Here is a 57,671-nt window from a genome sequence, read left to right as displayed (position 1 = left end):
TATGACATTTCCGGCATTTCCCGTGTTATTTATCGCCATCTGCAAAGACTCTGGCAAACACTGAATCCACTGCTCTACGCTACCCATCCCTGAACCCGTGTCAGAAAACAAACCACAACCCCCGATATACCAAACCTAAACCATATATTTATAAAAACTATCAATAACAACAAATTAATATGAATATATTATCACTTATCATTTGCAAAGTATTACTTTGCAATTATATAAATATGAAAAACATTTAATTTACAAAAATAAGGAATCTTTAATGGACGCAGTCACCCGCGATCTCAACCGGCACCTCAATGCCATTGACGGCAGGGAAGCCCGTGAAGAGACCATCGAGTCCGAACTGGAACGGATTGAAACCCACATTCAGGCACAGATCGAAGATCACAAGTCCATCATCATTGCCGGTTTTGGCGTTCTGACCCCGGGCAACTTCCTGACCTTTCTTACCCTGGAAGAATTCCACCCCATGCAGGGCTACCGCTGGCTAGCCGTGAAACAGCTGGTGCATGACTGCAACAACGAACACTCCCGGCTCTCCGGCTGGGATGTCATTAACTACGCCAGCAAAAGAGGTTATTGCCGTGGCTAATCAAACCCAATTGGAAAAGAGTTTTCGGATGGAAATTGCCGACCAGGTGCTGGCCGTCAGAAACCGTATTCACCGGGACGAGGCCCTTCGCCATGCCAGCTAAAAAGAAGACCGAACTGATGGAATCTGCTGACGTGTTGCCTGTGGATAAGCCTGCACCTGCCCTGTCTGAAGTGGGCCAGATCATGCAGTCAGCCATCACCCAGAATGCCAGCATCGATACCCTGGAACGGGTGATGAGCCTGTACGAACAAAGCCAGGCCATTGTTGCACGACAGCAATTCAATGAAGCCTTTGCCCGGTTTCAGCAGGAAATGCCGGTAGTAAAGAAAAGCAAGAGTGCTGCTTTCAATACTAAAAGTGGTGGTCGTATGGAGTACTCCTACGCCTCCATTGATGATGTGGTCGCTGCAATTCAGCCAGTTCTTCACCGCTACGGCCTGAGCTACTGGTTTGAGCAGCAGCAGAACGGGCCACAGATCACCATCACCTGCAACCTGGCTCATGTATCCGGCCACTCTATCGGTAACACCGCCACTGGCCCTGTGGATAACACCGGCAACAAAAGCGCCCTGCAACAGATCGGTTCTACCGTGACTTATCTGAAGCGTCAGACTCTGGTCGGGATTCTTGGCGTCGCCTGCACCGATGATGATACCGATGGTTATGTGCCCGATATGAATGACTCGACCCAGTCACCGGTTCACAACCACTACTCCGATGAAGACTTCCAGCGTCTGTTACCAGAATGGCGGGCATCCATTGAGTCCGGCCAACAGAGTGCAGATCGCATCATCCGAAAAATCAATTCCAAAGCTCCAGCCACCCCACAACAAGTACAACAACTGAAAGCCATCCAACCCAGAGGCCACTAAATGGACATTCTCGATATCCAACAGGGGACGCCTGAATGGCTCGCCCTGCGCCAGAACTATTTCACCGCCAGCGAGGCACCGGCCATGATGGGCGACAGTCCCTACCTCAGCCGGGACCAGCTACTCCATCAGAAGAAAACAGGCAGCACCCCAGAGGTAAATGCATTTCAGCAGAAGAAATTCGATGCAGGGCATCGGGCCGAAGCAGAAGCTCGACCGTTGGCAGAGAAAATAGTCGGAGCGGATCTGTTCCCAGCCACCGGCGTCACCATCATTGACGGTTTACCTCTGCTGGCCAGCTTCGACGGGCTGACCATGGTGGAAGACCTGGTCTTCGAGCACAAGCTCTGGAATGAAAAGTTGGTTGCCCAGATCGAAGGAGAAGGTATTGAACCTGCCTATTACTGGCAGTTGGAACAACAACTATTGGTCAGTGGTGCCGAACGGGTTCTGTTTGTTTGCTCTGATGGTACCTCTGCCAACCTGCACCATGTTTACTACGAATCCCAAGACCATCGTCGTGAAGCTCTGATCGCTGGATGGAAACAGTTTCAGGAAGATCTGCACAACTTTGAACCTCCAGTGACCTCACAGGTGCTGGAAGGTGAGCTTATTCAGGATACTACCGCCCTGGTTATCCAACTTAACGGTCAGGTTAATCACTCCAATCTGCCCCAACTTGAAGAGCAGATCCATCACCGCATTGATTCAGCGAAATCCGAACTGGTCAGCGATCAGGATTTTGCCGATGCCGAATCGGCAGTGAAGTTTTTCAAAAAGACGGAAAAGAAACTGAAGGACGGCAAAGAAACCGCGCTTGCCCAGGTACCGGAAATCGCCGAACTATTTACCCGCATAGACCACCTCACCGATGCCATGGCCAGCAAACGCAAGTCGCTGGACAAGCTGGTCAAACATCAGAAGCAGCATATAAAAGACAGCATGGTTCTGAAAGCCGTCACCACCCTTGAAAAAGAACGTCAGGTGATCAATTCGGAACTCACTCCCGGCTGGATCGCCGCCGTGGTTACGCCTGCTGATTTTCAGGAAGTCATCAAGGGAAAAAAGAGTGTTGCCAGTATGCAGTCTTCGGTAAATGACCGGCTGGCACAGGCTCGGATCGAACAGAAGCAGCAGGCACAGGACGTAAAAAACAATCTGGCGATATACCGAAAAATGGCAGCTGATAAGGACTACCTGTTTCCGGATCTGGATGTGCTTCTTCATAAAGAGCAAACCGACCTGATGGCCATTATTGAAATACGCCTCAATCAGGAAGCCCGGCAGAAAGTAGCTGACAAACAGCCCGAACCGGTAACAGAAATCGAAAAAGGCGAAGATCAACCCGACTTGCTCTACTCCGATGGCGAAGTCACCGAAGAGATTCTGACCGACGATATCCACGCCATGGAAAAGTGGCTCGGCAAAGGCTCACTGGACTGCTACCGCTTTGACCGCCACGGCAACGAATACAGCATCGAACTGATCATCCGCCGTGCCGCACTGATCACCCCAGCTCAACAACTCTCTCTAAAACCAGAAGAAAAGGAGATCGCCTGATGGCCGCATCCATGAACCGCGTCACCCTGATTGGCAGGCTGGGCAAAGACCCGGACTGCAAAGCCACCGCCAATGGCAATGCCGTAACCCTTCTTTCCATCGCCACGGAAGAGAGCTGGAAAAAAGATGGCCAGAAACAGACCCGTACCGAATGGCACCGGGTAGTACTGTACGGCAAACCTGCTGAACTGGCCGCTCAGTATCTGGCCAAAGGCCACAGAGTCATGATCGAAGGTCAACTCCAGACCCGAAAATGGCAGGACCAGAATGGTCAGGATCGCTATCAGACCGAAGTCGTGTACAGCGGGTACAACGGCAAGCTGCTGTTTCTGGAAAAGAACCCCAATGGTCAGCAGGCTCAGCCCCAAAATTATCAGCCACAGCCAGGCACACATCAGAACCAGTACACCAACGCCCGGGATGGTGGTCATGCTCCCCAGCCCATGCAGACACAACAGTATGACTCCTACGACGACTCCATCCCATTTTAAAGGAGCTTGTTTTAATGAAAGCCGGAATGAGCCCACTCACACCCGATGATCTGGCCCTGGCCATAGAGATAAAACAGAAGCAGACCGCTGGTCTCTGCTCGGAAAAGGAGGAAAAGGAACTGGCAAAAAAAATCATGCTGGCAGATCGGATCGGTGACGAAATGGAAGGCCAGCTATTGGATGCAGAAACTGTACTGATTGAAATGACCACGCTGATTGTGGCCATTACTGTCGGCATCCACAGCCCCCGGGCGCGGGATCAGGCCATGCTGGTAACCGGACTGATCCTGCAACGCATCCGGGAAATTGATCAGCAAACGACAATACAAAAGATCACCAATATTCACTGAAAGCAATAACCCACACCCTGAGGAAAACCTGAACACCCAGGTTATCAACAAGCCAGCATCAAAGGACACTGACTATGGACAGCACAGTACCTGCCAATAACAACGCCAACCTGATCACCAGCCTGGATCAGGCCGAACTTAAAATCCGTCGTGCCGGAATTATTCGCCTCACTCCTGAGGGATATGAACAAGTGGAAGGCGAGGAGCTGCTGCAAAAAGTGTGCGGCTTTAACCTGGAGTCGAAAACCGTAGCTCAGGCGATTAAGCGACAGATTACAAAGCATGAGTTTACCGAGGGCCAAGACTTTACAACATTGATGTTGCAAAGTTCCGGAGGTCGACCCAGAAGGGTTTATCACTTTTCTGTGAATGCGGCGAACCATGTCCTGCTTTCTGCCATGACCCAGGAAGGCAAACAGGCAAGACAGGAAGCGATTGACGATAAGCGTGAAAAGCAGCTTGCCCGTCACGACACTATGCCTGCGTTGCACAAGCCCGGGATTTATCAACCAGAGTTATCCACACCCCAGGCTTTGCTGGAAATCAATATGGCCACCTCCCTGAAAGCCATTGCCTTTGCCGAGGCACTGGGCTTTACCGGTAATCAGAAACTGCTCTGCGCTGACCGGTTACTGAAAAGCCAGATCGGCTTTTCGCCACTGGAAGCCATGGGGCAGAAACAACTGGTGGCGCCTGTCCAGGCCATGACGTTTACGCCAACCCAGCTCGGGCAGATGATGACTCCAACCCAAGATCCCCGGCAGGTAAACAAACTATTGGAAGCGGCAGGACTTCAAATCAAAATCGATAACCAGTGGACACCTACCGATCAGGGTCAGCCACTCTGTGAAATCCTTGATACCGGAAAAGCCCATAACAGTGGTGCGCCAGTAAAGCAGGTGAAATGGTATCAGACCGTGCTGGACCGATTGCAACCGGCTCTCCCCGATAAATCCAAAACTGAATCGATCGATCAGGATTGCCGCTATGCTGATCCTGCGGTGGTTGGATCTGACAGCGATGACGAGCCTGTGCAAAGAAAACAAAAGCGCAAACGCAACCGCTACGAACTGGACGATTACTTCTCCCTGGTGGAGCTGGGCGAATTTATTGGTCGCAGCCGTCAGCATGTGGTGGAAGTACTGGAGAAGCACAGGATTATCAAATGGACGGGTCAGGGCAAGAGAGGCAAATACCTGCTCACCGATAAGGGCTGGCAGTACGGTCTGATGTATGACCCTTCCGAGATCTGCTTCCACAACCGGAACAGTAAACGACTGACCACCAGCAATGCCCAGCCGGTTCTGGGGTACGACATCCTGAAATTCTTTTAACCGGGTCGGCGATATGGATGCGCTTATTTCCCAGCCCGACCTGATGGAGTGGTCAGGCATTAAGCAAAAAACGGCACTGATCAAATGGATGATTCAAAACAGGATACCGTTTTACTACGGACGTAATGGCGAAGTAGTCACCACCTACGCCGCCATTAACCAGCCATTGATTGGCACCGAACCACAACCACCCAAAAAACAACCACTCAAATTCCTGTAGGAGATGTATTGATGGGAAGACCACGCAAAAAAGAGAATGCCCAGTTGCCGGATGGCGTCTATCGAAGTAAAGGACGCTTCATCTATAAGCCTTACCACGGGCGAGTTGGTAAAAAGAATGTATTCGGAGCCGAGATTGTATTGGGGCCAGAAACCATGGCCATGTCCAAACTCTATATGGCCATTGAGAACCTGGAGAAAAGTTCCGACCAGACATTGGGCTGGCTATTGGATGAATACCTGGAGTCAAAAAAGTTCAAAAGCCAAAGCAAAGACTGGCAGTACAATAAAAGGCTCTACACCCCCAAAGTAAAAAAATTCCCCGTCGAGGGATATGGTACTTTCGGTAATGTGCCCCTGACGCTGATCACCCCGCCATCACTTAACCGGTTCTATGAAAAGTATTCAGATAAACTCGGGGCCGTGGCCATTGTCCGCAAATTAATCTCCAGCGCCTGGAGTTGGGGCAGAAGCCACCTGGAAGGTGTGCCACCAAACCCATCTCTGGATTGCGAAGCCCTGCCAAGACCGAACCGTCAGGATGTGTACGTCAGCGATGAAGACTACGCCTGCGTTTACTATCTGGCCAATCCGTTCTGGAAAGCAATGATGGAGTTTGCCTATATCTGTCGTGCAAGACGTTCCGAGCTAATCAATATGCAGCGGGATCAATTACTGGAAAAAGGTGTACAACTGAAACGGGGTAAAGGATCGCTGGATGAAATCACCCTCTGGACACCGAGACTGAGAAAAGCACTCAAACTTCTTGAGGACTACAGCAATGGCGAGAAGTTCGAATACGTGTTTGGTGCACCTGAGGTAACCGGTAAAAAAGGCATTCCGATGAGACCGGGACAAAAAATGCACAAAAACACATTGGACAGCCAGTGGCAGAAACTGATCAACCGCGCCGTAGATGAAGGACTGATTAACGAGAAGTGGCACTTTCACGATCTGAAAGCCAAAGGTGTATCTGACCATGAAGGATTAGTATCCGGCCACAAAACACTGGAAGCGAAGAAAATCTATATCCGGAAAACCCAGGAAGTACAGGGTACAAGATAACAAAAAGGAAGAGAAATAAGAGAAGATATTACCGGGCAGTTGTCCGGTTTTTTTTGCCGATAATTACACGACATATCTTTGAGAATTGGTGCCCAGGAGAAGACTCGAACTTCCACGACCATACAGTCACTAGCACCTGAAGCTAGCGCGTCTACCAATTCCGCCACCTGGGCATATACGACAATTTACTACTTTTTAACGATGTTTGGTGCCCAGGAGAAGACTCGAACTTCCACGACCATACAGTCACTAGCACCTGAAGCTAGCGCGTCTACCAATTCCGCCACCTGGGCCTTGCCATCGCTGTCCAACATCTCAGCGATGCGGCGCATATTAGAGATCACTGGATGGACTGTCAACCACTTAACATCAGATTAACCAAAGATTATGGAAGCTACGTATCCAGCTATCGGTTATTCACCTCACACCCAATAGCAAGGCGTAAAGAGGGTGGAATTGACTATCTCTTCATGGCTCTGGTCATGGTTTGAAACCACATCACTTTACTGAGATCACCGGTTGCCACGATATTCTGCTCCTGGACACCACGCATAAAGGCTTCCTGGGTATTTTTTGCCGTCAGGATTTCAAAGCCTTTAGTGGCACTGGAGAAAGAAAGCTCAAATGTTGGCTCGGTGGTGGTTCCGGCAACCGGGTAAACCTGTTTGTCTTTGACAATATAGTGCCGGGCGACACCGTCTTTACTGCTGAGCTGAAAGGTCAGGTCCTGGCCTTCCAGCGTCTTTTGAAATGAGGGGTTCTTTCGACTGGCACGTTTCATCATGAAACCCAGTGCCCATAACAACAATTTGAATTTCACTACTTCAGTCCCGAACTCTATATAAAAAAACACTTCCCCATGGCGCAGCTTGCAAAAGCTGGCAATGGAAAAATGCTTTCTGAGAGGTTGTGCAAACAGTATTTATGAAGATGGTGAAACCGGTAGCCGGTTTATCTGGCACATCAATCGCAGCTGGCCAGATAGAGAGCTATCAGTTTACGGCTTCTTTCAGGGCTTTGCCCGGCTTGAAAGCCACTGTCTTACTGGCCTTAATCTGGATGGTTTCGCCGGTTTGGGGATTTTTACCGGTACGGGCAGCACGGCTGCGCTGTTCAAAAGTACCAAAGCCAACAAGGTTGACAGAGTCTGCTGATTTCATGGCACTGGTGATGGCTTCAAGAATGGCATTGAGCGCCAGGGAAGCCTTGTCCTTGCTGATATCCGCTTCGTCAGCGATGACATTGACCAGATCGGGTTTACGCATAGGAAATACACTCCGTTTTGTTTTTCTTGTTTCTTCCCTTGAATCAAGGGTTTCTCGCTTCCTGAGCAAGGACAGCAGCAGCTCTTGACTACAGGTGTATGGCTCACAGACAAAAACAGACTAAAACACAGCCGCTCTCAGGGCAATAGTCTGAACCAACTGTTTGTGGGATTTTTGTCAGAAATCCGGGTTTTTCGATCATTCAACCCACTTCCATCATCTCAAAGTCAGATTTGCTGGCTCCACAATCCGGGCAGAGCCAGTCCTCCGGAACATCCTCCCAGGCCGTTCCGGCAGGTATGCCATCGTCAGGCCAGCCGACAGACTCATCATAGACAAAACCACAGACAATACACTGCCACTTTTTCATCATTCTCTCCGGTTCATACATGCTAACTGTTGTTTGTTTCTGGTATGCTTTGTGCTTTTGAAATCACCCCAAATGCTCAACAGGTCAATCTGTAAACAAAGATTCACCAAGAAGAATAAATATACGTTATCAGAGATCATCATGCCCGCAAGTCACGAGCCGGAATCCAGCCGTTCACACCGCCTGGACAGCAAAGGCACTGTTTTTGACAACCGCAGCGGTGAAGAGCGCTGCTACCGTATTCGCTGTGCAGGAATCACCAAAGTGTATCCGGGTGTTGTTGCCAATGATCAGGTAAGCCTGGCCATCCGGCCTGGCGAAATCCATGCGCTGCTGGGCGAAAATGGTGCAGGCAAAAGTACCTTGATGAAAATCATCTATGGCGTGACGCAACCAGACAGCGGACATATCTGGTTTGATGGCCAGCAGCACACCCTGAAATCGCCAGCCCATGCAAGACGCCTTGGCATCGGCATGGTATTCCAGCACTTCTCATTGTTTGAAACCTTAACCGTGGTGGAAAACATTGCGCTCTCTTTTTACGGGAAGGCGATGGATAAAAGAGCAGCAGGCCAGCTGAAGGATCTGGCCCGACGCATCGAGGAAATCTCCAGCCATTACGGTATGCCCATTGACCCTCATCGTCATGTGCACAGTTTATCCACCGGAGAGCGCCAGCGGGTTGAGATCATCCGCTGCCTGGTACAAGACATTAGCCTGTTGATTCTGGATGAGCCCACCTCAGTGCTGACACCACAGGAAGTCAGCAGTTTGTTTGTCACCTTGAAAAAGCTGGCCGCTGAAGGCTGCAGTCTGCTGTTTATCAGCCATAAGCTTCAGGAAGTTAAAGCCCTGTGTGATAGCGCCACGGTACTGAGACACGGAAAGATTGCCGGAACCTGTGATCCGAAAACCACCAGCACTGAGGATATGGCCAGTATGATGGTGGGCAGCCAGACGACACTGGGTCAGCGCTACAGTTTTTCCACCAATAAGAATGACGATAAACGCCTCGTCGTCAGAGGGCTGACGGAAGCGGCACTGGGTGACTTTGGCACCCCATTGCATGACATCCATTTTTCGGTAAAACCCGGGGAAATTCTTGGCATCGCCGGTGTAGCGGGCAATGGCCAGAAAGAATTAATTCAGCTGCTCAGCGGGGAGAGACTGGCTACCTCACCGGACTTTATCACGCTGGATAACCAGCCCATTGGCCAGCTAACCCCCGGTAAACGACGACGCCTGGGCATGGCCGTCGTGCCGGAAGAGCGCCTGGGTCGGGGAGCGGTGCCCGACATGTCGCTGTCAGATAATGGCCTGCTCACTGGCTTTTTACAAAACCTGGTGTCCGGGGGATTTTTAAGACAGCGACGAATTCACGGATTTGCCAACAACGTTATCAGTCGCTTTCGTGTAAAAGCCCACGGCAACTCAGCGGATGCCAAAAGCCTGTCCGGCGGTAATTTGCAGAAGTTCATTATTGGCCGTGAAATTTTACAGAATCCCAAACTGCTGATCTGTGCCAGCCCTACCTGGGGCGTTGATGTTGGTGCCGCCAACCTGATCCATCAGTCCCTGATTGATCTGCGGGACAAGGGCACGGCCATCGTCGTGCTTTCTGAAGACCTGGATGAACTGTTCCAGATTTCGGACCGAATTGGTGCACTCTGCCACGGCAAACTGTCGCCGGTGAAACCGGTCAGGGAAACCTCCATTAACGAAGTGGGTCAATGGATGGCCGGTGTGTTTGGTCATCCGGAAAAATCAGCCTCAGCACCGATGGCAATGGAACCTGACAGACAGGCAAAGGAGTATACCCCCTGATGAAGATTGCCATTGAAAGAAGGCCGCAAGACTCCAGCCTGATGAAATATCTGTCCCCCGTTCTGGCGGTGTTGCTCACCCTGATGGCCGGGAGTGTGATTTTTGCCATGCAGGGGCAGAACCCGTGGACCGGCTTATATACCTTCTTCATTCTGCCCATCAGCGATAGCTATGGCCTGTCCGAGCTGGGTGTCAAAGCCGCCCCCATACTGCTCTGTGCCATGGGGCTGGCGGTGTGTTTTCGAGCCAATATCTGGAACATTGGCGCGGAAGGACAGTTACTGATGGGGGCTCTGATGGGCAGCTGGGCCGCCCTGAGCTGGATGGATTCGGAAGGCGTCTGGGTGCTCCCCGCGGTACTGATAACCGGCGCTGTGGCTGGTTTGCTCTGGGCATTGATCCCTGCGGTGCTGAGGAATCATTTCAATACCAATGAAATCCTCACCACTATTATGTTGAACTATATTGCCCTGAATCTGCTGCTCTATGCCGTGCACGGCCCCCTGAAAGATCCCCATGGTTTTAACTTCCCGGAATCCGCACTGTTTACCGATGTGGTCACGCTGCCACTGTTGCTGGAAGGAACCCGCCTGCATATTGGTCTGGCCTTCGGACTGCTGGCCGGGGTGTGCATTTGGGTCCTGATGACCAGGACCTTTCTGGGCTTTCAGCTGAAGGTCATTGGTCTGGATGCCAGTGCCGGGCACTTTGCCGGTTTCCGTGAGCGCCGTCTGGTGTATTTCAGCCTGTTGCTGTGCGGTGCTTTGGCCGGGCTTGCCGGTATCTCGGAAGTCAGTGGCCCGATTGGTCAGCTGGTGCCATCGGTCTCCCCCGGCTACGGTTATGCGGCCATTATTGTTGCCTTTCTTGGTCGCCTGCACCCTATTGGTATTTTACTGGCCAGCCTGCTGATGGCGCTGGTTTATATGGGGGGCGAGATGGGTCAGATTGACCTTGGCCTGCCGCTGGCCATGGGCAGTCTGTTTCAGGGGATGTTGCTGTTCTTTCTGCTGGCCTGTGATTTTCTGATCAGTTACCGCTTGAACATCTCTACTTATCAACCCCCGGCTCAGGGACATCATGTAGGAGTCAACGGCTAATGGATATGGACCTGATCACTAACATTCTGTTTGCCATGGTTCGAACCGGTACGCCACTGCTGCTGGTTGCCCTGGGGGAACTGGTGTGTGAAAAGAGCGGCGTGCTTAACCTGGGGCAGGAGGGCATGATGCTGATGGGCGCGGTGATCGGCTTTATTGCCGCACTCACCACAGGCAGCCTGATCTTCGGGGTGATAATGAGTCTGCTGGTTGGCATGGCCATGGCCATGTTGTTTGGCCTGCTGGCGATCCAGTTGCGGGCCAATCAGGTGGCTACCGGCCTGGCCCTGACCATTTTTGGTGCAGGCCTGAGTGCTTATGTGGGCACTGACTACATCGGTCAGGCTTTGGCAGGCTTCCAACCCATGTTGATCCCGCTGTTATCAGACATTCCGGTGCTGGGTAAAGCCCTGTTCAATCAGGACATTCTGGTTTACTGCTCTCTGGGTATCGCGTTGGCTATCTGGCTGTTCTTCCGCTTCAGCCGCCCCGGCCTGATGGTGAAAGCCATCGGGGAAAGCCCATACTCAGCCACGGCTGTAGGCTTACCGGTAATACGGACCCGGTGGCTGGCGTTACTGTTTGGTGGTGCCATGGCGGGCCTCGGGGGGGCTTATCTGTCACTGGCCTATACGCCGCTGTGGGCAGAAGGCATGACCGCAGGGCGTGGCTGGATTGCCCTGGCGCTGGTGGTATTTGCCAGCTGGAAGGTAGAACGGGTATTACTGGGGGCCTGGCTGTTTGGCTTGGCAAGCATTATGCATCTGGTACTGCAGGGGATGGGTGCCTCTATCTCATCCAACCTGCTGGCGACCCTGCCTTATCTGGCGACCATTGTGGTGCTGGTACTGCTATCAAGCAACCAGTCCAGAAGCCGGTTGCTGGCACCAATGTCCCTTGGCAAACCCTACCACCCGGCGGGGTAATCTTTAAAACGGTTCCAACCCGGCCTGACAGGGAACTCAGGCCATTAATCTAACGATAAAACAGACCTGTAAGGAGTGGATCATCCCATGAAATCCCTGATTAAAAAGGCCCTCGTCTCTGTGGCCACGGCCGGATTGATGACCCTGTCGACACTCTCGTCGGCGGTTGAAAAGCCGCTGAAAGTGGGCTTTGTCTATGTCGGCCCGGTGGGTGATGCTGGCTGGACCTATGGTCATGATGAAGGCCGACTGGAGATGGTTGAGAAGCTGGGCAAGAATATCGAAACCACTTATGTTGAGAGTGTCTCTGAAGGTGCCGATGCCGAGCGGGTCATCCGTAAACTGGCACAGCAGGGACACGACCTGATCTTTACCACCTCGTTTGGCTACATGAACCCAACTCTGAAAGTGGCCAAGCAATTTCCCAACGTTAAGTTCCAGCACGCCACGGGTTACAAGCGTGGCAAGAATGTTGGCACCTACTCCGCCCGCTTCTATGAAGGCCGTTACCTGACGGGCGTGATTGCCGGACATATGACCAAAAACAATGTGATTGGCTATGTGGGTTCATTCCCGATTCCTGAAGTGGTCCAGGGGATCAATGCCTTTACCCTCGGCCTGCGCAGTGTCAACCCGGATGCCACCGTGAAAGTGGTCTGGATCAACAGCTGGTACGACCCTGCCAAAGAGCGTGAGGCGGCTGAGTCACTGATTGCCCAGGGTGCCGACATCATCAACCAGCACACCGACTCACCCGCTCCGGTGCAGGCCGCCCAGGACAAAGGGGTATTTGCCTTTGGCTATGACACGGACATGACACGCTTTGGTCCCGATGCCCACCTGACCGGCAGCATGGTTCACTGGGGGGGCTTCTATACTGACACGGCCAAAGCAGTACTGGATAAGCAGTGGAAGGCAGAAGATGTATGGGGCGGCTTCTCCGCAGGCATGGTTGAAATGGCCCCTTATAACAAAGCCATTCCTGAAACCGTTGTTGCCCAGGTCGAAGCCTTCAAGACACAGATTGCCGATGGCACCTTCACCATTTTTGAAGGCCCCATCAAGGCACAGGATGGTTCCATTAAAGTTTCAGAGGGTACAAAGCTGAACGATGGTGATATTCTGTCCATGAACTGGTATGTGGAGGGCGTTGAAGGCTCTTTGCCTAACTGATCCCCACTTGATTGACAGATCCTGGAGTCATCGGCTCCAGGCAGGATGTACTGCCGATGCCCTTTGCTGACATGAACTGGCAACCCGCCCGGGATGCCAAAGCGATACCCAGCGCACTGCGTGAGATGATACTGGATCAACATTCGTTGACCCGACGGCTGAAACAAGCACACAACAACGATTTTTTTGTCCGGGTCATTTCCCATGATTGGCAGGAGCCGGATGCATCAGAGAAAGCCTTTCTTCATTGCGATGATCAGCGTGCCAGCATAAGAGAAGTCCTGCTGTTTGGCTCAGGTCAACCGGTGGTTTTTGCCCGCAGTGTGTTACCGGAGTCCAGTCTGTCCGGTGAGAATAGAGTACTTCTGGAACTGGAGGACAGGCCATTAGGTGAATATATTTTCAGTCAGCCCGGCCTGCGCCGTGGACCGATTGAAGTTGCCGATATCAAAGCCAGTGAATTTAACGCACACCTTGATGTGGAATTTACGGCAGAAATCGCCTGGGCCAGACGATCCCTGTTTTTTTTGCGGGATAAGCCTATTTCTGTTTGTGAGGTTTTTTTGCCTGAGCGTGAGAGCAGAGGGGCTGTCTGAGAATAGCGCCTGGTTACCTCCTGGTAGCATGTGAAGCGGCATTGCAGTATGCCAGTAAATTTTTTACTGCCAGCAAAAATATCGTTTCCCGCTTACTGCACAAGAATGGTTACCGGCGTCGGAAACCACAGAAAAAGCGAACCATGGGACAGCATGCCGAACTTCTGAGTTTGCCTGCGAAAGCGTTGAACTGTGGTGGAATGAAGAGGGGCAAAGGGGCTATCCGGGTCAGAATGAATTGCTCATGTTGTGTGACGGTGGTGGCAGTAACAGTGCGTCGGCATATATTTTCAAGGAAGATCTGCAGGCGCTGGCGAATCGTCTGGGTGTGGAGATCCGGATAGCGCACTATCCACCATACTGCTCTAAATACAACCCCGTTGAACACCGCTTGTTCCCACACGTGACACGCGCCTGTCAGGGCGTATCGCTGGAAAGCATTGAAACAGCGGCATACTACATGAGTAAAACAGAGACAACAGGACTTGCCGTAACTACCAGAATCATCGACAAGGTCTTTGAGGCTGGCCGGAAGTATGCGGCTGATTTCAAGGAGAAAATGACCATTCAGTTCGATAAAATTCTCCCAAAATGGAACTATAGAGCTATCCCTGAAGCTGGGTGAAATGAGGAAGTTATTTCGGGACTATTCCTTAATAAGCGCTTTGCTGATTATCTTACTTCTTACTGCCAGTTGGGAACGTGGCAGCAAGAAGTAAAAAAGGTTAATCAGCTCTTTCCGGGATGATTAATCTGGGCCATGCCAATAACCCTTGGGTCGTTGGAATTTTTATGGTTAATTATTGCCAGGTAGAATGGATGGTCAAATTTAAAGCGAAGAAGTTTTTCAGGAGGTATATGTAAATCGTATGAGAGTATAGATGACGCAGCAGCTACCGCCGCTCCATTTTCATCAACGTCCAATGCTGCTATATGTTTACCCTTGGCTTCAGCCTCTTCACATATTTTTGTAAATTGATAATTGAACTTGAACTTGGGCAGCGTTAGCACCGCGTGTTTACTTCCGGATTTGCCCAGGATAGTGGTGAGTCCACTTGACAAAACCTGGTTGAGATCTTCACTACCGGGATTAGTTTCCCCTTCTGGCGGTAAAACAAACACTGCTTTCATGCCCGATTCCATAACAGGAACAGCGACAAAGTCATAGTCTTTATTTTTTATGTGCTTAATGGGTTGTACACTTCCACTTTCCATCCACTGTATTTCTGAGTGGGTTGCATTTTCCCATGTCATTTCTGAACTCTCATTTTCATTCATCACTCTAAAAGGAAACTGCCATGAGACCTGTTGCAATAACCAGGTGACCAGTTGAAACGCCAGGTCTGGATTATCCAGGTCTTTTGCTTGCAGAAAATCAGTAATCAGGCCCTGGGTGTCTTTTGTTATTTGCTCATTGAGCTCTGCCGTGGCCTGTTCAGGTCCCTTGTGAAAAAAAGCTTCACTGGTTGTATGAGGAATCTGGGATTGTCTCAGAATTCCATCAATCTTTGGTCTTTTTGAAAAGACATGTATGCCTTCTTCGGTGCTTTTGATCAATGGTCGAGCTTGATGAAGCTCACCAATATCCCCTGCTTGATAAGGCTCACCAGTATCCCCTATAGAGTCCGCCATATATCTTAAATTGGTAGTGATCGCCTCTGATGTTGTGACCAGAGCAGGTGAGGTGACAATGTTAATTGATCGTTCGAATAATGTTAATTCTCTAACAAATTCCTGTACGTCATCGACAAGCCCCTTCAAATAGGGTTGGACATTGTTTGTTACTGATGTACCAGAATCTGGGGAATCAGCCGACTGTGTTGAGGATTGCGGGAGGGGTAAATCACTGTTGTCCCAGAACGTATTGGATGGAGCTCTGGGGTAGTCACTAGAGGGTAAATTATTCATATATATTCAAGCCTCCAATCGTAATATTTTTATCTGAACCAGCACATTATTTATAATCAAACATGGCAAGTTCTGACCGGTTAAATGATAGGAGGTATTTTTATTCTGTAAATAATTGTTTGAAAATTAAATGTCATTGTTATTTTTGCCAGATAGATGGTTGTTGTTGATTTTATTTGGCTATAGTGATCTCCAAATGATTTACTTAATTTTTCTTTCAGGGAAAAATTCTTTTCTGAAATCGAAGGCTTAACAGGATGGCTAAGAAAGCGTTTGCATCATCAAGAGATCTGGAACCCAAAAAAGAGACGCTTGAAGTGCTGGCAGAGGGTGTTTATGCCTTTACCGCTGAGGGGGATCCCAATGTCGGGGCCATTGAGGCAGAAGACTTCCTTATTGCTTTTGAGGCTCGGGCAACACCAAGGGCGGCGTCCGACTGGTTACGGGAACTCAGACGGCATACAACAAAGCCTGTTAAGTATCTGGTTTTGTCCCACTACCATGCAGTGCGTGTACTCGGTGCCGCCGCCTTCTCAGCCGAATCGATTATTGCCCATGAGAACACCCGGTTCCTGATTGAAGAGCGTGGTATGGAGGACTGGGACAGTGAGTTTCGTCGAATGCCCAGGTTGTTCCGGGAGCCTGAAGGAATCCAGGGGCTGACCCATCCTGATATTGTGTTTAATGATCGATTAGAAATCCCGCTGGGTGGGCTTCGGGGAAGCCTGGTGCTGGAATACTGTGGACGGGGTCATACCGCCGGGGATATCTGTGCCTGGCTGCCCCGGCATAACATTCTGTTTGCGGGAGATCTTGTTGAGGCCCAGGCTGCACTTTATACCGGTGATGCTTTCCATTTTGACTGGTCCACCACCACGTTGGACAAGGTTGAGGCTTACGGTGCTGAGACGTTGGTTGGTGGCCGGGGTGCAGTTGTACATGGTCGGGATCATGTTGATGCCGCTATCGAGCAAAGTCGCACTTTCCTCATGACCCTGATTGATCAGGTAGGGACCGTTTATAAAAACGGGGGAACGTTAACCGAAGCCTTTGCCGCATCCCATAAAAGCCTGGCCCCCCGGTATGGTAGCTGGCCCATTTTTGAGCACTGTTTGCCATTTGATGTTCAGCGCCTCTGGGATGAGTTTGCTGGTATCGACTGGCCGAGAATCTGGACTGCCGAGCGAGACCAGGAAGTTTGGGATCAACTGCATGGCGTATAGTAAAGTTGGTATCAATAGAGAAATGTACACGGTTAATAAACGACGGGTTGATGATCCCCGGCTTGCATACTCACCGACTGACCATAAAAATTTATATATGACTTGACTCTCCAGGGTGAAATCCGTTTAATACGCCTCGCACATCGTTTTCGTTGTTTGAACAGCGCCTGGGTAGCTCAGTTGGTAGAGCAGCGGATTGAAAATCCGCGTGTCGGTGGTTCGATTCCGCCCCTAGGCACCACACTTAAATGATAAAAAATACATGTGCCAGAATTTAGCCTGGGTAGCTCAGTTGGTAGAGCAGCGGATTGAAAATCCGCGTGTCGGTGGTTCGATTCCGCCCCTAGGCACCATATAAAAAGCCTTGAGCCCTTGCTCAAGGCTTTTTTGTTATTGGAGTTCAAAAAAGCAAGTACAGCCAAACCTGACGACAGGTTTTGCTGTGTCAGGCGCAATGGTTGCACTGTGCAGCTCAACAAATAAGCAACGATTGATAAGCATCCATCGTCTTCTACATACGCGTTATGTCTAGTACATGGTTTCAATGAGTTTGACGTGTACGATCTCCGTTCACCCTGAGCGGAGTCGAAGGGTGCTTGGCACGTTCTATCAGAGTCCGGAGTTTCCGCCTGTAGGCCCTATGGGTCCTTCGACAGCCTCAGGGCGAACGGAGTGCGGAGGCACGACAACCCGTCAAACTCATTGAAACCATGTACTAGAGTTATCTGAACAATAGACATAATCAAATATTTTCCCATCAACTGTTAAGGCATGCCAGCCCCTGAGGTTGGCTGAGAATAGCCCGCCGGAGGTTAGTTATCTTCCGGCACATAGCCTTCAGCGGCATCAATATCTTCGCCGGAGAAATATTTATCCATTTGTTCCATAAGATACTGCCGGGCTTCAGGTGCCAACAGGTTAAGATGCTTTTCATTGATCAGGCGGGTCTGGTGGGCCTGCCATTCAGTCCAGGCTTCCTGGGAAACATGCTCAAAGATCCACTGACCCTTTGGACCGGGTAATGGCGGAACAATGAGGCCTTCCGCTTCTTTTTTCAGTTTGACGCATTGAATCATTCTGGCCATTGTTATCTCACTGCTTCAGTTACTGTGGATTGAGGGTATCTTAACGGGAAAGCTACCTGATAAACATTCATTCCCTTCAGGAAGAGCAGCTGACTTCCAGTTTTTTGCCCCATTCAGGCGGTTGACCTGCATAGTGCTCAAAATCAGGGTGCTCATCGTAGGGCGAAACCAGTACGTTCATCAGGTTTTCAATTTCCTGGTAGTCCCCTTTCTCTGCCTTTTCGATCGCCTGTTGTGCCAGATAGTTTCTGAGAATGTATTTCGGGTTCACCTGTTTCATTCGTTTCTGGCGGTTCTGGTCATCCAGAGGGTTTCTCTTGAGCCTTTTCTTATAGCTATCCAGCCAGGGGGCGAGTGATGGGTGGTTAACTAACGGCTCCAGCTGGTTAACGGCTTGTTCTGAAGGAAAGCTGCTGAGGGTTCGGAAGAATAATGTGTAATCACAGTGACTGTCATGCAATAGCTGAAGGAGATCGCGAACCAGTTCTGCGTCTTCCTCCTCTTCTGCCACCAGCCCCAGTTTATCGAGCATCAGGCGGGTATAGGTTTGGGTGTAGATTTGTGGGTATTGATCCAGCGCTTTCTGGATTAACTCAACATCATCAAACAGGGGAACCAGTGCCTGGCCCAGCCTGCCACAGTTCCAGTAGCCAATGTCGGGTTGTTGGCTGAAGGCATAGCGACCGGAGTGGTCAGAGTGGTTGCAGATGTAGTGCCAGTTAAAATCGTCCATAAAACCATAGGGGCCATAATCAAACGTATCCCCGATAATGCTCATATTGTCGGTATTCATAACGCCGTGGGCAAAACCTGCAGCCTGCCACCGGGCAATTAAGGTTGCGGTACGATGAACGACTTCTGCATAAAACAGCTGATAGCCTTTGTCACTGCCCGCCACTGCTTTCATTCCTTCAAGATCATGAAAGTGGTGTTCAATGGTGTAATCAGCCAGCTCTTTTAAGGCTTCATATCGTTTGTTGTAAAAAAAATATTCAAAGTGGCCAAAGCGGATATGGCTTCTGGCCAGTCTGAGTAATGTTGAACCCGCTTCCCTGGTTTCCCGGTAAACCGGCGTATCACTGGTCACCACGCACAAAGCGCGGGTCGTCGGAATGCCCAGATGGTGGAGCGCTTCTGAGGCGAGATATTCCCGGATGCAGGAGCGCAGGACGGCTCTGCCATCACCAAATCGGGAGTAAGGGGTTGGCCCGGCCCCTTTAAGATGCAGGTCCCACTTTTCTCCCCGGGTATTGACCAGCTCTCCCAATAACAACCCTCTGCCATCACCCAGCTGGGGATTATAGGCACCAAACTGATGGCCGGAATACACCATGGCCAGTGGTTCTGAACCGGGCCATGCACGGTTTCCGGAACCGATTAATGTCAGTTTTTCCCGGGTTTTTCGGGTGTCTTCAAGGTTCAGCTGCTGGCCGGCTGATGGGCTGTAGGTCACTAGTCTCGGGTTCTCCAGGGGAGTTGGGCCCAGCCTTGTATAAAAGCATTCAGGCAGGCGTGAGAAGGTGTTGTTGAAGTGTCCGCCATCAAGGTTATTCATCCCTGTGGTGCTCCCGGGTGATTCACAGAGAATCAGTTTACTCTGTATCTGTGCGCTACACATTCATTCATATAAATGGCCAGTTTTTGAACTTATAGCCAGATTTTCTGTCTGAGAATACAAGTTGTTCAGAATAATAAAAGGAGAGAGGTATATGAGTTCAGTTGAATTGGGCGCTTTGAACGCCATGTCTTACTGTTGGAACAAGCATGATGACAGTTTCATCCTTGCTCGTGCGGTGAAAGCCATCGCGGTGGTGGTGAAAGCGATATTTACCAAATATACCGTCTCATTAATTGAAGCCGAGGCTGTGATGAAGCGTCATCCTGACGCCTGGTTTGCAAAGCCCGTCACACGGGCATTGGCTGAATACAAGATAACCCATGCAACGGATACTTCACAACAACCATCAACAGCTGGCAGTCCTCCTCCGTCATCAGCAACAGCAGGCAGTTCTCCCTCATTGCCCCAACCACCGGCGAATTCGCTATTCTCATTCTCTTTAAAAGAAACGGATACAGACCGGGTTCGATTTATAGACGGATTCCGGACAACAGCAGATGTAAGGGACGCTTATAAAGAGATGAGGATGGCCGCTGGTGATTCGTGGGTTGCAAACGCCAGGTTAACCTGCAAACAGGTGGCTAAAGATGCTGTAGATGACATCGCATTTAATAATAAAGATCATTACGCTATATCGAAATTCCTGGTAACTATCACTCACCCAGACCATAGAGGGGAATCGATTGAAGAAGTGCTTCATGTGATGGATAAAAGGACTGGGCAGCACAAGCTGGTGCGTATTGGTTCGTTCTGTGAAGTTGCAGACGGATCAACAGCCGGAGGGTGCGGTTTCCCCGGATATTCAAAGTTAAGCTCAACCAGGGCAGGCCTTTATTTAAAAAATCTCCAGGCTAAAGATCAAGATGGCAAAGATTACTATCCCTATGCCCAGACCAGGTTTGGTATTGGCGAATATGACAGTAATAATGTTGGCAGTATGTGGAGTTGCGGTTTTGACGTACTGAGAATGCAGCTTTTCCAGGCAACAGGTTATAAATTTTCTTTTCAGGTCCTGGTTGCTTATTTAGAAGAAATAATCAGCGCCAGAGGTGATGCTCAAGAGTTGAGACGTAGTTTGTCTAATGGCCATTACCCTATGACAATATGTGTAATGCACCTGCTTTTAACCGGCATCGCCTCATCATCAGGCTACTCGAATTTACTGGTGGAAGAGGGGTCTGAAGGTGAGGGTCGAATCTCGCCAGACGAAAGAGAAGGTCTTGGTATCAAAACATGCACGCGTCAGGATATATTGGAAACCACAAACTGGGATTACTCATCAACAGCCATGATTTGCCAGCCTTTATACTCTTTTGGTATCTATCGAAACAAAAAAAGAGACGGTACGTTCGAATACACGGTCTACGATCCTCACAATTTCGAAGGTAGTCCAGACTTTTACGATTCAGGCAAGGGGCCGGGGCTAGAGAGTTTTGCATCCGCCGAAGCAGCGATTCATCATGTAACGAGCCGTAAAGGAGGTGCCAATGGCAAGATTGATGCTTTCTTTAGAGGCTCTGATGCTGGACTATGCTTCATGCGGGACAGAATGTTGAAAACGAAAGGTCGGCTGGAGTCTGAAGGAAAAGGCTTTTAGAAGCTATAGCGAACCCTGGCAATACACCCATCAACTTTGAAGTTATCTGCCCAATGGTGGGAGTAACGGAAGGTAATGGTGGTATTGCTTTGAATTTCCACACTCATGCTGGCATCAAATTGATAGCGGTTGTTATCTCTGTCGGCACCATTGATACGGAAGTGTTCACCCCCTGCGGCAAAGTGAGCAGTAATAGCAATCGGATCTTTTTTGAAATCGTGAAAGCCCATCAGCCCAAGCTCTGGTTTGATGACCATTGCCCGGGTATTCATTTCTCCCATCAACTTCAGGCCAGCACCCAGTTCCATGATGTCATATTTGCCATTTTTGACCTGATCGTATGATAAGTGTGTCTGGGCAGGATCTCTGGCGGACTCGGTATAATCGTCAGTTTTGATGGTGAAATAATTAAAGGCTACCTGAGGCTGCCAGCTCCACTCATCTCCCAGGGGATAGGCGTGGCCCGCAATCATGCCGACCCCCCAGCTCCGGGTATCATATTTTGCATCGTTCAGGTGGCCATCAACGTAGCGGTGTCCTTTATTCTTGCCGGAGGAGTAACTCATCCGACCATCAAAGAAAAAATCATTTTCCAGGTACGAGGAGTAAAGGCTGACAATATGAGTATCCGTGTCAATTTTGTTTCTTGAGCCATCTTTCCCTGCTACGTTTCCTTTTGCATAGGTGTAGGCAATGCCTGCTTCTATATTCTGATCCCTTTCCAGAGGGCTATCTGCCCCCATGGAGAAGCCAGTGATTCTGGCATGATAACCCGGTACATGGTCGTTGATATCCTGTGCTGCCTTGCTGTAGTCGTATTGAATCCAGGCCGCGCCAGCAGAGAAGATATCTCCGGTGTTGATGCCGGTTCGTTTGCCAGACATTCTGTCGTTAAGGGTTTTGCCCGCCGTTTTCAGTGCAAGGTTGGCATTATGCACCGCATGAGGCGACATGGCAGGGGCAAGCTCTGCGGCTTTTTTCATGTCTTTGCCGGGCTTTACATTTTTTACAACATGCCGGGTTAATTTGGCACTTTCACTGTCGTGTTCTTCTTTTTCGGAAGGTTTTGTGGCTGCCAGCATCATGGATCGAAACCGCCCCGGAACCTGAGATACCCGATGGTCAGCCTGATCCGTGCTGATCAGCAGCATTCTTTTTGCGTTATCCGGATCAATGATCGCGTCATAGTGGATATAGAGCTCATTGTCAGCATCCACATTAACCGGCTGGTTAATGTTGGAATCCTCTGCTTCCATCAACAGATATTGTTTGCCAATGGCCGGATCTTGAATGATAACGCTGTCAAACACAAAATCAGCAGCAGGACCCACGTGGATATTTTTGGCTGCCACCACCGGGGCTTGCGGTATCGTACCATCGGTTAACGGCTCAAACCCTGCCGCGTCCGGACTTTGTTCTGTCAGCACCAGGCGACCATCCTGTTGATAGTTACCGTCGATATTAAGTTCAGATGGAATGGTAACGACGGCTCCCTGACGAATATGCAATGCAGGTGATGATTCAGGCACCTCTGCACGACGACTGTCTGACGAGCCGGAAACGATAGCCATTCTATCTGCCAAAAAATGGAGATGGCCATTCACATCAATGAGCCCATTGGACCGAAGCAGGTTGCCTTTATAGTGGTTGATACCGTTAAAGGTAATGGAATCAATATCGGACAACTGTCCTTCTATTGACGTATTGTTGGCAATGAATTGATCATCTTTACCGTTGGCTCCTTTAAGTGAACCAATCTTGCCATCGGTTTGCTCTATGCTGAATGATGGGCGGCTCTGTAATGGTGACAGGTTGACCTCATCCAGCGTTCCTCTGGAATTTACGTATACCCTGCCACGGTCTTCTGTAAAGTGGGTTGCCAGTATTCCCTTGCCCTCTGGCACCTGATCAGAAACAAGAATATTGGCTGCACTGGCTGCTTCGTGGATGTTGATATGTTCAGGGTTTGTTAACTGAATGCTGTGCCAGTCAGCGCCAAAGATATCGATATTGGCAAATCCTGAGGCTGTTTTCAGTGGGCCATTCACCAGGGCCAGAGTGTCGTGTTTGTCCTGTCGGCCGATGACCCGATCGGTATTGCCGCCATGTTGCATAAAGTACAGGGGAGGGCGCTGGGTATCCGCCGAGAAATCCAGTACTTTCAGCTCTCCCCGGTGATCAGGTAATTCATTGATGCCAGCCTCACCGAGATTGGTGACGACAAATGCCTTATTCCAGTCATAGGGGGCATCACCGGAAAAAGAAAGATGCATCGACTGTTTTTGAGCGGCATCTTGCCCACTGGGCTGCGTTCCATCAGCAACAATAAGATCTGCTGCCCCATAAGGGGCAATAGTGAGTGTTTCGGGATTATTCACCAGCCCCTGGCTGTTCCAGCCTGAGCTATGAATCCAGATATTTTTCACAGAATCAACAGCACCAATATTGGCTCCGTCATTGAGATTGAGCCGCTGTATCTGCGGAGTCGGCTGGTTGCTTTTAATCGTCAAAGGGCATTCTGGTGATGTCTGTATATTCAGCTTGGCAGGGGTATCCGGCACATCGGCTGCGGGTTTGGAGCTGTCAGCAACATTGACTTCAGCAACAGGTGCATCAGCGACCAGCTCAATAGCACTGATCCTGCCTTCAGAAACAAAATCCGTGGTTGTGATAAACAGTCGTTCTACCGCCGGTATCTCACCTTTAAGCTTTGCTCCTTCCGTGAGCTGCAGGCTATCAATTTTTTTGCTGAAGACACTGACGGGTCTTGGAGTACTGAGTACCAGGTTGTTCCCAAAGGGACTTTGTTGCGGGTCACCACCAACCAGCACATTACCAAGCCCGGTTTCCGGAGAATAAACACCGTCGGCATTAGTAATTTTTCCCAGCTCCAGCGTCTTGTGGTCACCGGGCATGATGCTTACCACGCCACCCTGCAACGATAGATCACCAAGACTGGCCTGGTCATATACTTCCAGCAGGCCAAGTGCTCCACCCTCTGTTACCGTAACAGGCAACCGTTGTCCGGCAGCTGTTTTTATCTGAAGGGTCAGATCATTCTCTGTACGGTGAGGGATCTCCTGTGGTCCATAAACCCGCAGTAATGTCAGAATGCCATGCTTATCAACCAGCACTTCTCTGGTGTTATTGAGCGTTCCATGGGAACCCCAGTCATTACTGGCAACGGTAACTGACCGGAGGCTGTCAGTATCATCCTGAATGTGGCCTCCGTGAATAACCAGCTGGTCGTCCTTTTCCGGGTTACCTGTCAGAGTACCTATTTCACCATTAAGAATCTCAAAACGCATGTTGGGGCGTTCTTTAATGCTGAAATTTAGCCCCGGTGTTATGAGGTCAGTTTTTAATTTTGCACTTTCAGGCTTCCTGACTGAATACGACATAAACGTCGGATTAGGTATATCCTGGGCCTTGTCTGCTCTTTCTTTCTCCAGGTGATCAGCACTGACCGCATAAATATGCCCAATAGGCAGGGTGCTGGTGAGTGTCAATGACTCAAGATCAGCGGGAAGCTCCACCGGTGCTGCCACGCCATGAAGATTCAGGGTAGCAAAACCATGTTGTAGCGCTGAGCTTGAAACGGCTTGTACGGTTTCTGCAGAACCGCCCTTAACGGTTAGTTGGTCGTTTCTGGTGTTGTTGCCCCGCAGGTTTACCAGCGTGTCACTGTCGTGGACATAGTGAAGGTCTGGACGTTGATGGCCGTTGGACGCATCAATCTCATTAACAGTGCCGTAATTGGTGATCCTGATGGCATCACCGGATGCGCTGTCACTGAAAAGCAGCCCCAGGCTGCTATCGGTATGTGCCGGAGAGGCTCCCAGTGTAACCCCTTGTACCAGCGCAGAGGTTGAAACTTCAATATGTCTGGCATTACGAACAGGTCCGTAAGCGTGAAAAGGCTGGTCAGCGGAGGCCTTTACGATCAGTTTCTCCGGAGCAATCAGTTGGCCAAAACGCGCCCCGTTGGCGATGGTGACTTCTGCTTTACCCGCTGATCCATCGAATTCCGGGATCGGTTGACCCGAGCTGATGTCAGACTCTGAAGGCGTTGCAACCACCAGTGTATTGGCTTTTTCTGTCAGTCGGTTGTCTTGTAATGACTGTGCTGGGTTCCCGAGGACAATTGACGTCTGTTCAAAAGTGGGTGTCTCTTTATCACCAGCGAATTCAGTGACCAGATGTTTTACGCCACGGACCGGCGTTTTTACCTGCCAGTCACCATCGGTTTGTGCTCTGATTCGATTTACATCCTCAATGATATTGATGATTCCGCTTGCCAGAGATAGCTCATCACGGCCTTGCAGATGGCCTGTCATCTGGCTGATATTACCTCCCACCAGGGATATTCTGGCGGCAGGACGGTTATTGGTGTCCGATAAATCAATATGGGCTATTCCAGATTCGCTGACCTCGATATCAACGCCATTTTCTGATGGAAACGAATCCGTAAAACTGAGCTGCAGGGTTTGCGCCTGATCCTCACTGACAGGACTTAAGGTGACATTCACAGTGCCGGCAGCAATCAGTGATTTTGGGTTTATAATTGGCCGGGATGCAGTCCACCGGTCACCGGTTATATAAATGAATTCAAAGTCCCTGACTTCACCATTGACTGAAATCTTCTGGTTAATGTCTTCAGTCATGTTGTCTGCCGGGTTGATACGCAGAATATCCATCGGGCTGTTGCCGAGCAGATTTCCCTGTAGTGTGCCGCCACGAAGTTCAATCAGGTTCAGGTCATTACCGGAGCCTTCAAGCAGCACGGCAGCACGCTGTCCCCTGATATAGCTACCGGGCGTGAAGATGGCGATATTAAAGGGCCCTGTTCCCCGGATAGCGGCATCATCACTGATCACTGTTCCCGAATTCTTAAGCCCGCCTTTGTGCAGGTGAATGCCGCTGGCACCATCCGTAGCAGTTATGGTGCCGGTGTTGGCAATAAGTCCGAAACCGACATTTGGATTATCCGGGTCAATGGATTGTGCCCTGGCCCCGGTTGAGTGCGAACCCGATATCTGGATACTGCCGTGATTTTTGATCAGGCCATTGTTATAAGACAGCAGTCCGGTTCCCTGACCCTTAATAGAGCCATGGGGATAATTTATGGCACCTGCTTTGTAGTCATTACTGTGTTCATCCCACTCTTTGCCGATACCGGACCAGACAATGTTCTGTCCATTACTGACCATTCCTGTGCTTTCGGGGTGGTTTAGCAAAATGGTGCCGTGATTGGTGGCTGTCGTTTGATGGCTTGTATCTTCAGGGCTGGCTGTGGCCCTCATACCTGTTCCTGGTACATTGATTTCAATATTGCCGTGGTTCAGGATTTTTTCACCCTCAGCCTCCATTCCTGTCATCCCCATGGTGGCGATGTAGATAGTGCCGGGGTTTATATTGTTCGCATCGGAACCCGGTGGGGAGTTTTCCTGAGTTTCTTGCTGGTCATTGGATAAATTACCGGCATTTTCAGTTTCAACTCCAGCGTGATCACTTTGGCTTGATGTTGAGACTATTGCAGAAATGGCAATTACCAATATTTTTTTATGGAATGTCTCACATTTGCAACCAATCATTCTTCAGGTTCCTCAACCAATGGGTTAAACCATAGAGCTGAAACTTCTATACATAATGTATAAAAATAACCTCAGGGTAATTTCTTACAGTGCATTCTCTACTTTTTGTAAAAGTTTCTTTACCGGTGCTGCCAACCCCAATTCAGGCGATTGATCCAGGGCAAACCAATAATAATTGTCATGGTCTTTTATTACCGTATTGGTTTGCCCCGGATATTCAACAAGACTCAGTGCCGGGGTAATGTCCAGATGGTAGTGGCTGAAGGTATGACGAAAAGACGGCCATGTGTCGAAGTCTGTCAGTAACAGGCCCGTCTTCTCAAGTGCCTGCTCGATAATCTGATCAGGAGCTGAAATCTCGGGAAAGCTCCAGAGTCCTCCCCAAATGCCAGACGGTGGTCGTTTTTCAAGCAGAACTTCACCGTACTGATTCACTACCATCAGCATAATAACCGACTTTTCCGGTTTCTCCCGTTTTGGCTTTGATTCCGGAAACAGCCTCTGCTGGCCTGTTTTGTGCGCTATACAATCGGCTTCCAGTGGACAAACCTGGCAGGCAGGCTTACTTCTTGTGCAAACCGTTGCCCCCAGGTCCATCATCACCTGAGTGTAATCACCTGTGCGACACTCAGGTGTCAGCTGTTCAGCAATCTCCCATAGCGCATTGGCGACACGTGTCTGCCCGGGCCAGCCGGAGATGGCAAAGTAGCGGGTAAGCACTCTTTTTACATTGCCATCCATGATGGGAGCCCGGATCCCCATGCTAATGGAGGCAATGGCACCAGCAGTGGATCGGCCAATGCCCGGAAGTTCCATAAGCTGTTCAACTGAGTGGGGAAATGCCCCTGCGAAGTCACTCACCACTTTTTTTGCGGCTTTATGCAGGTTTCTTGCGCGACTGTAGTAACCGAGCCCACTCCAGAAATGGAGTACTTCATCTTCACTGGCTGCTGCAAGGTCAGTCACTTCTGGAAATCGCGCCATAAACTTCTGGTAGTAGGGGATGACGGTGGTTACCTGCGTCTGCTGCAGCATGATCTCGCTGATCCAGACACGATAAGGCGTTTTATTTTGCTGCCACGGCAGATGCTTACGGCCATGTACATCGAACCAGTCCAGAAGTCTCTGGCTGAAAGTATGGTCTTTATATGGGGCTTTTTGAGTCATTAAATTACAAAAACAGGTTTGCGATCAGCCTGTTGGCCGATCGCAGTATAGTCGTTATGGGCAGAAATTTTATTTGAAGAAGCCCTGGAGCAGATCTTTAACAGGTCCCTGCACCTTGTCTTCTATCTTCTGCTTAAGGCGGTTTTCAGCGATTTCGGCAATGGTTTCAGTCAGTCGTCTGAAATCTGCGCCGCATTTCAGGGCACCAAGATCACCGTGGCAACGGACAGGCCAGGTGACATTGACGTAATCCTTGTTGATCTGACAGGCAGGATCACTGTCCGGCGCTTCTTCGCCACGAATGTTGAGACCCATACGATAATCCAGCTGTCGATCCACAAGATTTACCTGGCCATCACCTTTCAGGTTCATATAGGCGAGCGCTGCAATCAGGTTGTCGTTTTTAGCAACACCGTTTTTGATGACGAAACTGCCGCTCAGGTCGGTAAACTCGGTAGATGTGCCCCAATCCGTCGCTCTCAGCTCTTTCTTACGCACTTTGGCAACGCCTTCACAGACCAATTTGTCAAAGTTGGCATCAGTGAATGCGCCTTTATCAATCTTGAATTCAATGTTGCCATTCAGGTTTTTGGTGAGAACACTGGCGTATTGACCCTGTGTATAAACCTTCATACCCGCATTCACATCGCCTTTCAGTGAGGCAAGATCAGGAATAGCGGTTGATAACGCTTCAAGGCTGATATTTTTCAGCTCTGCCGATGCTGCCATTTTTGGCTTGCCTGACCGACGTACATTCAGGTTAGACGTCATATCAATAGTGCCCTGATAAAAGCGGGAACCAATGGTAACTTCCTGCTTACCCCGGGCTGCTTTTATAGAAACAGACGGCTGTTCAAAAATGAATTTGGCCACGGTGAGAGAGGCCAGCTTCATTGACCCGTCAAGGTTAAGGCCACGCAGCATTCCTTCCGGAATCAGAGGATGCTCTTTACCTGATGTAGGTTGCTCTGAGCCCGATTGAGCGGGTTGCTCTTCATCAGGCGCTTCTGCGTTATCCGTGGCAGGGGGAAGATAGTTATCCAGATTAAGGTCGTTACCGGTAAAGCTGAACTGCATATCGCCCCGGTCAATGCTGTTCATCCTGAAATGGCCATCCAGGGTAAAACTGTCCAGCTGGAGTTGCAGCTTATCTGCGCTCAGGCTTTCACCATTGGTGCTGAAATGACTGTCAAAGGATAGCCGGTTCAAGGCTTTCGGGTCAGCCATGGGAGGGAGTTGTACCTTGATCTGGTTCAGCAGATTGGCAAGGTTAAACTCGGCAACGCCCAGGTTGCCCTTAACCAGCATGGGTGTTTGTTGATATTGAACATTACCCACAATACTCAGGCTTTCACCTTTTTCTACATCCGGTGTGGCACTGACTTTCAGGTTCTGGATGTCATAATGACCCGCTTCCAGATTAAACGTCATCTTGCCACTGATCAGTGAATTTACCACCAGGTCAGGAATGTTAATGTGGGCTGTTAATTGAAAATCAAAAGGCTGCTGATTGCGGATGGCACCAGTGGTTAAACTGGCCTGGTCAATCATGTATTTCTGCCCGGAAACCTGGTCTTCATAGCTGATCAGCAGTCCACTGACGTTGACACTGGCAATATCCAGCCTGACAGGCGAGGCTGGTTCTGACTCAGGCGTCGGGGATGGCTCCTGTCCCCTGGGCGTGGGTTGTTGTTCAGTGGGCGTTGGCGCACTGACCTGCCAGTTGCCCTTGCCTCTGGTATTTTTGACCAGCGTTAATTCCAGCCCTGTCAGCTCAAGGGTCTGCATTTCAATGCGTTTACTGATCAAGGGTATCAACTTCACACTGACTCCGGCGGAGCCCAGTTGCGCCAGGTGTGAATTATTGGCCCCTGCGACGGATACATCCTCAAGAGAAAGGCCAACCCAGGGGAATATTGACCAGCCAATGGGCCCGTTAATACTGACTTTCAGTCCCGACTGTTCATAAACAAGCCGGGTGATTTCATCGCGATACTGGTTGGGGTCGATAACGCGTGGCAGCAGTGCCGCACCGATAACACCCAGCAAAACCACCGCCGCCAGCAGCACGGCAATGAACTTGAGAATGCGGTTCATGGGAATCCTCAGGATCTATGGAAGAGTGATAATAAAAGACACCTATCTTACCCTGATACTTAACGTCATCAAGGGTAAAACAGGCTTGTTGCGGAAATGGGAACTGCGTCAGAGGCTGGCGATTTGCAGCTTTTTCAGTGATTCCACCGGACGGGTCCATGGATGAAGTATCAGGGCAATGTTTTTCATTGCCGGGGACTTCAGCGCCCTGATGGCTTCCTGACTGTTTCTGTATTTTCCCTGAACCAGAACATACCAGTCCTTCTGGTTGCGCTGAACATGAACAGTGACTGCTGAAGCCAGCTCCGGGAAACGCTGTTTCAACTTGTCAATTGTCTGCCGGTTACTGGCTGCGAACCACTGAATGGTATAGCTGTCATCAGGGCTGTTCAGCAGTTCATTCACAGGATTGTGAGGGTCCGGCTGTTCATAGTGTTGGTAGTTGTTGTCCGGCTGATAACCCGGGTGGAGAGGTTGTTCTCTGTTGGGCATCGTATGAACAACCGCTGGTCTGTGCATTGTCGGTGTACCAGCGTCGTTTGAACTCACTAACCTTGCCTTCACTGGCTGTCGGTTAAGGTCTTCACGATGGACAATATAGGTCTTGTCGCCGGGGTCTTCCTGACTAATCCATTGGCGTCTATCAATAGACGGCTCTGTCACGGGTCTGGCCCACGCATGGGTAGCCTGCGGGGTTGAACCGACCAGGGACTGCAAATAGGCGACCTGTCTGACTTTTGGCGAGAAACGTGCCGACACTCTTGACAGTGAAGGCGTGAGCAGAGCATCCAGAGCCTGGGAACGATTCACAAACAGCATACTGACCAGGGCATAGCGATTCCTGCTGTGTCTCTGGTAGTGGATGATCTGGGTATTTTTCAATTCGCTGTAACGAAGCCTTGCCCGTTCAAGTGATGCTTTTCTACTGGCATTCATCCATTCAATCGTATAACTCTTTGGATTGGCGGTCAGAACATTCATTGCCGGACGAGAGGGTTCCGACTCTTCATAACTCCGGGGTTGTCTGTATTCAGGGGCTGGTGCAACAGGCGCGTTTGGCGTGTTGTAGTCGACACGGCTCCCCTGAGTATGTTGCTGAGGAATTCTACTGCGATAGGCCGGTGAGATACTGACATACATTTCCTGCGGGTTAGCCTGCTCTGGCAGAATCCGGTAGTTTTGATCACTGGATAAGCCGGAGTAGGATTGGCCCTCGAACTCACTGCCATAAGACACAGTATTTATTTCAGGCGGCTGGCCAGTATCATAACCTGTCTCAGCCAATGGGTAGCTATTATCACGACGGATGACCGATGTTTCCGGTTGCTGAGTATAAGAGGGCTGCCGTTGATATTGTGAAGGTTGACGGCTTTGCTCTGTACTATAGGAAATATCGTAGTTAATAGGCGCATTGTTGCTGTCGCGCATGGACAGCTCTGGGGGATATTCTGGCTGATAGCGGTCGGCCAGCTGTTCCACCGGGTAATTCGGCCTGATAATATCCAGTTTATGAATACTGGCCAGCGATCTTGTCCAGGGGTAAAGTTCTCTGGCCATATGGGATCTGGGCGGTGAATCCAGTTCCGCCATGGCGGCAATATGGCTTGGATATGGGCCATCCAGAAGCACATACCAGACTGTGCCTGATCTTTTGTATTCAGCAATGGTCGCGTTTTTTAATACCGGGTAGCGCTGCTTTAGCGCCTCCAGCTGTTCACGCTCTTTTGCTGCCATCCATTGAAGCACGTAATGATCTCTCGGAGCATCCAGAATACTGACAAGTGATTCTGAGTTTCGAGCTTCAATAGATAATGAATTATAGGATTCAGCATAAAGCTGTTGTTCATCAGACTGTTTTTGCCTGGAGTATCCGGCATACTGTTGAGCAGGTTCGGTTTTATAAAACTGTCTGCTTATGCCGTTGCATAGCCAATCATTATTAATGCCTGACTGGCAGTTCCAGGAAATATTCGAAGCCAGAGGTTTTGGCGGCAATACTAGACTCTCTGCAACAGGTGCAGCAATTGACGTCAGAGCGGCCACGACACAAAGCCTGAGTTGTTTTTCCTTAAACAACAATCGACCGGACATGGTATCAGATCCTTCTTGGTTCAAATCAACAATACCTGACTAGTAAACAAAATCAACCCTTATAAAAATTAATTTTTTATTAAATATTTTTTTGTGAATATTTCGATTCTTATAAAGAGAGCTATTATGTTAACGGCGGAGTTGTTTTTTTCGGGAAAACAAAGGGTATTCACTTTTTGGTTTTTTTTGAGTCTGGAAAAAACGAGCTTATCCATTAATTGATTATTAGATTATCTAAAAAACCAGCCTTTAATAGTGTAAACAAAGGTTGGCGGTCTCCTCAGATTGAGTGAAAGGTTGTTGAGGAAAAAAAATGTCAAAAGTGAATTACCCTGCTTTCAAATTACCAGGCAATGTAATTTGGCTGATGGGGTTACTGAATATTTTATGCATAGCGCCTGTCATCAGCATGGCCAATGAGTGCTTCCCTGCGTTTGATAAGGCAAAGTCTCAGTACATTGTCGGTTATGGTAGCCTGCTTTATGAGCAGGCCAGGAAATCAGCCAATATCGGGTTTAAGCCTGAGGTTCCGGTCTGGGTTGATGGATTCAGAAGAGGGTGGCAGACCAGAACCCGGCAGGATAACACTATCAAGGTGACTGAACTGGGGGTTATACCGCTGGTTGGCGGACGATTTAATGGTGTGTTGATTTCCATGCCAACCAATAAGATCAAGTCCATAGATCGTCAGCAGCAACTGACCTGCCGCGTGCCGGTCAACCCCGGGCGATTAACCTCCATGAGTAACGGGAACATCCCGGAGAATAGCCAGTTCTGGCTCTATCAGACGCAGAATAAATACAGCAGCAAACCCGCAGGCAGCTATCCGATCCTGATGTCCGATGTGGATGAATTTCTCACGGGATGTCTTGAGCAGGCGGATCGGTTTGGTCTTGAATCCTTCGCCCGGGAGTGTGTGACTACGACCTGGAACTGGTCATCACACTGGGTGAATGACCGGTTACACCCATTGAAAGCAAAACCGGCTCAAATCCAGAGGCTGCAGGTGGATAAGCTTCTGGAAAGCCTGGAAGGTAATCTTTATGAACAGGTCCGGTCCCAATAAAGAATATCCTCTTACAGCCTCCTAGCGAGCAGTTAACAGTCTCTATATAATGCTCACCATAATATCCCGGCAAACAGAATAGATGACAATCCAACCGGAGAAGTTCATGGCTGAGCGCAAGGCGAGTGTTGAAAGAAACACCCTGGAAACCCAGATTCGTGTGGCCATCAATCTGGATGGTACTGGCAAGGCATCGTTTGATACAGGGGTGCCTTTTCTTGACCACATGATGGATCAGATTGCCCGCCATGGCCTTATTGACCTTGATATCAAGGCTGTTGGTGATAATGATATCGACGATCACCATACCGTTGAGGATATCGGCATTACCTTGGGTCAGGCCTTTGCCAGGGCCATTGGTGATAAAAAAGGGCTGTATCGTTACGGGCATGCTTATGTGCCCCTGGATGAGGCGCTTTCCAGAGTCGTTATCGATTTCTCCGGGCGACCCGGTCTGGAATTTAATGTTGAATTTACCCGTGCAATGATCGGCCGCTTTGACGTTGACCTGTTCTATGAATTCTTCCAGGGCTTCGTGAATCACGCCGGTGTCACCCTGCATATTGATAACCTGCGGGGACGCAACGCCCATCATCAGATAGAAACCGTCTTTAAAGCCTTTGGCCGCGCCTTACGGATGGCGGTTGCCCTGGATCCGCGCATGGCGGGCCAGATGCCTTCTACAAAAGGGTCGTTGTAACCATGAAGACGGTCGCTGTCATTGATTATGGGATGGGCAACCTTCACTCCGTCAGTAAAGCACTGGAACATGTTGCCGAGGCGAATACCCGAATCATTGTTACCTCCGATCCCGGGCAGATACTGGCTGCCGATAAGGCAGTGCTTCCCGGCGTAGGGGCAATCCGTGACTGTATGGCGGAGATACGGCGTCATGGTGTTGATGAAGTGGTTCGAGAGGTGGCAGCCAACCGCCCCTTGCTGGGTATTTGTGTGGGTATGCAGGTACTGCTCGATCATAGCGAAGAGAATGGCGGGGTTGAGTGCCTTGGCCTGTTTTCCGGTGAGGTAAAGTTCTTTGGGAAAGACCTTCGGGATAGCGAAGGCGCTCGATTGAAAGTTCCCCACATGGGCTGGAGCCCGGTCCGTCAGGCTGAACCCTCCCATCCTCTCTGGCAGGGAATCGTAGACAATGCCCGGTTCTATTTCGTGCACAGCTACTATGCCCGTGTTGCCAATGCCGCGATGGTGGTGGGTAGAAGTGACTACGGTCTTGGTTTCGATGTCGCCCTTGGTCATGACAATATTGTCGCTGTGCAGTTCCACCCTGAAAAAAGTGCCGCCAATGGACTGCAGCTGCTCGAAAACTTTTTAACATGGAAGCCATAACGATGTTAATCATTCCTGCAATCGATTTGAAAGATGGTGCCTGTGTCCGGCTGCGTCAGGGGGAAATGGCGGATGCCACGGTCTTTGGTGATGACCCGGTTGCCATGGCCAGCCGGTGGGTGGATGCCGGTTGCCGCAGGCTTCACCTGGTTGACCTGAACGGGGCGTTTGCCGGCAAGCCCCTGAACGCCGATGCGGTTCGTGGTATCACCGCAAAGTACCCTGATTTGCCCGTACAGATTGGTGGGGGTATTCGTGATCTGGCGACAATAGAAGCCTATCTGGAGTCTGGTGTTTCCTGGGTGATTATCGGTACCAAAGCAGTAACCGACCCTGACTTTGTCAGGCAAGCCTGCCAGACGTTTCCCGGCCATGTAATCGTGGGTATCGATGCCCGTGATGGCCGTGTCGCAACGGATGGTTGGGCAAAAGTCACCGACACCCAGGCTGTAGACCTTGCACGTCAGTTTGAGCAGGACGGTGTCTCTGCCATCGTCTATACCGATATAGCCCGGGATGGCATGATGCAGGGGGTCAATGTTGCCGCAACCCGGCAATTGGCCAACAGCATGGCGATTCCTGTGATTGCTTCCGGTGGTATCACTGATATGAACGATATACGTGCCCTGAAAGCCGTTGCCGGGGAAGGGGTTGCCGGTGCGATTACCGGTCGTGCCATTTACGAAGGGACACTCAATCTGAACGAAGCGCAACGTTACTGCGATGAATGATTATGGTATCCCTCCAATGAACAGGCCCGATATTAACCGGGACGATAAAAATATGGCCGTACTGGCACATCTTCTGCCTCTGTTCGGCTTTATGATTCCGGGGTTGAATATTGCCATACCGCTGGTGATCTGGCTGATGAAACGGGACAAGTCGCTCTATATTGAGCACCATGCCAGAGAGTCCCTGAACTTTCAGATCACCATCACACTGCTGGCGACTCTCTGGGTTATCCTCAAGTTCATGCTGGTTGGGTTTCTATTATTACCACTGGTGCCAGTGATCATCATAGTGGTTCTGGTGTTTATGGTCAGGGCAGCCATGAAGGCGGGCAGTGGAGAGTTTTACCGCTACCCGGTGTCGCTGCGTCTGGCCAATTAACAAGCGTTTGGAAAGGTTGAAGTCATGGGACTGGCTAAAAGAATAATTCCCTGTCTCGATGTCGAAAATGGGCGGGTGGTTAAAGGCGTTCAGTTTGTCGATATTCGGGATGCTGGTGACCCGGTGGAAGTTGCCCGGCGTTATAACGAAGCGGGCGCTGATGAGATAACCTTTCTTGATATTACCGCCAGCCATGAGGGGCGGGAGACAACGGTGCATACCGTTGAACGTATGGCCAGTGAAGTATTTATCCCGCTGACCGTTGGCGGTGGTATTCGCAAAGTGGAAGATATCCGCACCATGCTTAATGCGGGTGCGGATAAAGTCAGCATCAACACCGCGGCGGTTTTCAATCCTGAATTTGTTCAGGAAGCGGCTGACCGCTTTGGCTCGCAATGTATTGTCGTGGCTATTGATGCCAAAAAAGTGAGCCAGCCCGGTGAGCCAGACCGCTGGGAGATCTTTACCCATGGCGGGCGCAAGCCTACCGGCCTTGATGCTGTGCAGTGGGCACTGAAAATGGAGAGCCTCGGAGCCGGTGAAATACTGCTGACCAGTATGGATCAGGACGGTGTCAAAAATGGTTACGACCTGGGCGTCACCAGGGCTATCTCGGAGTCAGTGGGTATTCCGGTCATTGCCTCCGGCGGTGCGGGTAACCTGGATCATCTGGTGGCAGGCATCAAAGAGGGTAAAGCGGATGCGGTACTGGCCGCCAGTATTTTCCATTTCGGGCAATACTCTATTCCTGAAGCCAAGGAGTATATGGCTGCCCGGGGGATTGAGATGAGAATCTGACCAGGATTGCTTATCAGGGTGCCTCGCGGAGGGCTTCCATTTACCACTTACAGCGAGCTTCCATTTACACCTGGCCACGATTGTCAGAACCCAGTGGCTGAGAGGTAATTACTGCGACTGTTGTCGGCTTGTAAACCGGGCTGTCAACATAATAGCGATGGAACGGTTCACTTTTACAACAAGAAGGAAGCACGGACGGCATGGCTGATACCAGCCTGCCATAACAGAGGTATGTTCCAGAGCTTGATTTAGACTCCAGTAGATCTTGCGAAGAAGGGGCGGGCTGAACAGCTCCTGAACCAGTAACAGAGTTCATATATTCATTCTTAACGTAACTATTCCAAAACACCATAAACCTAGCAGACGGGAGTAGATCCTGCCGCAAAATATTTGAAATTTCTGTTAAACATTTGGTGGATAACCCGCAGGATGCTTAAGTCGTTTTAAAACAGCCTCTTAATTCCAGAATGGACTCCATCTCAAAAATCTGGCCTCTCAATTCATTGGCCAGCTCGTTTTTGATGCCTTTGATATTGATGACTTCACTGTCCAGGGCGGCAAAATCCGGAAGGTCTGAGGGAAGCCAGCTGGCTTCTGACCGGCGCATATAAATACCATCCATATCTGGCAGGTTAGCCAGAGTCAGTGCCTGGCTGGCGGCACTGTCACCCAGGGCCGGGTGTTGCTCTTCCGGGAACTCTGCCTGTTGATCACTGACGCTCAGGCCAATACCAATATGTGTTTTGGCAATATTGATTGCTCCGGCTTTTTCAGCCAGCACTTCGATCATCAGACAGCAGAATAGAGCATCTGAGGTAAATGCCGGGCTCTCTTTGCTGGAAAACCGCAGATAGGCATTCCCTTCTGGCGTATAGGTTACCTCGCCACCATAATAATCCGCAGCTTCGCTGATGATCTGGCTGTGAGTGCGGAGAATATCCTGCAAGTCTCTGGGGGCTAGCAATTGCTGAAGCCTGCCCAGGTTTTTGACTTTGATTGCGGCAATCATCGACGTTTCCTGCTGCTCTTCAACACTCTCTTCCGGCTCCGCCATTTTCTTTTCAAGCAGCTGCTGCTCGGCAAAGACAGAAAGCCGGGTGATTTCGCCAGTGATCGGCGGGATTGGGTTCCCTGTGGGCAGAATGGAACGTAACTGTCGTTCAATAAGGCGCAGCTGAGTCGCCAGGCCGGAGGCATAGAGGTGCAGAAAAATCAGCCCGGCCAGCAGCAGTATCAAGCTGATAGCAATAATCACGAACAGGGCTTCTTTGGGTTTCTGGCTGAGCAGACCTTCGTTGAGTGATAAGCGGGCGTAACCGGCAATTACATCCTGGTAATGAATGGGTGATGAATACACCGGATGCCTGATGCCTTCGTCCGCCGTTGTGGCAATGGCTTTGGCAATTCTCTGGTTATCGATGCTGTAGATACTGGCTTCGGCAACATAAGGGTTCTGCACCAGCTGACTGAGCAGAACATTGAGGCTGAGCCTGTCTCCGGTGACCAGCATATCGGTCGCGGCGCTGGCAGTCTGTTCACTCAATAATTGACCGATACTGTCCGCCTGGTGCTGGCTTGATGAATCAATCTCATTGCTGATAACCAGCGACATCCCAATCGTCAGCGTGGCCATCAATAGACCAAAGATGACCATTAACTGCGTTCGGATGGAAAAGCGGGATGTGAACTGCGCAAAAATATCTGGCGTGAAAATACGCTTCTTCAAAAGTTAAGCTCCTGAGAGGAAAGCCAATGATTGTGATGAATTATCAACAGGCCCTACTGTCAATGAGTAAATTCTGACAGCCTCGCCGGGGAAGAGCCAGACTAAAAAAAGTGGAGACAGGCTGCTCCACTTGTTGCAATGGCAGGATGATAGCAGACAAAACCTATTTCCCTTGCTATTTCAGAAATAGTAATGCAGGCGAGATTTCACCTTTAACATTGCGTTAATGGTTATTTCCTTTTTAAAAAGGCTTTAATAAGCTCCCTACACTCACTGTCACGGTCAGCAAGGCTTAGAGGTGTAGCGTCACATTTATTTTTCGCTTTGACCCGGATGCCGACAGCTTTCAGCAACTCCCTGACGATCTTTGCATCATCTCGTTTGGCAGCCAGGTGAAGAGCCGTATCACCATTGAAGTCCATTTGATTGAAATTGGTGCCTTTAACCGCCAGTAATTCCGTGACGACATCTGCACGGCCCTGTTTGACAGCAAGCAGGATGGCTGTATTGTTGAAAAGTCCAACCCTCTCATTGATCTTGATGCCGTCAGTGTTCAGTAACTTCCGGACGATATTTATGTTGGCATATTTGACAGCAAAGTGGAGAGCATTCCAGCGATTTTTATCCTTCTTATTGACGTTAATACCGTCAGTGGTCAGTAACCTCATGACGGTCTCAGTGCGATTATGTTGGACTGCCAGGTGGAGAGCCGTAAGGCCCGATTTATCAGCGATATTGATATTCACTCCATTGGTTTTAAGCAGCTTTTCCAGGCTTTTGCCATGGCCCATGACAGCGGCGATGTGCAGCGGTGTTCTGCCGTTCTCATCGGTAGCATTGATGTATGTCGAGATGACCCGGTCATTCAGATATTCCATGGAATCAGTTTTGGCAGCACTGTGCACTAAGGAAGTAATATCCGCACCATTAGCAATCAGAGCGTTCAGGACCTTATTGTTGTTCGCCAGGAAAGCGGGATACAAGGCTCCGTTAAGGTCTTTCGCTCCCTCCTTGATCAAGAGTAAAAGGGCCTGCTCTTTTCCCAGTTTGGCCGCAGTGCACAGGGCACCATCAAGATCTTTTGCTCCCTTATTGATCAGGGGTTTAAGGCACCAGGTTTGACCCTGCCCGGCGGCTTCACACAGGGCACCGTTAAGGTCTTTTGCTCCCATTTGGATCAGACGACTAAGACAGAGTATGTGCCCGTGCCCGGTGGCAGTAAGCAGGGCATCGTCAAGGTTGTTTGCTCCCGCTGCGACGAGAATTTCAAGGCAATGCAATTGCCCCCGTTTGGCAGCTTCGTGCAGGGCGCTATTAAGGGCAGGTCGGCCGGGGCGGGTGCTGATCAGGTAATTAAGGAGTTCAGTATTGCCCTTCTGGATAGCGGTGATCATGTCTGGACGAATCAATGGCAGTGTCGATTGCCCGTATGCACATTCGCGCAGGCCAAGACTTCTTAACTTCTGCGGTAAATCGTCAGGCGTTTCAATGATGCATGCCGGGTTGCACTGGGTTCTGACCAGTGAACGCCCATCCAGCTGTCCTCTATACCCGTCGTCATTCTTACCGATGCCACCAGTTAAGGGGACATTTGCTGTGTTGCCCCAGGCAGTATTCATGAAACCCTTCAAAACACTTTCCATTGCTTTGTCCAATTTTAGAGTTAAAGACTGTAGTTAGTTCTCGTCCAAAAACACAACCAATTGAAAATCCTGGAAATTCATCTTGAAAAATAATTGAAGCTTTGTTGTTTTTACAGCTAGAACATCAGGGAATGCTAAAAACAGAAGGCTTCGAATGCACAAGAAACGCAATCCGTAGGATAGTATGGAACTTCATTACGTTCCTCATGAAATCTGTACTCAGCTTTTCGGACTATCTCAGTGGCTTGATGCTTATCCGCAGTTGAATGACTGGGTTTATTGAAGACTTGAATTCTGGTGACAAACAGAACACTGACAGAAATGGGCTGTCAGCAAAACTGGCCCACCTGATGACCGTGTGGCAGTTTCATTGTGCGGGGTGACTTGGAAAAATCAGATTGCCAATTCTCATGAACGACTATTACGGTCATGAGAATTGGGTTCCAGAAAAGAATATAGACGACATTTAACATTTATTTGTTGTGTTTGTGGTTATTTGCTTTTTCAAAGGCTTTTAAGACTTCCTTGCACTCCCTTTTTTTAGCAAGGTCGATAGGCCTTATGCCTTTATTGGTTATCTCATTGATGTTGATGTCTTCAGAGGTCAGTAACGCCTCCATGGCGTCTTTGCGACCGAGGTAGGCAGCCATGTGGAGAGCTGTATAGCCAGTGTCATTCTTCTCATTGACATCGATGTGCTGCAGTAACAACTTGATGACGTCTGCATCAGCGTATTGGGCAGCCATGTGGAGAGCCGTCCTGTTATATCCACTCGTTGCATCGACCTCGATGCCGGCTTTTATTAACAACTCGACGATTTTTATATCAGCGTGCATGGCTGCTAAGTGGAGAGCCGTACAGTAATCTATGTGTTGATCCGTAAAGTAATGGAAACACCCCTTATTGACATTGATGCCGGCAGCCAGTAACAACTTGACGGCCGCTGCATCATTGTTTATGACAGCTATGTGGAGAGCCGACTGGCTCAATTTATTAGTGATATCGAGATTCACCCCATCGGTATGAATCAGCTTTTCCAGGCTTTCGATATGGCCCAGGATAGCGGCGATATGCAGTGGTGTTCTGCCGTTCTTATCGGTAGCATTAATGTCTACCAAGGTCAGGAAGGTCGAGTCATCCAGACATTCCATAGAATTTTTACGGGCAGCAGTATGCAGTAAGGAAGTCATATCTGCTCCCTTCGTCAGCAGCATCTCCTTTGACTCTTCGTTTTTCGCCAGAACGGCGTAATACAAGGCACTGTTAAAGTCTTTCGCCCCCTCATTGATCAGAATAAAAGGGAGTTCGTATGCCCCTGTTGGGCGGCAGCGCACAGGGCATCATCATAATTTCTTGCTCCCAAATTGATCAGGGGTTTAAGGCACTGCAATTTTCCCTGCGCGGCGGCTTCGCGCAGGGCTCCATCAAGATCTTCAGCTCCCAATTTTTTCAGGGGTTTAAGGCACATCGTTTGTCCCTGCGCGGCGGCTTTGCGCAGGGCACCGTCAAGATCTTTAGCCCCCAATTCTTTCAGGAGGGGGAGGCACTGCCCTTGCCCGGCGGCAGCACGCAGGGCATCGTCAAGGTTGTTTGCTCCCGCTTTGAACAGGATGTTAAGGTACTGCGTTTGCCCCTTTTTGGCAGCATTGAGCAGGGAGTCATTAAAGAGGCCGGCGGGTATAGCACTGAAATGGTGTCTAAGGAGTTCAGGATTGCCCTCCAGGGCAGCAACATGCAGGGGTGTCTCCCCATCTTGATTGGCAGTATTAAGTACCATGGTTGCATAATCAGGTGATTCGTCATCAGCGACGTCGCTCCTGCCCGGACCAATCAATGGCAGTGCCGATGCCCGCTTGCACATTCCCGTTGGTTAAGACTTGTTGACACCTGCTGTGCATCGTAAGGCTGCTCGGTGATGCGGGTGCAAGAGGTTTCGGACAGTAAACGCCCAGCAAGCTGCCCTGTGCCAGAATCGTTATCATTTTCAACGATACCATGATTTTCGAAGGCATTGGCTGTGTTGGCTGTGTTGGCCGTGGCACGATCTAACGTGTTGCTATTCATCGCTTTACTCTACTTTAAGATTAAACTCTGCAGCTTTGACAATAAGCAGCAGAGAAAATTCCTTAAAACAGAATTTTCCACAGTTCTTTTTGAATATGTAATGTGCAACAGATGATTTTTTGTTGAAAAAAAACCGAGCTCAATCAAATAGGGAGGTCTTGCAGAGTGACTCTTCACTTGGTAACGGTGACCGGAAAAAATCAGATTAAAAATACTCATGACCGGCTATGACGATCATGAGTATTTGGTTCCAGAAATAGTAATAATCCTGGATGAGATTTAACCTTTCATATTGCGTTAGTGTTTATTTGCTTTTAAAAAGTCTTTAAGCAGTTTCCTGCAATTATCGTCAGCAAGATCCAGAGCCGTTCGGCCGCTGTTATTTTTCTCTTTGACCTCAATGCCAACATCCGTGTCCAGCAATATCTCGACGATATTTGTATTACCTCTTTTAACAGCCAGGTGGAGAGCTGTATCGCCATGGTCATCCTTTTGATTGACCTTGATGTTTTTAATGGGCAGTAATTGCCTGACGGCGTCTGGAATATTCTTGTAGGCAGCAGCATGGAGAGGTGTCCAGCCCTCTTCACCCCCCTCATTTACCGCGATGTCACTAGTTTTCAGTAACTCCTCCACGATCGTACTGTTGTCTGCATCGATAGCATAGTGGAGAGCAGTAAAGTGATTGTTATCCTTCACATTGACATCGATGTTGTCAGCTTTCAGTAACATCATGGCAGTGTCTGTACGCATATTAAAGACAGCAAAGTGGAGAGGCGTATGGCCGGATTTATCAGTGGTATTGATTTTCACTCCATCGGTTTTAAGCAGCTTTTCCAAGCTTTTGGTATGGCCCATGGCAGCGCTGATATGCAGTGGTGTTCTGCCGTACTTATTGGGAGTATTGATGTAAGCCGATATGATCTGGTCATTCAGCCGTTCCACAGAATCTTTCTCGGCAGCGGTGTGCACTACGGTAGTAATATCCGCTCCGTTATCAATCAGATCTTCCCGGATCTCATCGTTTTCTTTCAGGACAGCGAAATACAAAGCATTGTTAAGGTCTTCCGCTCCCTCTTTGATCAAGAGTTGCAGGGACTTGCTTTGCCCCTGTTCGGCGGCAGCGCACAGGGCACCATTGAGATTATTTGCTCCCTGATTGATCAGGGGTTTGAGGCACTGGATTTGTCCATGCCCTGCGGCTTCGCACAGGGCCATGTTAAGGACTTTTACTTTATCATCCGTTCTGATCAGTGGGTGGAGGCAATGTGCTTGCCCCTGTGCGGCGGCAGCAAGCAGGGCCTCGTCAAGGTTTTTTGCTCCCGCTTTGACCAGGATTTCAAGGCAATGATTTTGCCCCGATTTGACGGCTTCTTGCAGGGCGTTGTTAAGGGTAGATTCGTCGGGTTTTTTGCTGATCAGGAATTGAAGATGTTTAGCATTGCCATCCCGGGCAGTGTTGACCATGCCTTCACTGAATTCGTCGTTCTTTTTCAGTATTTGCAATACATTGGTGCTGCGTTGCCGTTCAGCAGTGTGCAGGGGTGTCTCACTAGGGTGGTTGGGTTTTTGATCAATTGATTTGCCGTCAATGACGCTGCTACTGCCCCGATCAATCGGCAGTGCTGGTTGCTTGTCTGCACATCCGCGTTGGTCAAGACTGATTGACTTCTGCTGTCCATCGCCAGGCTCATTGGTAATGCATTTTTGGGGGGCAGAGGTTTTGACCAGTGAATGCCCATTAAATTTTCCTCCGTTATCCTCATCGTTACCACCGACATTTTCCAGGTTGAACCTGACGGTAGGCACCTTGCTCATATCAACATTATTCATTACTTTGCCCTACTTTAGGATTTAAGACTGTGGTTTTGACAACGAGCAGAAGGGAAAATTCCACAAAACAGAAATTTTTTTTTGCATTTTTTTTTGAATACGCAATTTTCAATAGAGGATCATTTGGTGAAAAAAACCGAGTTCAGGTAGTTCAGGTAGTTCAGGTCTTGCAGAGCAACTATCTGCTTAGCACCTTTTTGCCGTAAAAATCACCGGGTCAGGCATGAACCGGCTCGTATTGTGTTTTTTCTTTCAGAGTTTGTGCACTGGAAATGGCTGCCTGCTGTCATTATTCTTATCCTCAATTTTGTCCCGGCGCTATAAAAATACCCGCGATAATATGTACAATCGTACAAACTTTGATAACTATAAATGGCCTATTTATCAAAGTTTGAGTGGTTATAAAACGAGTACAAACGTGCAGAAAAAAGTGAGCAATATAATACTGATTAATGTGACTGGCCGGGACCAGCCGGGACTCACCTCATCCATAACCTCTATTATGGCCAACTACGGTCTGGAAATTCTGGATATTGGTCAATCGGTCATCCACGATACCCTGACCTGGGGCATTCTTGTCCGTCTGCCAGAACAGACTTCAGGTCATGGTGATTCCGCTGCTGTTGCCAACAGAATGCTAAAAGATCTTCTGTTCCATTTTCATGAAAGTGATTTGCAGTTCAGCTATCAACCGGTGTCTGAAGAAGACTACGAGCACTGGGTCTCTGAGCAAGGCAGAAATCGTTATATATTGACGCTGTTATCCCGTAATGTCACCGCAGAGCAAATCGCCAGAGTCTCTGGTATTACCGCCGCTCATGGACTGAACATTGACCATATTGCCCGGCTTTCCGGTCGACGGTCGCTGCGCAATGATAACAAGCGGGATAAAAAAAACAGCCGTCGTTCATCATGCCTGGAGTTTTCGGTTCGGGGTACGGCTCCTGATCAGGAAAAACTAAGGGCTGACTTTCTCAATCTTACCGCTGACCTGGACGCTGATGTGGCATTTCAGGAAGACAGTATTTATCGGCGTAACCGTCGGCTGGTTGTCTTTGATATGGATTCCACCTTGATCGAAGCGGAAGTTATCGACCTTCTTGCAGAAGCCGCTGGTGTGGGTGAGCAGGTGGCAATGATCACTGAGAGGGCCATGCAGGGTGAGCTGGATTTTAATGACAGCTTTCGTGAGCGCCTGGCGATGTTGAGGGGGCTGGATGAGTCTGTGCTGGGGGATATTGCCAGACAGCTGCCGTTAACCGAAGGTGCTGAAACGTTGATTCGTACCCTCCGTTCACTGGGCTATCGCACGGCTATTCTATCCGGTGGGTTTACCTATTTCGCCCGCTATCTTCAGGAAAAACTGGGGATAGACTATATCCACGCCAATGAACTGGACATGGTTGATGGCAAGGTTACCGGCCTGGTGAAAGGCGACATTGTCAATGGTGAGCGAAAAGCCACACTGCTGAAGCAGATTGCCGCTGAAGAGGGCATTTCCCTGAATCAGGTTATTGCGGTGGGTGATGGAGCCAATGATCTGCCAATGCTCAGTGTGGCCGGGCTGGGAATTGCCTTTCGGGCCAAGCCGATGGTGAAACAAAATGCCCGGCAGTCAATTTCCACCCTTGGGCTGGACAGTATTCTGTATCTGTTGGGCTTTAGTGAGAAAGATCTGGAGTCGCTTAATGCTCCTGACTGAGAAAAAGGTATTCGCGATGGATGAGTGGATAAGCTGGCAGGATCATTGCCCGTACTGTGGAGAGCCCATCGAACTGCTGTTGGATGCGGGTTTTACCGAGACGGATGAATCATTGCTTTACACTGAAGATTGTCAGGTGTGCTGTCGCCCCATCGTTGTGACGCTGGCCATCGACGAAGACGGTAACCATTATTGCCAATTAACGACAGAGTCTGGCTATTGAGATGAAAATGAATATGAACATCCTAAGGACATGGAGCAAGCAAGCCTCAGCTGCTTTGGTCATGGCTACCGTCGCTTTTATCAGCGGCGTCAGTGCCAGTGAAGCGAAAACCACTACCTGGCAAACAATAGTGGAGCAATCAAAAGGGCAGACGGTGTATTTCAATGCCTGGGGGGGAAGTGAGCAGATCAATGATTATATTGACTGGGCTACCGATCAGGTAGACAAACGTTACGGTATTGCACTGAAACATGTCAAAGTCAGTGACACATCAAATGTCGTAAGTCGTGTACTTGCGGAAAAAGCAGCAGGGCGAAACAGTAATGGCACCGTTGATCTGGTATGGATTAATGGTGAAAACTTTCGTTCCATGAAGCAAAACGGCCTGTTGTTTGGCCCTTTTGTCCAGGACTTACCCTCGTTTAAGGGAGTGAACCCGCAAGAGAACCCCTCCACGGTGCTTGACTTTGGTGAGCCTGTTGAAGGCCTTGAAGCGCCCTGGGGGATGGCACAACTGGTGTTTATTTATGACACCGATTCGTTTTCCCGAAAAGAAACAGTCCCGCCAGCCAATGCCTCAGAACTGCTTGAGTTTGCCAGAAAGCATAAAGGGCGTGTGACGTACCCCCTGCCACCCGATTTTGTCGGTACGACGTTTCTGAAGCAGTTGTTGAGTGAGTTGACGCCAGATCCCGGTGCGCTGTTAAAGCCTGTCTCTGCAGCGGATTTCGCTGCAGTAACTTCCCCTTTATGGCGATATCTTGATGAACTTCACCCTTTATTGTGGCGAGAAGGCGAGACGTTTCCAGCCAACAATCTGGCGCTGACCCCCATGCTGGACGACGGTGAAATTTTACTCTCCATGACCTTTAATCCCGCCTATGCCAGCTCTGCTATTGCCAATGGGGAGTTACCAGACACGGTGAGAACATACGTCCATGATGTGGGTACACTGGGAAATACCCATTTTCTGGCGATTCCTTTCAACAGTGATTCCACCGGGGCAGCACAGGTCGTCATTAATTTTCTGCTATCACCGGAGGCACAGGCACACAAAGCGAACCCGGATGTCTGGGGAGACCCTACGGTGCTCAGCATGAGCCAGTTAAAGGGGGTTGAGCGCAAACGCTTTTCAAGTTTGCCCCTGGGGCCGGCAACCCTGTCGCCTGAAGCGTTAGGTAAAGTGCTTCCGGAACCTGACAGCTCCTGGGTTGCTGAACTTGAGGATGCCTGGAAGGCAAGATACCGCCAGTGAGTTTATTGATAAAGTGTGAGCGGGTATCGGTCAGGTCTGTTTCACGGTTACTTGCTTTAGGGTTGGTGGCACTGTTTTTATTCCCGGTCCTGGCCGGGTTGGGCAGTATTATGCTGCCTGCCTTTGGGTATATGCCGGTCCTGGGGTTTGACACAGTCAGTTTATCTTCCTGGCAAATGCTGCTGGAAACACCTGCGCTGATCGAGATGCTGTTGCTCAGTCTCTGGACTTCTGTTTTAGCCACGTTGTTATCACTGTTCCTTGCTTTTGGTGTGCTCTGTTGCACCTGGGGCACGCCCCTTTGGCAGAAGGTTCAGCGGTGGTTGGCACCCTTGATGGCTGTGCCCCATGTGGCACTGGCTTTTGGGGTTATGTTTGTGTTGATGCCCAGTGGTTTGCTGGCCCGGCTTATTGCTGTTTTTGCCGGGTGGAGTTTTCCTCCTGACTGGCAGACGATCCAGGATCAATACGGCATAAGCCTGATACTGATTCTGATTATTAAAGAAACCCCTTTTTTGCTGTTTATGATGGCGGCGTCTGTCGTGCAGTTGCCCGTCGCCGATACGCTGAAACTGGGAGGCAGCCTGGGATATCAGCCAGCTGTTATCTGGCTTAAGCTGATCTGGCCGCGCCTCTACCCGATGATTCGTCTGCCGGTGTATACCGTATTGGCGTTCGCCATCTCTGTGGTGGATGTGGCGCTGGTGATTGGCCCTGCAAACCCTCCGACATTTGCCGTACAGATTTTTCAGTGGATAAATGATCCGGATTTGAGCAAAAGCCTGCTTGCCGCATCGGGCAGTGTGCTTTTATTGCTGCTGGTGGCCTCTGTTATTGGTGCTTTTCACCTGACGGAATGGACCATGAACAGACGGCTCAGACACTGGTTGATCAATGGGCATCGTGGTCGGTTCAGTGGTCTCTGGCTGTCGTTCAGCAGGAAAGCCTGGCAGGGTTTGGTGGTGCTGTTTCTGTCCGGCGGGGCTGCTCTGCTGATCTGGTCTTTTGTCTGGCGCTGGCGATTCCCTTCTCTCTGGCCAGACTGGTCTTTGCGAAGCTGGCAGCGCGCCTGGGAGGGTATCAGTGAGCCCATTGTGAACTCCCTGCTGATCGGCGTGACCGCCACGTTAGCGGCCAACATTATCTCGGTTATTTTGCTGGAGCTGAATGATCTCCAGCGACAAAACAGTGAATCAGCCGGAAAGTGGCTGGCCCTGCTGACCAGGGGGGCCATGTATATTCCGTTGCTTTTGCCGCAAATGACTTTTCTGTTTGGTGTTCAACTGCTTCTGCTGCAATGGGGAGCAGAGGGTCACTGGTTGACGGTTACCGGCCTGCATTTGCTGTTCGTATTGCCTTACTGCTTTCTGAGTTTGTCAGGCCCCTGGCAGCATTATGATCAGCGCCACAGTCTTCAGGGACTGTTATTATCCGGGTCCTGGCTGAAGACCTTTTTGCGGGTGAAGCTGGGCATAGTCTGGCGTCCGGTGATGGCCAGTCTGGCGTTGGGCTTTGCGGTGAGTATTGCCCAATATCTGCCAACCCTGTTTGCCAGTGCTGGCCGGGTGGAGACAGTGACAACCGAGGCCGTCAGTCTGGTTTCCGGCGGAAATCGACGTTTGTTTGGCGTCTACGGGCTTGTTCAAATGCTCCTGCCTTTCATTGCTTATGCCATGGCTTTTTTCCTGAGCTATTGGACAATCAGACATGGACGTTTTGCCAGGAGACTCAATTCTTGAGCCTGATTCTTGATCAAATTGATATTACGCTGAATGGCCAGAAGCTGTTGGATAACATCTGTTGTTGCGTGGACGACGGTGAAGTGCTTTCGGTATTGGGTCCCAGTGGTTGCGGTAAAAGCAGTTTGTTAAATCTGATTTGCGGGACGCTGCCAAACAGCTTTGGTTGCTCAGGGCAGGTGATTCTGAACGGGGTAGTGCTGAATAACCTGCCGCCCTGTAAACGACAGGTAGGCCTGCAGTTTCAGGATCACCTGTTGTTTCCCCATATGACGGTGGGTGAGAATCTGGCCTTTGCGCTGCCTGCGCACTACCGGAAATCCCAGCGCCGGGAAAGAGCAGAGCAGGCACTGGCTGACTGCGGAATGTCGGGCTTTTTCGAGCTGAATCCAGCCATGCTGTCCGGTGGCCAAAAAGCAAGAATCAGCCTGATGCGAACGCTGTTATCCGAACCCAAAGCCCTGCTGCTGGATGAGCCTTTTTCCAAGTTGGATGCAACACTGAGAAGCAGCTTTCGGCACTTCGTCTTTCAACAGATTCAGAGCCGAAGCATTCCTGCGCTTATGGTGACCCATGATGAACAGGATATTCCTGATAAAGGCTTATTGCTTAAGCTCTGATCATTGATTTTGAACCGGGTAAAAATAGATCGGTATTGGCAAAGAAATCAGAGGTGTCAGAGCCCGGGGGAAGCTCAGGGTAAGGTGATCTGAGAATCAGAGCCATGCTATTGTCAGTGTCGGTTAAATGGACTGCGTGCTCGAACTGGGTTGCATCCATTATGTAAAAATGGCCGGGTTTATTCGATTCAATGGTGGTCAGCTGATCATTGTTTCGTATGGTTAACGTTCGTTGACCGGCCAGATTGATACAAGCCACCAGCTGGCCTACCTTGCCCTTATCCACATGCCAGCCAAGACAGTGATTCGATGGTAGCATGGCGTTATTCTCAGGGGTTTCAGATCGGCGACAATAAAAATTAATAGACGTCAGTCGCAGGGCATTCTGGCCAAAATAGCGTTTAAGGTCAGGGTTGAGGGTGTGAAGATGATTCACCAGCTGAATAATGGTGGCATGGCTGGCCGCCAATATTGTGCGGTCCGGTTCTTCTACTGGCATCGGGATTGCCCATGAGCGTACAAGCCCGGCATCACCATGACACATGAACGTGGCTTGTGTACTCGGCAGTTTTGCCAGATAGGATTCCCACTTGGGAACGAGACTGCATGTAGCATTACCTTGTCGAGCTATTACTTCGTGGTACGGCAAGCCCATGGCCTCTATATCACGATTAATGCCTGCGATTAATGCCGGGTTAATATAGCCGGTCATGATCGTTGCCTGAGAGCCGCGAATATTAGGCGCATTAATTTTCTGGCATTTATAGGCAGAACGGCGTCCTTTGTTGAGAATTATGGGGCTGATTTCTTTTCCGTTGGTCTCCGGAAGGGGTAACTGAAGTAATCTGGCCGGCAATGGTCGTAACGAAATGGTTCTCTGTTTATTCTCTGGGGCAGTCGCTTTAGTGGTTGGGTTATCCATTGTGGATAAGCAAGACTGGCCGGGTTTGTCCTGGTTATTATTCTTTCTTATCTTTTTCCCCTTGAGGAACGCATCGGACAAAGGATGCGCAGAACCAAAGGTCTCAGTGCTTGTATGAGGCCTTTTGTGAGAACGAAGAATCATAAAGAGCAAAATCCGTAATATTTTTATTCGAACGATTAATATAGAAGAACGGTCAGAAATTGCTTAACTAACCCGGATATTTCATAAACTGCCCCGAATCTCGCGCGGGACTTTGTCGCTCTAATCCGGGTTAAACCAGACAGGACCGTTACACATCCTGTCTGTCATTTATTTTTGTCAGCCAAAGTCAAAGTCCATCGTTTCCATTGGCCCCTGAATATAATACCCCTGCGCGTAATCAACGCCCATTCGCCATAAGTGTGCCAGTGTCCGGGTACTTTCTACCTTTGGCACAATACTGCGAATATTATGTTCTTTGAGGATATCCAGCATTTTGATGATGTTCTCATCACTGTTTTCATCCAGCTTGCTGGTGAAGCTGCCGTCCAGGCGCACAAACTGGATATCAAGGTGTTTCAGTATCTTCATGGAACGAGAGTCACCCTGAAATCGGGTAATGGCCAGCTGGCAGCCAATATTGTGAATAGCTTCAGCAAAATCCACAATGCGTTTCAGCTGTTGCAGCACAATGGACTCTGGCAGTTGCAGGACAATACTGTCAGGCGGCAACTCTGTTGCTTTCAACAGGCCGGAAAGATACTGGGCTAACTCGGTTCCCTGGATGGACAGGTGACTCAGGTGAATCAGCAATCGAACGCTTTGCCCCTGTTTATGGACCTGTGCCAACTGGCGCACGCATTGACGAAGCACCCAGCGATCAATATGCGGCATCAGGCTGGAGGATTCTGCCGCCGCCATAAACGTGCCGGCTTCTACCACTTCACCCTGGTGAGAGTGCAGGCGCAGGAAGACTTCATACTGTTTTTCTTCGGAACCGGTAATGTTGATGACAGGCTGGAACAGCAGACGGAATGAGTCCTGGGACAGCGCCTGACGAATCATGGCCTGTACATCGCCATCCCTGGCTTTCTCATCGAGTTCTTCCGTTTTGGAGTAGCGGCAAAGACGTTCGGCATTTTTAATGGCGCGCTGGCAGGCACTTTCTGCATTATTTAACAGTATGGTGATGTCTTGTTTATGCTCTTTCACCGCAAAACCGATACTGACTGTCGCTGTGAGCGTTTCATCGTCACTGCCGAACAGGTGCTCATCAATGGCGCTTTGCAAGGTGATGAGGCGCTTATGGGTGTCATCCGGATTACCTGCTGTTTCAACCAGCAAAAAGCTGTCATCGGTATAATGGCAGATAGCGGCAGTGGGGAAGAGTTCCTCAGCCATCCGCACAATGGATCCCTGTATGGAGATAATGCCGTCGATACTGGCTTCTTGTTGTAAATTCTGAAAGTCATCCAGCTGTATCCAGGCCAGTGTTGCCTCTGTTGCTGCTGTGACCGCAGATGCGGCTTGCTCAAGAAACTGTTCTTTCGTTTCTGCACTGGCCTTATGGTTCACCGGCTGGCTGAGTACGGGAACCATTAGCGGTAACAGAATCAGCTGGATGCAGGGTTCATCATCGTATTGCGCAGCGGATAAGCGAAGGCTGACGGGGGTACTGTGGCCATCGGTATGAACCAGCTCACATTCAACCTGGTCAATCGTTTGGTTGGTCCCAAACTGCTTCAACATCTGCCTGATCTCAGCTTGATGTTGTGCGGCAATCATATCGATCAGGGGTATGCCCGCCAGGTCATCGGCATGGTCGTAGCCCGTGAGCTGAAGATACGCAGCATTGGCATCCACATGCATGCCATCGTGAATATAGGCGATGGCTTCAGAGGCATTGGCCAGTAACAGTTGGCAACGTTTGTTGGACTCATTCAGCTCCTGACGGACATTGCTGAGGTTTCGCCGGTCTTCCAGGCTGGTGAGCTCACGGAGAACGGCGTGCAGTATATGCTCTTCATGGGCACTGGGTATCGCGTCTCTGGCTCCGGCAGATAGCCAGGTAGAAGTACGCTGAGGATTGTATTCCGGCAGGGTGACAATAACCGGAATATCCTTCTGGTGTTTTTCAATGATGGTCAGTACCTGCTGTGCATTAAGCCTGGTGGTTTCTTCAGCGCTGAGCACGACATCCCATGGCTGCTCTGACAGGGCTTCCTCCATGGTTTCGATGGAAGCGATATGTTGCACCCGGGGAGGCAGGCCCGCATTGCGAAACAACTTTACCCAGCGTTCCACATCGTTAGGGGAGTCTTCCAGGGCAAGCAAGCGTAGAGTTTGTCGGCGGTAATTCATGGGAGATTGATCACTATTATTTTGAATGAGGCAGCTCTTACGTCAGCAGATGCTCCCTGAAACGGTATGAGCCTGTTTCAACATCTTACGACAAGCGCAATTCAAAGGTATAGAGTGCCTCCACGGAATTGTGACCGGCACCGGGAACTTGATTACCGGGATCAGGAACAATGACAGTTTACCCAAATAGCTTGAATTGGTACTGGCTCCAGGTTGGCGTTGTATTCATGCAGCTCATAAGTTGACCTTTCAGCAGGGTATCATTCTGAATCAACTCAAACTTGGCTCCCTCCCTGGCGGAGAGATTTGGTATGACCAGAGAGGGCTGGTTGGGGTCGGTTAACATCAGTGATCTCTGGAAGTGGCTGGCTGCCTGAGTTTTGTGTATCAGGGATATGGCCACTGGTTCTACTGATGGGCTGATAAGAATGACACCAAAAGTCACTTCATTCTGCGCTGAGATTCCCAGCCAGCGCACACTGTAAAGGGCCCAGGGTGACACTTTATCCAGGCGGATGCCAATAAGTTCACCGGCATGAAACTGTTTGGGTAACGTGCTGTTGATTTTCAGGCAGAACCCGGTGTTGCTGGTATTAATGATCTCGGCTGGCAAGACGGAGAGGTGGTTATTACCCGGGGTCTCTGTCGTATTAAAGGCAATTCTCTCGCCAGCTGAAGGGCTGTTTTGTTTATCTATGATTTCAGCATCATGGGCCTGTGACCAGACATCATCAGATACCTCAGAGAAGCTACTTTTGCCAGCAGTATCAGAATGAGCGGCAATGATATCCTCGAATCGTCGTTTACCTGAGAGATGATAATGAAGCGCGGTAAATCCAAAGCAGGTTTCACATGGGTCCGAAGCAGCTCTGCGCGGACTGGATCGCTTTTGGATCGGTCCCCAGCTTGATATGAGATGTTGGATCAATTCCGTTGGCAACACGTTTGCCGCTTTTGGATTTTCTTTTATTTTTGCCAGGTGCGCGGTCAGTACCCGGATATTCAGACCAATCACGCCGGGATGCACTTTATCAGGCTCTGGTAACGCATATTCAAGGCCTCCGTCACCGTTGAGACGCACTGAAAAATAGGTTTTCAGACCAGACTCGGGCTGAATTTTGCCGTGGCTGATCCAGAGGCTTAACATTTGCCAGACCTGCTGGATTTCACCGGGTGATAATTGATCGGTATTACTGCGTGACAGCATCAGGGCTCGTTTATAGAGGCTTTCCAGCGACATGGGGCTGGATTTGGGGTCATAAGGATCTTCCTGTTGGAAGCCCTGATGATTATGGCGTGCGGCAAGCTGGTATAACGTATGCAGTTCAAGCCACAGGCGTTCAGGCGCAGGGCGATAAAGCAGGCAATGGAATAAATACGCTGCAGCACTCTCCGAAATAGCCCGATGCAGTGCGGCTGCCAGTATACTGGCATGCTCTTTATTATCCAGACAGCACTGAACCACGGCTTTATAGACTTTTGCCAAGCCCATATACAGGCGTTTGCACAGATCAAACCAGCTTTGCTGGCTTGATGCAAAAGTAATGTATCGCTGCAGATGTCGTTGATAACTATTGGCGGCGTTTGACCGGGAAGGTGACCGGAGGGCTTCTGCAAGAGCAAATAGCTCATCAGGGGGGGCGTCAAGCCTGCTCAGTTCATCCAGAGCGTGAACCAGAAGTTCTCCACTTTGCTGATGATCCGTGAGAGGCAGTCCTTTCAGCCACTGTTCCAGCTTATTGCTGTTTGACGCTGTCCCGTCAGGACAAAATGAAAGAGAATTGAGGCTACGGCTGGGTAGCTCCAGGTGAGGAGTGTTTGCAGATTCCATTCTTTAATTCCAATAGCGGGGCTCTGACATCCTGTCAGTAACGGTTCTTGATCAATCTTTTTATTGAATCAATGTTGCGTTTCCGGGTGATAGCGTCGGTTGCCAGTGACACTCCACCCATCTGTTTCCAGTAGCGAACTCTGTATTGATGATAATTATGCTGAGACGAATATACCAGTCCAGTCTTTTATTATCACTTTTATTAAATTGTACGACCAATGTCTGACTTTTTAATGAAAAGTGTCAGAGTATCCATGTTTTGCCGGGTCTGCCGGGAATCTCCCGAACCAGTCTGGGCACCAGGTAGCCCGGACAGTGAGCCATAACCTCTTGTATCAGGCGAGTCGCTGTAACGTCCGGCACATCAAAATGAGCGGCACCATGCACCGGGTCTAACAGGTGCAGGTAGTAAGGGAGTACACCAGCTTTAAACAGCGCTTCGCCAAGCTGAATAAGCGCCGAAGCACTATCATTAACACCCTTAAGCAACACCGCCTGGTTCAATAGTGTTACGCCCGCCTGTTTGAGCCGGAACAAGGCTTCACGAACACTGTCATCAATCTCGTTGGCATGGTTGGCATGAATCACCATCACAGGTTGCAGGCGCTGTCTGGCAAACCAGTTGATCAGTTCATCGGTGACCCGGTCAGGAATCACCACGGGCAAACGGGTATGAATGCGCAGTGTGGCCACATGATCAATAGCGTTCAGCTCGGCAGCAATGTTCGCCAACCGACGGTCATTGTTGGCCAATGGGTCTCCGCCACTGAGAATCACCTCTTTTATACTGGTATCCGCGCGAATGTACTCTATGGCATTGTGCCAGCTGTCCCGGTCCAGCCGATTATCCTGGTACGGGAAATGGCGGCGAAAACAGAAGCGGCAGTTCACCGCACAGGCTCCGCCGACGATCAGCAACAGCCTGCCATGGTATTTATGGATAACCCCATCGGTTGGGTTCTGCGACTGCTCTGCCAGCGGATCCAGGCCATAACCCTCAATGTGTTGACACTCTTCGCCAACAGGCAGAACCTGCCTCAACAACGGGTCGTCAGGGTTCCCCGGCACCATTCGCTGGATATAGGCATGGGGTACTCTCAGAGGAAATTCCTGACAGGCTCTCAATGCCGGTGATAATAGCCCCGGACTCAACTGCAGCATGGCCAGCAACTGCTCCGGGGAAGTGATGGCCCCTGCCAGTTGCGTCTGCCAGCAGCCGAAATCGCTGATTGTCTGCGTACTTATCTGCGCCCTCGACTGCACACTGAGCTCCGAACGGGTTATCATAGGGGTTTTTGATCTCCTGGTAAGGTCCAATGGCTAGTTATAGTACCAATGAGTTTCGTTCAGGTCTTAAAGTAATGCTCGAGGGCGATCCCTGCTCGATCATTGAGAACGAATTTGTAAAACCTGGCAAAGGTCAGGCATTCAACCGGGTTAAATTCCGTAACCTGATGTCCGGTCGCGTCTGGGAACGTACGTTCAAATCCGGCGAAAGTCTGGAAGCGGCAGACGTTATGGACCTGGATATGGAATACCTATACACCGACGGTGAATTCTGGCACTTCATGATGACTGATGGTTCCTATGAACAGCATGCAGCCAGCCGTGAAGCCGTGGGTGACACCATCGATTGGCTCAAAGAGCAGGGAGTATACTCGGTTACTCTTTATAATGGTTCCCCTCTTTCGGTTTCTGCACCTAATTTTGTCGAACTCCAGGTGGTGGAAACCGATCCGGGCCTGAAGGGCGATACCGCCCAGGGCGGCTCCAAGCCAGCCAAGCTGAGCACCGGCGCGGTGGTTAAGGTGCCGCTGTTTATTGTTGAGGGTGAAGTCCTCAAAATTGATACCCGTACCGGCGAATATGTTGGTCGTGTGAAGTAATTGATCTCTTTTGCGGGGCGGCTTTCTGCCGCCTTGTCCTGCTTTTTTTGAAGCTATTCTGTGCCCACCACGGTGGTTACAATCCGTGCCCTTTCCGTAATGGTTTCATCTTCGCCGGGCATGAAGAGTTCATGCTGATGTCCGTAATGATCAGGGCAGTATGAAGACCTTCTTCAGTAACCTGCTGACCTGGCTGGTACCAAAGTATGACAATGGTACCCAGAGTATCGACGTAGCCAGCAATATTGAAAAAGGGCATGCGTTCCGTTTTGACGGTAGCCAAATGAAAGGCCAGATCTACGACTTCGTCGTGAATAAAAGCTATCGCCTGGATAATCTGACTTCTATCTCCAAAGGCGGCTTTGCGGGCCTTGATGCCAGAAGTACTCTGGTACTGTTGCGGCAATCCTTTGAGATCACCATTCACAATAATGATCAGGACTACGCATCACTGGTGGTACCGAGGTGACCAACAATATTCTTGCTCTCTAAATGTAGGAACAGCGTGAGGCTCTGCCGCAGATGGATCGCATTAGCAGTGATCTGCAAAAGGTGAAGCTGTGGCTGAGCATCCACCGTGGTCACGGCTGGAGTGAAGGTGACAATGGCATGCGTTTGGCCATGTTTGGTCAGCTGAAGCTTTGGGCTGAGGATCACTTCGATATCAGCAAATGGTATCCAGAGGGTAATCAGCCTGCCGTATTTGGTGATGACCGGGGTTGGAATATGTACAAGCTGGCCCATCGTAAAGCCCGGGGCGACCTGGTGGGTGATGAACTGAATGGTAACAAGGGTATCAATTACTGCTCTGCAAAAGACACCGACCTCAGCCAGGGTGACCTGCTGATGAGCTGTTTGTCTTACCTGAGCAATTATGATCTGTCGGACTACTTCAGACAGTGGAATCCGTCCGAGTCCAAAGCGGACCTGCCGGATGGCTCAGCGGATTACAGCGGAGGCCTGACTGATAAGGGTTTCAGTACAGTTGCCAGAATGGGACTTAAGAAACCTGAGAAATCACCACTGGATTACACCAGTATCAGCGGGTAAAGCACAGATGCTTACCCCCGGTCAGCCAACTCCGGCTGACAGGTACTGAAAAACAACAAACCCTGCCATAGTTGGCAGGGTTTGTTGTATTCAGCCCTACAACAACTGGCAGTATTCACTTACCTTAAATAATGAATATTACTCAGGAGCCACTTATGACCAATGACTTATGGCACCCATCGGCTTCCATGATGGCGCTCAAAGAACGAGCCCGATTGCTACGGAAGGCCCGGGCTTATTTTGATGCCCGGGGCGTCATGGAGGTGGAAACCCCGATGCTGTCCGGCAGCGCCACTGTGGATGTTTATATAGACAGCTTTGCCACAGAGTTCAGCCCCATTGGTCATGGCCAGTCACAGCTTTGCTACCTGCACACCTCGC

General features: G+C 49.9%; 52 protein-coding genes and 4 tRNA genes (2 of these 56 running past the window's edge). 33 read left to right on the top strand and 23 right to left on the bottom strand.

Features of this window, described 5'->3' with window-relative positions; translation table 11 throughout:
• On the bottom strand, nucleotides 1-87 hold the beginning of the coding sequence (locus ACO6UX_RS12135) for a RusA family crossover junction endodeoxyribonuclease (protein WP_422447850.1). Its footprint begins 390 nt before the window's first position; the window shows 87 of its 477 coding nt (coding positions 1-87); the start codon lies at nucleotides 85-87; the stop codon falls past the left edge of the window.
• A 184-nt stretch (nucleotides 88-271) separates the two neighbouring features.
• On the opposite strand from ACO6UX_RS12135, the gene ACO6UX_RS12130 reads away from it, so the two are divergent.
• From ACO6UX_RS12130 to ACO6UX_RS12095, 8 genes are all read left to right on the top strand, one after another.
• Nucleotides 272-604, top strand: a complete 333-nt coding sequence (locus ACO6UX_RS12130; RefSeq protein ID WP_422447848.1) for a hypothetical protein — start codon at nucleotides 272-274, stop codon at nucleotides 602-604.
• Between the two features lie 92 nt (nucleotides 605-696).
• A complete protein-coding gene (locus tag ACO6UX_RS12125; protein ID WP_422447846.1) occupies nucleotides 697-1,479 on the top strand; it encodes an ERF family protein in 783 nt (260 codons plus the stop codon).
• Nucleotides 1,480-3,039: a YqaJ viral recombinase family protein gene (locus tag ACO6UX_RS12120; RefSeq protein WP_422447844.1), complete on the top strand. Its 1,560-nt coding sequence runs from the start codon at nucleotides 1,480-1,482 to the stop codon at nucleotides 3,037-3,039.
• Nucleotides 3,039-3,530, top strand: a complete 492-nt coding sequence (locus tag ACO6UX_RS12115) for a single-stranded DNA-binding protein (protein WP_422447842.1) — start codon at nucleotides 3,039-3,041, stop codon at nucleotides 3,528-3,530. Before ACO6UX_RS12120 ends, ACO6UX_RS12115 begins: the two co-directional genes overlap by 1 nt.
• Before the next feature lie 26 nt (nucleotides 3,531-3,556).
• The gene (locus ACO6UX_RS12110; protein WP_422447840.1) at nucleotides 3,557-3,880 is read left to right on the top strand and encodes a hypothetical protein; all 324 of its coding nucleotides are present in this window, start codon (nucleotides 3,557-3,559) and stop codon (nucleotides 3,878-3,880) included.
• A gap of 74 nt (nucleotides 3,881-3,954) precedes the next feature.
• The gene (locus ACO6UX_RS12105) at nucleotides 3,955-5,214 is read left to right on the top strand and encodes a hypothetical protein (protein ID WP_422447838.1); all 1,260 of its coding nucleotides are present in this window, start codon (nucleotides 3,955-3,957) and stop codon (nucleotides 5,212-5,214) included.
• A gap of 13 nt (nucleotides 5,215-5,227) precedes the next feature.
• A complete protein-coding gene (locus ACO6UX_RS12100) occupies nucleotides 5,228-5,434 on the top strand; it encodes a hypothetical protein (RefSeq protein WP_422447836.1) in 207 nt (68 codons plus the stop codon).
• Between the two features lie 11 nt (nucleotides 5,435-5,445).
• Nucleotides 5,446-6,498 carry a tyrosine-type recombinase/integrase gene (locus tag ACO6UX_RS12095; protein ID WP_422447834.1) on the top strand — a complete coding sequence of 351 codons (1,053 nt, stop codon included), beginning with the start codon at nucleotides 5,446-5,448 and terminating at the stop codon, nucleotides 6,496-6,498.
• Between the two features lie 86 nt (nucleotides 6,499-6,584).
• Here ACO6UX_RS12095 and ACO6UX_RS12090 read toward each other — a convergent pair.
• The 5 genes from ACO6UX_RS12090 to ACO6UX_RS12070 form a co-directional block, all read right to left on the bottom strand.
• A tRNA-Leu gene (locus ACO6UX_RS12090) sits at nucleotides 6,585-6,671 on the bottom strand.
• A 33-nt stretch (nucleotides 6,672-6,704) separates the two neighbouring features.
• Nucleotides 6,705-6,791: transfer RNA gene (locus ACO6UX_RS12085), tRNA-Leu, on the bottom strand.
• A 167-nt stretch (nucleotides 6,792-6,958) separates the two neighbouring features.
• Nucleotides 6,959-7,282: a helicase gene (locus ACO6UX_RS12080; RefSeq protein ID WP_269672018.1), complete on the bottom strand. Its 324-nt coding sequence runs from the start codon at nucleotides 7,280-7,282 to the stop codon at nucleotides 6,959-6,961.
• 208 nt (nucleotides 7,283-7,490) lie between these two features.
• A complete protein-coding gene (locus ACO6UX_RS12075; RefSeq protein WP_163371979.1) occupies nucleotides 7,491-7,763 on the bottom strand; it encodes an HU family DNA-binding protein in 273 nt (90 codons plus the stop codon).
• 202 nt (nucleotides 7,764-7,965) lie between these two features.
• On the bottom strand, nucleotides 7,966-8,133 hold the full coding sequence (locus tag ACO6UX_RS12070; protein WP_422447956.1) for a rubredoxin: 168 nt from the start codon (nucleotides 8,131-8,133) through the stop codon (nucleotides 7,966-7,968).
• A gap of 141 nt (nucleotides 8,134-8,274) precedes the next feature.
• Here ACO6UX_RS12070 and ACO6UX_RS12065 point away from each other — a divergent pair, with 141 nt between their 5' ends.
• The 6 genes from ACO6UX_RS12065 to ACO6UX_RS12040 all read left to right on the top strand — a co-directional run bounded on the left by ACO6UX_RS12065 (nucleotide 8,275) and on the right by ACO6UX_RS12040 (nucleotide 14,377).
• Nucleotides 8,275-9,957: an ABC transporter ATP-binding protein gene (locus ACO6UX_RS12065; RefSeq protein ID WP_422447831.1), complete on the top strand. Its 1,683-nt coding sequence runs from the start codon at nucleotides 8,275-8,277 to the stop codon at nucleotides 9,955-9,957.
• Complete coding sequence (locus ACO6UX_RS12060; protein WP_422447829.1) at nucleotides 9,957-11,057, top strand: ABC transporter permease; 1,101 nt, start codon at nucleotides 9,957-9,959, stop codon at nucleotides 11,055-11,057. Before ACO6UX_RS12065 ends, ACO6UX_RS12060 begins: the two co-directional genes overlap by 1 nt.
• Nucleotides 11,057-11,983: an ABC transporter permease gene (locus ACO6UX_RS12055; RefSeq protein ID WP_422447827.1), complete on the top strand. Its 927-nt coding sequence runs from the start codon at nucleotides 11,057-11,059 to the stop codon at nucleotides 11,981-11,983. Before ACO6UX_RS12060 ends, ACO6UX_RS12055 begins: the two co-directional genes overlap by 1 nt.
• A gap of 87 nt (nucleotides 11,984-12,070) precedes the next feature.
• Nucleotides 12,071-13,156, top strand: coding sequence for a BMP family ABC transporter substrate-binding protein (locus ACO6UX_RS12050; protein ID WP_269672022.1), 1,086 nt, complete (start codon nucleotides 12,071-12,073; stop codon nucleotides 13,154-13,156).
• A gap of 56 nt (nucleotides 13,157-13,212) precedes the next feature.
• Nucleotides 13,213-13,752: a chorismate--pyruvate lyase family protein gene (locus ACO6UX_RS12045; RefSeq protein ID WP_422447825.1), complete on the top strand. Its 540-nt coding sequence runs from the start codon at nucleotides 13,213-13,215 to the stop codon at nucleotides 13,750-13,752.
• Nucleotides 13,753-13,810: 58 nt separating this feature from the next.
• Nucleotides 13,811-14,377: an ISAzo13-like element transposase-related protein gene (locus ACO6UX_RS12040; protein ID WP_422447954.1), complete on the top strand. Its 567-nt coding sequence runs from the start codon at nucleotides 13,811-13,813 to the stop codon at nucleotides 14,375-14,377.
• 104 nt (nucleotides 14,378-14,481) lie between these two features.
• Here ACO6UX_RS12040 and ACO6UX_RS12035 read toward each other — a convergent pair whose 3' ends face one another.
• A complete protein-coding gene (locus tag ACO6UX_RS12035) occupies nucleotides 14,482-15,660 on the bottom strand; it encodes a serpin family protein (protein WP_422447823.1) in 1,179 nt (392 codons plus the stop codon).
• Between the two features lie 257 nt (nucleotides 15,661-15,917).
• On the opposite strand from ACO6UX_RS12035, the gene ACO6UX_RS12030 reads away from it, so the two are divergent.
• The 3 genes from ACO6UX_RS12030 (at nucleotide 15,918) to ACO6UX_RS12020 (ending at nucleotide 17,236) form a co-directional block, all read left to right on the top strand.
• Nucleotides 15,918-16,883 carry an MBL fold metallo-hydrolase gene (locus ACO6UX_RS12030; RefSeq protein ID WP_422447821.1) on the top strand — a complete coding sequence of 322 codons (966 nt, stop codon included), beginning with the start codon at nucleotides 15,918-15,920 and terminating at the stop codon, nucleotides 16,881-16,883.
• Between the two features lie 165 nt (nucleotides 16,884-17,048).
• Nucleotides 17,049-17,124, top strand: a tRNA-Phe gene (locus ACO6UX_RS12025).
• A gap of 36 nt (nucleotides 17,125-17,160) precedes the next feature.
• Nucleotides 17,161-17,236: transfer RNA gene (locus ACO6UX_RS12020), tRNA-Phe, on the top strand.
• A 459-nt stretch (nucleotides 17,237-17,695) separates the two neighbouring features.
• Here ACO6UX_RS12020 and ACO6UX_RS12015 read toward each other — a convergent pair.
• Complete coding sequence (locus tag ACO6UX_RS12015; protein WP_422447819.1) at nucleotides 17,696-17,968, bottom strand: oxidative damage protection protein; 273 nt, start codon at nucleotides 17,966-17,968, stop codon at nucleotides 17,696-17,698.
• 76 nt (nucleotides 17,969-18,044) lie between these two features.
• Nucleotides 18,045-19,523: a protein adenylyltransferase SelO gene (locus tag ACO6UX_RS12010; protein ID WP_422447817.1), complete on the bottom strand. Its 1,479-nt coding sequence runs from the start codon at nucleotides 19,521-19,523 to the stop codon at nucleotides 18,045-18,047.
• A 154-nt stretch (nucleotides 19,524-19,677) separates the two neighbouring features.
• Between ACO6UX_RS12010 and ACO6UX_RS12005 the strand changes: the two genes are divergently transcribed.
• A complete protein-coding gene (locus ACO6UX_RS12005) occupies nucleotides 19,678-21,183 on the top strand; it encodes a hypothetical protein (protein WP_422447815.1) in 1,506 nt (501 codons plus the stop codon).
• Here ACO6UX_RS12005 and ACO6UX_RS12000 read toward each other — a convergent pair.
• From ACO6UX_RS12000 to ACO6UX_RS11985, 4 genes are all read right to left on the bottom strand, one after another.
• Nucleotides 21,180-26,777 carry an autotransporter outer membrane beta-barrel domain-containing protein gene (locus ACO6UX_RS12000; RefSeq protein ID WP_422447813.1) on the bottom strand — a complete coding sequence of 1,866 codons (5,598 nt, stop codon included), beginning with the start codon at nucleotides 26,775-26,777 and terminating at the stop codon, nucleotides 21,180-21,182. The genes ACO6UX_RS12005 and ACO6UX_RS12000 overlap by 4 nt on opposite strands.
• A gap of 84 nt (nucleotides 26,778-26,861) precedes the next feature.
• Complete coding sequence (gene mutY, locus ACO6UX_RS11995) at nucleotides 26,862-27,944, bottom strand: A/G-specific adenine glycosylase (RefSeq protein ID WP_422447811.1); 1,083 nt, start codon at nucleotides 27,942-27,944, stop codon at nucleotides 26,862-26,864.
• A 69-nt stretch (nucleotides 27,945-28,013) separates the two neighbouring features.
• Nucleotides 28,014-30,041, bottom strand: coding sequence for an AsmA family protein (locus ACO6UX_RS11990; RefSeq protein ID WP_422447809.1), 2,028 nt, complete (start codon nucleotides 30,039-30,041; stop codon nucleotides 28,014-28,016).
• Between the two features lie 108 nt (nucleotides 30,042-30,149).
• A complete protein-coding gene (locus ACO6UX_RS11985) occupies nucleotides 30,150-32,132 on the bottom strand; it encodes an SPOR domain-containing protein (RefSeq protein ID WP_422447807.1) in 1,983 nt (660 codons plus the stop codon).
• Between the two features lie 313 nt (nucleotides 32,133-32,445).
• Here ACO6UX_RS11985 and ACO6UX_RS11980 point away from each other — a divergent pair, with 313 nt between their 5' ends.
• The 6 genes from ACO6UX_RS11980 to hisF all read left to right on the top strand — a co-directional run bounded on the left by ACO6UX_RS11980 (nucleotide 32,446) and on the right by hisF (nucleotide 36,453).
• The gene (locus ACO6UX_RS11980) at nucleotides 32,446-33,198 is read left to right on the top strand and encodes a hypothetical protein (protein ID WP_422447805.1); all 753 of its coding nucleotides are present in this window, start codon (nucleotides 32,446-32,448) and stop codon (nucleotides 33,196-33,198) included.
• A gap of 106 nt (nucleotides 33,199-33,304) precedes the next feature.
• Nucleotides 33,305-33,898, top strand: coding sequence for an imidazoleglycerol-phosphate dehydratase HisB (hisB, locus tag ACO6UX_RS11975; protein WP_269671797.1), 594 nt, complete (start codon nucleotides 33,305-33,307; stop codon nucleotides 33,896-33,898).
• 2 nt (nucleotides 33,899-33,900) lie between these two features.
• Nucleotides 33,901-34,545: an imidazole glycerol phosphate synthase subunit HisH gene (gene hisH, locus ACO6UX_RS11970; protein WP_422447803.1), complete on the top strand. Its 645-nt coding sequence runs from the start codon at nucleotides 33,901-33,903 to the stop codon at nucleotides 34,543-34,545.
• Nucleotides 34,546-34,547: 2 nt separating this feature from the next.
• Nucleotides 34,548-35,276 (top strand): 1-(5-phosphoribosyl)-5-[(5-phosphoribosylamino)methylideneamino]imidazole-4-carboxamide isomerase, encoded by a 729-nt coding sequence (gene hisA / locus ACO6UX_RS11965; RefSeq protein ID WP_422447801.1) that lies wholly within the window; start codon nucleotides 34,548-34,550, stop codon nucleotides 35,274-35,276.
• Between the two features lie 16 nt (nucleotides 35,277-35,292).
• Nucleotides 35,293-35,655 carry a DUF4870 domain-containing protein gene (locus ACO6UX_RS11960; RefSeq protein WP_422447799.1) on the top strand — a complete coding sequence of 121 codons (363 nt, stop codon included), beginning with the start codon at nucleotides 35,293-35,295 and terminating at the stop codon, nucleotides 35,653-35,655.
• Between the two features lie 24 nt (nucleotides 35,656-35,679).
• Nucleotides 35,680-36,453, top strand: coding sequence for an imidazole glycerol phosphate synthase subunit HisF (hisF, locus tag ACO6UX_RS11955; protein WP_422447797.1), 774 nt, complete (start codon nucleotides 35,680-35,682; stop codon nucleotides 36,451-36,453).
• 433 nt (nucleotides 36,454-36,886) lie between these two features.
• Here hisF and ACO6UX_RS11950 read toward each other — a convergent pair whose 3' ends face one another.
• The 6 genes from ACO6UX_RS11950 to ACO6UX_RS11925 all read right to left on the bottom strand — a co-directional run bounded on the left by ACO6UX_RS11950 (nucleotide 36,887) and on the right by ACO6UX_RS11925 (nucleotide 43,719).
• Complete coding sequence (locus ACO6UX_RS11950) at nucleotides 36,887-38,179, bottom strand: AhpA/YtjB family protein (RefSeq protein ID WP_422447795.1); 1,293 nt, start codon at nucleotides 38,177-38,179, stop codon at nucleotides 36,887-36,889.
• A gap of 230 nt (nucleotides 38,180-38,409) precedes the next feature.
• Nucleotides 38,410-39,798: an ankyrin repeat domain-containing protein gene (locus tag ACO6UX_RS11945; RefSeq protein WP_422447793.1), complete on the bottom strand. Its 1,389-nt coding sequence runs from the start codon at nucleotides 39,796-39,798 to the stop codon at nucleotides 38,410-38,412.
• 497 nt (nucleotides 39,799-40,295) lie between these two features.
• On the bottom strand, nucleotides 40,296-41,156 hold the full coding sequence (locus tag ACO6UX_RS11940) for an ankyrin repeat domain-containing protein (protein WP_422447791.1): 861 nt from the start codon (nucleotides 41,154-41,156) through the stop codon (nucleotides 40,296-40,298).
• The gene (locus ACO6UX_RS11935; RefSeq protein ID WP_422447789.1) at nucleotides 41,111-41,683 is read right to left on the bottom strand and encodes a hypothetical protein; all 573 of its coding nucleotides are present in this window, start codon (nucleotides 41,681-41,683) and stop codon (nucleotides 41,111-41,113) included. Before ACO6UX_RS11935 ends, ACO6UX_RS11940 begins: the two co-directional genes overlap by 46 nt.
• Nucleotides 41,653-41,886, bottom strand: a complete 234-nt coding sequence (locus ACO6UX_RS11930; RefSeq protein WP_422447787.1) for a hypothetical protein — start codon at nucleotides 41,884-41,886, stop codon at nucleotides 41,653-41,655. The genes ACO6UX_RS11935 and ACO6UX_RS11930 overlap by 31 nt, the downstream gene beginning before the upstream one ends.
• 297 nt (nucleotides 41,887-42,183) lie before the next feature.
• Entirely contained in the window at nucleotides 42,184-43,719 is a 1,536-nt protein-coding gene (locus tag ACO6UX_RS11925) for an ankyrin repeat domain-containing protein (RefSeq protein WP_422447785.1), read from the bottom strand.
• 430 nt (nucleotides 43,720-44,149) lie between these two features.
• Between ACO6UX_RS11925 and serB the strand changes: the two genes are divergently transcribed.
• The 5 genes from serB to ACO6UX_RS11900 all read left to right on the top strand — a co-directional run bounded on the left by serB (nucleotide 44,150) and on the right by ACO6UX_RS11900 (nucleotide 49,258).
• Nucleotides 44,150-45,421, top strand: coding sequence for a phosphoserine phosphatase SerB (serB, locus tag ACO6UX_RS11920; RefSeq protein WP_422447783.1), 1,272 nt, complete (start codon nucleotides 44,150-44,152; stop codon nucleotides 45,419-45,421).
• Nucleotides 45,422-45,437: 16 nt separating this feature from the next.
• Complete coding sequence (locus tag ACO6UX_RS11915) at nucleotides 45,438-45,644, top strand: CPXCG motif-containing cysteine-rich protein (RefSeq protein ID WP_269671786.1); 207 nt, start codon at nucleotides 45,438-45,440, stop codon at nucleotides 45,642-45,644.
• A gap of 61 nt (nucleotides 45,645-45,705) precedes the next feature.
• Nucleotides 45,706-46,899, top strand: a complete 1,194-nt coding sequence (locus ACO6UX_RS11910) for an ABC transporter substrate-binding protein (RefSeq protein ID WP_422447781.1) — start codon at nucleotides 45,706-45,708, stop codon at nucleotides 46,897-46,899.
• A complete protein-coding gene (locus tag ACO6UX_RS11905; RefSeq protein WP_422447779.1) occupies nucleotides 46,896-48,638 on the top strand; it encodes an ABC transporter permease in 1,743 nt (580 codons plus the stop codon). The genes ACO6UX_RS11910 and ACO6UX_RS11905 overlap by 4 nt, the downstream gene beginning before the upstream one ends.
• A complete protein-coding gene (locus ACO6UX_RS11900) occupies nucleotides 48,635-49,258 on the top strand; it encodes an ATP-binding cassette domain-containing protein (protein WP_422447777.1) in 624 nt (207 codons plus the stop codon). Before ACO6UX_RS11905 ends, ACO6UX_RS11900 begins: the two co-directional genes overlap by 4 nt.
• Here ACO6UX_RS11900 and ACO6UX_RS11895 read toward each other — a convergent pair.
• The 4 genes from ACO6UX_RS11895 to epmB all read right to left on the bottom strand — a co-directional run bounded on the left by ACO6UX_RS11895 (nucleotide 49,248) and on the right by epmB (nucleotide 55,641).
• The gene (locus tag ACO6UX_RS11895) at nucleotides 49,248-49,970 is read right to left on the bottom strand and encodes a hypothetical protein (protein ID WP_422447775.1); all 723 of its coding nucleotides are present in this window, start codon (nucleotides 49,968-49,970) and stop codon (nucleotides 49,248-49,250) included. The two genes, ACO6UX_RS11900 and ACO6UX_RS11895, sit on opposite strands and share 11 nt — an antisense overlap.
• A gap of 531 nt (nucleotides 49,971-50,501) precedes the next feature.
• Nucleotides 50,502-52,523: an EAL domain-containing protein gene (locus ACO6UX_RS11890; RefSeq protein ID WP_422447773.1), complete on the bottom strand. Its 2,022-nt coding sequence runs from the start codon at nucleotides 52,521-52,523 to the stop codon at nucleotides 50,502-50,504.
• Between the two features lie 178 nt (nucleotides 52,524-52,701).
• Nucleotides 52,702-54,354 carry a hypothetical protein gene (locus ACO6UX_RS11885; RefSeq protein WP_422447771.1) on the bottom strand — a complete coding sequence of 551 codons (1,653 nt, stop codon included), beginning with the start codon at nucleotides 54,352-54,354 and terminating at the stop codon, nucleotides 52,702-52,704.
• 243 nt (nucleotides 54,355-54,597) lie between these two features.
• Nucleotides 54,598-55,641, bottom strand: a complete 1,044-nt coding sequence (gene epmB / locus ACO6UX_RS11880) for an EF-P beta-lysylation protein EpmB (protein ID WP_422447769.1) — start codon at nucleotides 55,639-55,641, stop codon at nucleotides 54,598-54,600.
• A gap of 29 nt (nucleotides 55,642-55,670) precedes the next feature.
• Between epmB and efp the strand changes: the two genes are divergently transcribed.
• The 4 genes from efp to epmA all read left to right on the top strand — a co-directional run.
• Nucleotides 55,671-56,240, top strand: a complete 570-nt coding sequence (gene efp, locus ACO6UX_RS11875; protein WP_101745846.1) for an elongation factor P — start codon at nucleotides 55,671-55,673, stop codon at nucleotides 56,238-56,240.
• Between the two features lie 160 nt (nucleotides 56,241-56,400).
• On the top strand, nucleotides 56,401-56,709 hold the full coding sequence (locus ACO6UX_RS11870) for a hypothetical protein (RefSeq protein WP_422447767.1): 309 nt from the start codon (nucleotides 56,401-56,403) through the stop codon (nucleotides 56,707-56,709).
• A 53-nt stretch (nucleotides 56,710-56,762) separates the two neighbouring features.
• Nucleotides 56,763-57,290, top strand: coding sequence for a hypothetical protein (locus ACO6UX_RS11865; protein ID WP_422447765.1), 528 nt, complete (start codon nucleotides 56,763-56,765; stop codon nucleotides 57,288-57,290).
• 155 nt (nucleotides 57,291-57,445) lie between these two features.
• Nucleotides 57,446-57,671: the 5' end (the start) of an EF-P lysine aminoacylase EpmA gene (gene epmA, locus ACO6UX_RS11860; protein ID WP_422447763.1), read on the top strand. Its footprint extends 764 nt past the window's final position; 226 of the gene's 990 nt are visible here — the first part of the coding sequence; the start codon lies at nucleotides 57,446-57,448; its stop codon lies beyond the right edge, outside the window.

The sequence above is a fragment of the Endozoicomonas sp. ALB091 genome, from assembly GCF_049310265.1.
Taxonomy (GTDB): Bacteria; Pseudomonadota; Gammaproteobacteria; order Pseudomonadales; family Endozoicomonadaceae; genus Endozoicomonas.
This window is presented reverse-complemented; position numbering and strand designations above follow the sequence as displayed.

Coding starts and splice junctions, on each gene's coding strand:
- ACO6UX_RS12130 (WP_422447848.1), top strand. CDS start 272: ATGGACGCAGTCACCCGCGATCTCAACCGGCACCTCAATGCCATTGAC.
- ACO6UX_RS12125 (WP_422447846.1), top strand. CDS start 697: ATGCCAGCTAAAAAGAAGACCGAACTGATGGAATCTGCTGACGTGTTG.
- ACO6UX_RS12120 (WP_422447844.1), top strand. CDS start 1,480: ATGGACATTCTCGATATCCAACAGGGGACGCCTGAATGGCTCGCCCTG.
- ACO6UX_RS12115 (WP_422447842.1), top strand. CDS start 3,039: ATGGCCGCATCCATGAACCGCGTCACCCTGATTGGCAGGCTGGGCAAA.
- ACO6UX_RS12110 (WP_422447840.1), top strand. CDS start 3,557: ATGAGCCCACTCACACCCGATGATCTGGCCCTGGCCATAGAGATAAAA.
- ACO6UX_RS12105 (WP_422447838.1), top strand. CDS start 3,955: ATGGACAGCACAGTACCTGCCAATAACAACGCCAACCTGATCACCAGC.
- ACO6UX_RS12100 (WP_422447836.1), top strand. CDS start 5,228: ATGGATGCGCTTATTTCCCAGCCCGACCTGATGGAGTGGTCAGGCATT.
- ACO6UX_RS12095 (WP_422447834.1), top strand. CDS start 5,446: ATGGGAAGACCACGCAAAAAAGAGAATGCCCAGTTGCCGGATGGCGTC.
- ACO6UX_RS12080 (WP_269672018.1), bottom strand. CDS start 7,282: ATGATGAAACGTGCCAGTCGAAAGAACCCCTCATTTCAAAAGACGCTG.
- ACO6UX_RS12075 (WP_163371979.1), bottom strand. CDS start 7,763: ATGCGTAAACCCGATCTGGTCAATGTCATCGCTGACGAAGCGGATATC.
- ACO6UX_RS12070 (WP_422447956.1), bottom strand. CDS start 8,133: ATGAAAAAGTGGCAGTGTATTGTCTGTGGTTTTGTCTATGATGAGTCT.
- ACO6UX_RS12065 (WP_422447831.1), top strand. CDS start 8,275: ATGCCCGCAAGTCACGAGCCGGAATCCAGCCGTTCACACCGCCTGGAC.
- ACO6UX_RS12060 (WP_422447829.1), top strand. CDS start 9,957: ATGAAGATTGCCATTGAAAGAAGGCCGCAAGACTCCAGCCTGATGAAA.
- ACO6UX_RS12055 (WP_422447827.1), top strand. CDS start 11,057: ATGGATATGGACCTGATCACTAACATTCTGTTTGCCATGGTTCGAACC.
- ACO6UX_RS12050 (WP_269672022.1), top strand. CDS start 12,071: ATGAAATCCCTGATTAAAAAGGCCCTCGTCTCTGTGGCCACGGCCGGA.
- ACO6UX_RS12045 (WP_422447825.1), top strand. CDS start 13,213: ATGCCCTTTGCTGACATGAACTGGCAACCCGCCCGGGATGCCAAAGCG.
- ACO6UX_RS12035 (WP_422447823.1), bottom strand. CDS start 15,660: ATGAATAATTTACCCTCTAGTGACTACCCCAGAGCTCCATCCAATACG.
- ACO6UX_RS12030 (WP_422447821.1), top strand. CDS start 15,918: ATGGCTAAGAAAGCGTTTGCATCATCAAGAGATCTGGAACCCAAAAAA.
- ACO6UX_RS12015 (WP_422447819.1), bottom strand. CDS start 17,968: ATGGCCAGAATGATTCAATGCGTCAAACTGAAAAAAGAAGCGGAAGGC.
- ACO6UX_RS12010 (WP_422447817.1), bottom strand. CDS start 19,523: ATGAATAACCTTGATGGCGGACACTTCAACAACACCTTCTCACGCCTG.
- ACO6UX_RS12005 (WP_422447815.1), top strand. CDS start 19,678: ATGAGTTCAGTTGAATTGGGCGCTTTGAACGCCATGTCTTACTGTTGG.
- ACO6UX_RS12000 (WP_422447813.1), bottom strand. CDS start 26,777: ATGATTGGTTGCAAATGTGAGACATTCCATAAAAAAATATTGGTAATT.
- mutY (WP_422447811.1), bottom strand. CDS start 27,944: ATGACTCAAAAAGCCCCATATAAAGACCATACTTTCAGCCAGAGACTT.
- ACO6UX_RS11990 (WP_422447809.1), bottom strand. CDS start 30,041: ATGAACCGCATTCTCAAGTTCATTGCCGTGCTGCTGGCGGCGGTGGTT.
- ACO6UX_RS11985 (WP_422447807.1), bottom strand. CDS start 32,132: ATGTCCGGTCGATTGTTGTTTAAGGAAAAACAACTCAGGCTTTGTGTC.
- ACO6UX_RS11980 (WP_422447805.1), top strand. CDS start 32,446: ATGTCAAAAGTGAATTACCCTGCTTTCAAATTACCAGGCAATGTAATT.
- hisB (WP_269671797.1), top strand. CDS start 33,305: ATGGCTGAGCGCAAGGCGAGTGTTGAAAGAAACACCCTGGAAACCCAG.
- hisH (WP_422447803.1), top strand. CDS start 33,901: ATGAAGACGGTCGCTGTCATTGATTATGGGATGGGCAACCTTCACTCC.
- hisA (WP_422447801.1), top strand. CDS start 34,548: ATGTTAATCATTCCTGCAATCGATTTGAAAGATGGTGCCTGTGTCCGG.
- ACO6UX_RS11960 (WP_422447799.1), top strand. CDS start 35,293: ATGAACAGGCCCGATATTAACCGGGACGATAAAAATATGGCCGTACTG.
- hisF (WP_422447797.1), top strand. CDS start 35,680: ATGGGACTGGCTAAAAGAATAATTCCCTGTCTCGATGTCGAAAATGGG.
- ACO6UX_RS11945 (WP_422447793.1), bottom strand. CDS start 39,798: ATGAATACTGCCTGGGGCAACACAGCAAATGTCCCCTTAACTGGTGGC.
- ACO6UX_RS11935 (WP_422447789.1), bottom strand. CDS start 41,683: ATGTGCAAGCGGGCATCGGCACTGCCATTGATTGGTCCGGGCAGGAGC.
- ACO6UX_RS11930 (WP_422447787.1), bottom strand. CDS start 41,886: ATGAATAGCAACACGTTAGATCGTGCCACGGCCAACACAGCCAACACA.
- ACO6UX_RS11925 (WP_422447785.1), bottom strand. CDS start 43,719: ATGAATAATGTTGATATGAGCAAGGTGCCTACCGTCAGGTTCAACCTG.
- ACO6UX_RS11915 (WP_269671786.1), top strand. CDS start 45,438: ATGGATGAGTGGATAAGCTGGCAGGATCATTGCCCGTACTGTGGAGAG.
- ACO6UX_RS11910 (WP_422447781.1), top strand. CDS start 45,706: ATGGCTACCGTCGCTTTTATCAGCGGCGTCAGTGCCAGTGAAGCGAAA.
- ACO6UX_RS11895 (WP_422447775.1), bottom strand. CDS start 49,970: ATGACCGGCTATATTAACCCGGCATTAATCGCAGGCATTAATCGTGAT.
- ACO6UX_RS11890 (WP_422447773.1), bottom strand. CDS start 52,523: ATGAATTACCGCCGACAAACTCTACGCTTGCTTGCCCTGGAAGACTCC.
- ACO6UX_RS11885 (WP_422447771.1), bottom strand. CDS start 54,354: ATGGAATCTGCAAACACTCCTCACCTGGAGCTACCCAGCCGTAGCCTC.
- epmB (WP_422447769.1), bottom strand. CDS start 55,641: ATGATAACCCGTTCGGAGCTCAGTGTGCAGTCGAGGGCGCAGATAAGT.
- efp (WP_101745846.1), top strand. CDS start 55,671: ATGGCTAGTTATAGTACCAATGAGTTTCGTTCAGGTCTTAAAGTAATG.
- ACO6UX_RS11870 (WP_422447767.1), top strand. CDS start 56,401: ATGAAGACCTTCTTCAGTAACCTGCTGACCTGGCTGGTACCAAAGTAT.
- ACO6UX_RS11865 (WP_422447765.1), top strand. CDS start 56,763: ATGGATCGCATTAGCAGTGATCTGCAAAAGGTGAAGCTGTGGCTGAGC.